Source organism: Paramagnetospirillum magnetotacticum MS-1, from assembly GCF_000829825.1.
Classification (GTDB): Bacteria; Pseudomonadota; Alphaproteobacteria; order Rhodospirillales; family Magnetospirillaceae; genus Phaeospirillum; species Phaeospirillum magnetotacticum.
On record NZ_JXSL01000025.1, the window covers coordinates 1 to 55,847 of the forward strand.

Genomic DNA, 55,847 nt, shown 5'->3' on the forward strand with positions numbered 1-55,847 from the left:
GGAGGACGGGAGGGCCTTCAGGCTGCTCAACGTGCTCGACGACTTCAACCGCGAAGGGCTCGGCATCGAGGTGGATTTCTCGCTACCCGCCGAACGGGTCGTACGCATGCTGAACCGGATCATCGAATGGCGTGGCAGCCCCAAAGCCATTCGGGTCGATAACGGCCCGGAATACATCAGCGGCACGTTGATGAAATGGGCTGAAAAACGAGGGATTGCTCTCCAGCATATCCAGCCCGGCAAGCCCCAGCAGAACGCCTATGTGGAGCGCTACAACCGGACGGTCCGCCACGAATGGCTGGGCCAGTTCCTCTTCGAAACCATCCAGGAGGTGCAAGATCACGCCACGGATTGGCTATGGACCTACAACAACGACAGACCCAATATGGCCATCGGCGGCATCACACCCGCCCAGAAACTGAAATTGGCCGCGTGAGTTCTATGTTCCAACCCCGTTAAAAACGGGGGGATTACCCTTGGGCCTAACCGAACCCCGATGAGTCGAACTCATCGGGGTTCGGTCTGATTCACATGACCCAAGTCAAGCCACGCAGGCTTTGCCTGGGCTAGGCTGCCGCCTGTGATTGCCGGGGGAGAGGTCATGAAGCGCGCGGTTCCGCTGATCCTGCTGCTGTTGTCGTCCGCTTCCGCCCTGGCGGCTGGGGCGGGGATGGAGGCGCGCAATTATGTGGCGCGCCGTTTGACCGCCGAAGGCCATGTGCAGGTGGAGGTGACGGGGGTGGAGCCTTCCGGCGATATCTGCCGCGTCTCGGGGATCGTGCGCAAGGTGTTCGCGGGACGGGCCGCAGCGGGTGATTCCTTGGCCTTCCGCCTGCCCTGCGGTGCTGATGCTTTCTGGACCGCCGATAAGCTGAAGGCGGCCAGACTGGCCGAAGTTTTCGTCAAACCCGGCCTGAACGGGCTGGACGCCGCCGATGACGGCGAAGGGCTGCGCCTTCTCGACGCGGTGACCGCGCTGCCGCAATCGGTGGACGATCCCGCCCTGGTGCGCGAGATGACCGAATCCATCGCCCGTTACCGCATCGATGCCGAGGTCAAACGCCGCAATCCGGCTGCCGCATTGGAGATGACGCAGGTGGCGGATCCTGCCTTGCGCGCCCGATTGCTGGCCCATGCCGCCGGTCTGATGGCGGCGCATGGGTTGCCCCAAGCCGATGGGGCCGCCGACGAGGCCATTGCGGCGGTCACGGCGCTGCCCGATGCCGATACGCGTCTCGAAACCGGGCTGGTGGCGCTGGAATCCCTGGCCATGGGCCGGGCGCGCAAGGGGGCTCTGGCCCTGGCCGCCTTGCTGGAGCCCGAGGTGGATGCCCTGACCCTGCCGTCGCGGCGCGACGCGGCGGGGCTGGTCCTTTACGGTGCGCGTATCCGTTCCGACGACCCGGCGGGCGCCTTCGTGTCGCTGTCCAAGCTGAGCGATCCGGCCACGCGGCGCGACCGGCTGTCCAACATGCCCTTCGCCCAGAAGGATTTCAGCCCGGTGAACCCGGACTCGCCGGTCTGGATGGATCGCCTTCTGGCGGGTGCCGAGGCGCTGCCCGCAGGCTCCTTCCGCACCGAGGCCCTGACCGGGCTTTGCCGCACCGTCCGGAACACGGCCATGGAAATGACCAAGATGCCTGATCTGCTGGGCCGGGCGGGGGGCTGGGCCGAACTGGCGGCCCGGCGCGGACATGGGCCGTCGGCTCAGTTGCTGGCTCTGATCCGCGAAGCCCAAGGGGGTGTATCCGCCCGCGCCGAAGCGGCGCGCTGGCATGCCGTGTCGGCCACCGGCTTCGACGCTGGGCCCAAGGCCAAGGCCGAGGCCTTGAAGGCGCTGGGAACCTTCACCCCTGTCGAACGCGCCGCCGCCGCCCGGTTGATCCAGCCCATGTCCATGGGAGAGGTCTCGCCCGCCCGCCTGGTGGATCTGGCGGGGCGTTAGCCGGGCATTTGCTCGACCGGCAGCAGAAGATGCAGACGGACCTCGCCGTCTTCGGTGGTTTCGCCCCACATCTTGCCGCCGTGGATCTGCGCCACCTTGCGGCAGATGGCCAGGCTCAGCGTGGGGCCGCGTCCCCTGGCCGGGGTGCTGCCGGGCCCCATGAGCGGGAAGACGGTTTCGCCCTCGCCGAAATCGATGTCGGTATTGTCGGCACGCACCAGGAGGTGCCACATCTCGCCATCGCGTTCGGCGCCGAGGCTGATCTTCTGATAGGTGTCGGGCCGCCGCCGCTCCAAGATGGCCGAGATCATGTGGTGGAACAGCCCCGCCAGATGCTGGCGGTCCCCCATGATGTCGGGCAGGTTCCGGGCCCTGATCTCGGCCTCGGCCATGGCGATGCGCGGCTCCAACAGATCCATGGTCTCGGCCAGCACCCGCGACAGGGATACGGGCTCATGGGGGCGGATCTGCGATACGCCGAGATAGCGTTGCAAAGCATCCATCTGCGACTTCATGCGCTCGATACCGGAACGGATAAAGCCCAGATACTCGTTAATTTCCCCATTCTCGCCGCTACCGGTCTTGCGCACCAGCAACTGGGCGTAAGACAGCACGGTGCGCAGCGGTTCTTGCAGGTGATGGGCGGAGATCTCCGCCATATGGCGCAGTTCCTCATTGGCCAGTTCCAGATCGGCGCCGCGTCGCGCCAACAGGCGCTCGAAGCTCTCGCGGGCCACCAATTGGCGGTGCATGGCCCAGGTGATGGTCATGGCCGCCAGGACCAACGGGATGGCGATGATCAGCAATGTCGCCGCATAGCCCTTCCATTGGGCCATGGTGTCGTCGTGCAGGGTGGAGACGGCGACCACCGCTGGCAGACCGTCCAGCACCCGGTAGCTGGCCTGGCGCAACTGGCCGTCGGTCGCCACCACATTGATATAGCTGCCCGCTTGGGCTTTTGTGAGCTGTTCCCGGAATAGCGGACCTTGAGAGAAGTCCTTGCCGATCATCGTCTCGTCGAGGGGGCCGCGGCTCAGCATGGTGCCGTCGGTGTTGAACAGGGCGATGGCGCCGTTGGGCTTCTGGCGGATGGACTCGAACTGTTCGTTCAGGTGATCGAGACGAATCATCAGGGCGACTACCGCCACCAGCTTGCCATCCGGAGTCCGGTGGGCGCGGCTGACCGGCAGGACCCGCTTGCCGTTGACCCGGCTGATGATGGGCTTGCCCAGGAATATCCCGCTCCCGCCCTGTCCATGGACCAGGAGATAGTCCCGGTCCGCGACCACGGCCCCCGCCGGGGGCTGTTCGGGATAGGAGTGAAGATAGCGTCCCTCGGGCGCGATGACCCGGATGGCCGCCACCATGGGGGCATGCAGCAGGAGATGGGCCAGGAACTCCTTGAAGGCGGGGTCATGGGGCGAAAGCCGTGTTTCGCGGTCGAGGCGCTCGCCCACCATGGCAAGGACCAGCGAGGATTGCCGGAATATGCTGCCCGTATGCTCGGCCAAGGAATCGACCAGCCGCTCGTTGTTGACCTGGCGGTCGCGCATCAGATCGCTGCGCCTTTGCAGGGCCATGGCGCTGAATGTGGCGATGATGAACAGCACGGCCAGCACACCCAACCCCACGGCGGAGGTGCTGGGCCGCCAGGCGGGCCATTTGCCTTGGTCGTTCGGCATAGCTATGTGCATTCACTTCGCATGGGCGGCATCATACCAGCGCGGAAATGAGGATCAATATCCCGAGAGGCACAACGGCATGCATTGCGGCTGTCCTTGCGGCTTGCACCGTGCCGCCTTGCCACCTCCGTCAACTCCATGCCAAGGTTCGGCTCGGGAAGAGTCGTGGAGAAACCATATTGGCCGAGGATTTCGCAAAGGCAGTGGCGCTGCATCAGGCGGGCAAGCTTTTGGAAGCCGTCGAGATCTACCAGCGGATACTGGTTGCCAATCCCTATGACGAGGGCGCCAACCATCTGCTGGGGGTCGCCTGCTCTCAGATGGGCCAGTTCGATCTGGCCATCCACCTGATTTCCGAAGCCATCCGCGCCAATGATCGGGTTCCCGATTATCACGTCAATCTGGGCAATGCACTGTTCAGCGTCCGGCGTCTTGACGAGGCCGAGGCCGCCTATCGCCGCGCCCTGGCCCTGAACGCCGAGATTCCCGAAGCGCTGTTCGGCCTGGGCAATACCCTGGCCCAGACCGGCCAATTGGAAGAAGCCCTGGCCTTTCACCGCAATGCGCTGGCTCTTCGCCCCAATTTCGTCGAGGCCCTGGCCAATATGGCCGGTGTGCTGGGTCGTCTGGGCCGCCGCGACGAGGCAGTGGAAAAGCTGCGCCGCGCCGTGGCCGAGCGACCGGGCGAGGCCAGCCTGCATGCCGATCTGGGCCGTGCCCTGCTGGCCTCCGGGCACGGCGCCGAGGCGGATGTGGAGGTGTGCCGCGCCTTGCGTCTGGCGCCTGACAGCCCTCCCGTCCTGGTGGCCGCCTCCGACGTGATCCGGGCCCGCGGCCGCATGGAGGAGGCGCTGGAATACGCTGACCGCGCCGTCGAACTGGCGCCCAATTATCCGCCCGCCGTGCTGGTGCTGGCGCGCCAGTTGCGGGTCCTGGGGCGTAGGGATCAGGCGGCCGAGACCTATCTGCGGCTGGCAGGAATCGAAGGCGCCGGCGTGGCCCATCTGTTCGACGCCGCTAATGCCTTGAACGAGATGAGTCGCCTGCCCGAGGCGGTGGCGCTGTATCAAAGGCTGCTGGCCCGCGAACACGATCATTCCGAGGTGTGGAACAATCTGGGCAATGCGCTTCGGGAACTGGGCGAGTTGGAGCGCGCCGCCGAATGCTACGAGGCCGCCGAAAGGCTCAGCCCTGACGATCCCGTGGTCATGTCCAACCGGGCCGCCCTGTTGGGCAGCCTGGGGAAGGCGGAGGAGGCCGAGGCTCTGTGCCGCAGGGTGGTGGAGCTGCAGCCCGGAATCGCCATACCGCTGTCCAATTTGGGGCAGGCTCTTTATGCCCAGGGCCGTATGGAAGAAGCCCAGGAGCAGTTCGACGCGGCGGGCGCGGCCAATCCGGAAAACGACGATGTGCGCTTTCACCGCGCCATCATCCGCCTGATGCTGGGTAATTTCGCCGAAGGCTGGCCCTTGTATGAGGCGCGCTGGGGCAACCGCAAGCGGGCCGAGCAGCTGCGCCATGCGGGCATCCCCCAATGGCTGGGGGACGAGGACCTGCAAGGCCGGACCCTGCTGTTGTGGTCGGAGCAGGGCTTTGGCGACACGCTGCAATTCGTCCGCTTCGCGGCCCTGGCGGCGGCGCGCGGCGCCCGTGTGATCCTCGAGGTGCAGCCCGCCCTGGTCTCATTGCTGCGCCAGATGCCCGGCATCCATAAGGTGGTGGCGGTGGGCGAGGAGACCGGGCCGGTGGACCTGCAATCGCCGCTGATGAGCCTGCCCATGGCCTTCGGCACCACGCCAGACACCATTCCGGCCGGGATTCCTTATCTGGCTCCGCCGCCCGAACGGCTGGCGCCCTGGACCAGGCGTCTCAATGCCAGCCTGCCGTCGGGCCCCCGCATCGGATTGGTCTGGGCGGGCGATTCCCGTGACCACGATATCGAATGCACGCTGATCGACCGCCGCCGGTCACTGGCGCTGAAACAGTTGGAGCCCGTTTTGGCGGTCGACGGCGCTTCCTTCGTCAGTCTGCAGGTGGGAAAGCAGGGGCTTCAGGCCAGGGATGAACCGCGCATCACCGACCTGACCTCGGGCATCACCGATTTCGCCGATACCGCTGCCCTGATCAGCGGCCTGGATCTGGTGATCAGCGTGGATACCTCCAGCGCCCATCTGGCCGCCGCGCTGGGCAAGCCGGTCTGGCTGCTGTCGCGTTTCGACGGCTGCTGGCGCTGGATGCAAAACCGCGACGACAGCCCGTGGTATCCGACGCTGACCCTTTACCGCCAGCCCGCCCCCGGCGATTGGGACACGCCCCTGGCCCGCATGGCCGAGGATCTGAGGGCCTGGCTGAAAACGGGAAAGTGACGGGAACTGGATTTTTTGATCGGAATGGTTTAGCGTGAGGGGAGGTAGCTGGCGGATGTTCCTGCATCCGCCAGCCGCTCCTAGCCTCGGGTCAGAGCGAGGCGGATGCGAATCCGCCACGGTAACCTGAGCACCAGGAGGAAGCGCATTCGTATCATGCGTTTCCCTCCTTGACGGCGGACCGGCTCATTCCGGCCCGCCGTCGTCATTTCTATCAATGATTTGTTCTTACGACCATCCGCTGATCACCATTTTGGCGGGCTTTTCGGCCAGGGGCCTACGTTGCCGAGGCCTCTCGCCATCCATCAACACGGGCAGGACCACTTCCACCAGACCCTGCTCGCTGAGATGGGTGAAGCCGCGCGCCTGATGATGGGGGTGGTTCGCCACTTCATGGGGTTCGAGAACCGGCTCGAAGGTGCAGTCGGCGGGTTCGAGCAGCGCCGTCCACTCGGCCAGGGAGCGCGAGGCGAACAGGGCCTCCATCTCGGCGATCAGCGCGGTCTGGGGCAGGGGCTCGGCCTGGCGGGAAAGCCATTCAGGCTTGTCCAGCGCGGTGCAGAACGACTGCCAGAACTTCTCCTCCAGGGCCGCGATGGCGGCGAAGCGGCCGTCCTTGGTCTTGTAAATGCGGTAGAAGGCGGCGCCGCCATTGATCAGGTCATGTTCGCGCTTCGGGTCGCCCCAGCGATGCGCCATGGTCAGCACGCCGCCCATCCAGGACAGCGCCGCCTCGGCCAAGGATATGTCAATGCTGGTGCCCTTGCCGGACGTGGAGCGCTTCAGCAGCGCGGCCAGGATGGCGTTGACCGCAAGCATGGCGCCCGCATGGTCGGCGAGCGGCGGGAAGGTCATGACCGGGCGCTCGGCGGGGCCGCTGGCTGCCAGCAATCCGGTGACCGCCAGATAGGTGACGTCGTGGCCCGCCCGGGTGGCGAAGGGGCCGGTGCCGCCATAGCCCGACAGGGCGCAATGGACCAGACGGGGATTGATCTCGTGCAGGCGCTTGAGGCCGAAGCCCAGGCGGTCCAGCACGCCGGGGCGGAAGCCTTCCAGCAGCACATCGGCCTTGGCGACCATCTCGGCGAAGCGGGCCTTGCCCTCGGCGGATTTCAGATCCAGGGTCACGATGGTCTTGTTGGCATTGGCCAGCTTGTAGAAGGCGGTGGTTCCGTCCTCATCCACCGGCCCCATGGTGCGCATGGGATCGCCCGCCGGGCTTTCCACCTTGATCACTTCGGCGCCCAGATCGGACAGCCACAAAGTGGCCAGAGGGCCGGGAATATACATGGAGAGGTCGAGGACCTTCAGCCCGGCAAGACAATCGGCGATCATATTCAGCTCCAGCTCGGTTTTCTCTTCTCGGTCAGCGCGGTGACGCCTTCGCGGCATTCGGCTCCGGCGCGGGCCTCGACGAATTGGGCCACGGTATAGCGCATCAAATCGGGACCGGCGGGGCTGTCGTCCATGACGCGCAGCATGTCCTTGGCGGCGGCTTGGGCCTTGGGCGCGCCTTTGAGGCAGGAGTCGACCATCAAGTCGCGGGCGGCGTCCAGCTTGTCGGCGGCGACCACGGCGTGGACCAGACCGAGGCGGAGCGCCTCGCGGGCGTCGAAGCGTTCCCCCGACAGCACATAGCGGCGCATGGCCCGCGTGCCGATGGCCGCCGCCAGATGGGGCATGATCAGGGTGGGCGAGAATCCGGCGCGGACCTCGGGCAGCGAGAAGCTGGCATCGTCGGCGGCGACCACCATGTCGGCCACGGCGACGATACCGGCGCCCATGCCCAGCGCGGCGCCCTGGACCTTGGCGATCACCGGCTTGGCGCAGCGGTCGATGGCGTCCAGCATCACCGCCATCTGCATGGCGCTGCGGCTGACCTCCTCGGCATCCTGGTCCAGCATGGCCCGTGTCCAGCCGATATCACCGCCGGCGCAGAAGCTGGGGCCGCGTCCCTCGATCACCACGAGGCGCACCGCCTCGGCGACGGAAAGTTTCTGGAAGGTCTGGGCCAGATTGCCCACCATCTGCTCGTCCAGGGCGTTGTGCAGTTCCGGACGGTTCAGCGTCACGAAAGCAACGGCCCCGCTGATCTTGACATGGATGTGATCGGTCATGGTTTCCCCTTCCCCTCGGCGGAGCCTTCAGTAAACCACGCCAGACGGGAATCAACCAAGATGCAAGCAGCGCTGGCTTGTGACCGGCGCGCGCCATTTCCTGTTGCCAGGGGCGTCATTGACTGAAACCATGGCAGGGCTGGGCGCAGGGGGTTCCGGCGCCTGTTCAAGCCAAGAAATTCCGGAGGGTCCATGACGTCCAAGTCTCCTTCCCTGCCTCGCGCCTGCGCCCTGGTCGGGCCTTTCGCCAGTGGCAAGACCAGTCTGCTCGAAGCCATGCTGTTCGCCTGCGGCGCCATAGGGCGCCAGGGCCGCATCAAGGATGGCACCACAATCGGCGATGCCAGTCCCGAAGCCCGCGCCCGCCTGATGAGCGTCGAGCCCAATATGGCCAGCGCCGATTATCTCGGCGAGAAGTGGACCTTCATCGACTGTCCCGGTTCGGTGGAGTTCCAGCAGGATTCCTACAATGCCCTGATGGCGGTCGATGTGGCGGTGGTGGTGTGCGAACCCGATCCCGCCCGCGCCGTGATGGTCGCCCCGGTGCTGAAATTCCTGGATCAGCACAAGATTCCCCATCTCTTGTTCGTCAACAAGATCGATACGGCAGGGACGCGCCTCAAGGAAACCCTGGAAGCCCTGCAGGCCGTGTCCGACCGGCCCTTGATCATGCGCGAGATTCCCATCCGCGAAGGTGATGCGGTGACCGGCTATATCGATCTGGTCAGCGAGCGGGCCTATAAGTACCGCCCCGGCCAGACCTCCGCCGTGATCAAGATCCCCGATGCCCTGAAGGGCGAGGAAAGCGCGGCGCGCCAGGAAATGCTGGAGCATCTGGCCGATTTCGACGACCACCTGATGGAAGAACTGCTGGAAGATATCCAGCCGCCCGCCGACGAGATCTATGACGATCTGGGCAAGGACCTGACCGGTGACCTGATCGTGCCGGTGTTCTTCGGCTCGGCGGAAAATGACGGCGGCATCCATCGCCTGCTGAAGGCCCTGCGCCACGACGCGCCCGGTCCCAAGGCCACCGCCGCGCGGCTGGGCATCAAGGCCGAAGGCGGCCCGCTGGCCGGTGTGTTCAAGACGGTGCATGCCGCCCATACGGGCAAGCTCAGCTTCTCGCGCGTCTGGCGGGGTGAGTTCGCCGACAACCAGTCCCTGGATGTGGGGCGCATCGGCGGCCTCTATGTCATGACCGGCGGCACGCCCACCAAGGTCGCCAAGGCCGGTCTGGGCGATGTCTGCGCCTTTGGCCGTCTGGACGGCGTGGCCACCGGCGCGCTGATCGGCGGGGCCGAGGCCGCGATGGCCGCCTGGCCCGAGCCTTTGTCGCCGCTTTTTGCCTTCGCGCTGGCCGCCGAAAAGAAGGGCGACGACGTCAAGCTGACCGGCGCCATCGCCAAGCTGGCCGAGGAGGACCCCTCGCTGTCGCTCGATCACGGCGAGTTCGGCGAGCAGATCCTGCGCGGCCAGGGCGAGATCCATCTTCAGGTGGCCATCGACCGGCTGAAGAGTCGCTTCAACATGGCCGTGGTAACCAAAAAGCCGACGGTTCCCTATAAGGAAACCATCCGCAAATCCACCTCGGTGCATGGCCGTCACAAGAAGCAGTCGGGCGGCCACGGCCAGTTCGGCGACATTCATATCGACATCGCGCCGCTGCCTCGGGGCTCGGGCTTCCACTTCGTCGACAAGATCGTGGGCGGCGTGGTGCCGCGTCAGTACATCCCTTCCGTGGAAGAAGGCGTCGCCGAATTCCTGCACCAGGGCCCCTTCGGCTTCCCGGTGGTGGATTTGCAGGTCACGCTCACTTCAGGCAGCTACCACGCGGTGGACAGTTCCGACATGGCCTTCAAGACGGCGGCCCGCATCGCCATGAGCGAGGGCATGCCCCAATGCGATCCGGTCCTGCTGGAGCCGGTCCTGGCCGTGGAAATCTCGGTGCCCTCCGACTTCACCGCCAAGGCCCAGCGCATCGTCTCGGGACGCCGTGGCCAGATTCTCGGCTATGACGCCAAGGAAGGCTGGCAAGGCTGGGACGCGGTTTCGGCCTATCTGCCCCAGGCCGAGATGGACGATCTGATCGTTGAATTGCGCTCGCTCACCATGGGGGTGGGGACGTTCTCGTGGACGTTCGACCACCTGCAGGAAATCTCCGGCCGGGTCGCCGACAAGGTGGTGGAAGCCCGCAAGGAGGCCCTGGCCAACGCCTGAGTGGTCGGGGCTAGATGGCGAGGACAAGAGAGGGGCGCGCCGCATGACGCGCCCCTCTTTGCTGCCCAAATGTCAGGCAGCGCAACAATGCGTCTAAAATCATCGCAATTATGCTTTACGGAATAGGTAAAACCGCCTAGGCTTTCTGTTGTGATACGCAAGAGGGGATCTTGCGCATCGCGTAAGCTGTTGTGGTGTTGGGGGTCGTTTCATGCTGACGAATTTGCGAATTTCGGCGCGGCTTTCCGTGCTGACGGTGTTGATGGTTGCCGTGGTTGCCGTGGTGGCCGGGGTCGGGCTGAGCGGAATTGGCGGCATTCATGATCGCATGAAGTCCATGTATGACGACCGGGTCGTCTGTCTGGGCCAACTGTCCACCATTCTCGATTCCATGTATCGCATGCGCCAGAATGTCCTCTTCGCCATGGCGCAGGAGACGGAGGCGGAGCGGGCGCCCAATATCGCCGCGATCGCCAAGCACGATGCTGCCGTGGATAAGGAGTGGAAGGACTATATCGGCACCACCCTGACGCCCGAGGAAAAGGTTCTGGCCGATCGCCTGTCGCTTCAGATCGCCGCCTACCGTGAAATTCGCGGCCGCCTGTTCACCGCGCTGAAGGCGGGCAACCGCGACCAGGCCAAGGCCATCGTCGAGACCGAGGGAAGCAAGTCCTTCGCCGATATGACCGAGACCTTACGGGCCCTGCTCGATCTTCAGGTCCGCGTCTCTAAGGAAGAATTTTCCGCCGCCGAGGATTCCTACGCGGTCTCCAAGACCTGGGCCTTGGCCGTGGGCCTGATCGGCGCCCTGCTGGGTGTCGTCCTGACCCTGGTGATCGGCCGTTCCATCAGCGTCCCCGTGGCCGAGTCCATTCGGGTCATGGAACGTCTGGCCCAAGACGACACCTCGGTGGAGGTCTCGGGGCAGGATCGTAAGGACGAGGTGGGCGACATCGCCCGCTCGGTCCAGGTGTTCAAGCAGAACGCTTTGGACAAGAAGCGCCTGGAGGCCGAGTCCGAAGCCGCCAAGGCCAAGGCCTTTGCTGATCATAAGGCCGAAATGAACCGTCTGGCTGGTGAGTTCGAATCCGGCGTCTCTCATGTGGTGGACAACGTGGCTGGGGCTTCGGACGAGTTGGAGCATACGGCCCAGACCATGTCGGCCCTGGCCGGTCAGGTGTCCGCCCAGGCCGCCGCCGTGGCCGCCGCCTCGGAGCAGGCCGCCGCCAATGTCCAGACCGTGGCCGCCGCCACCGAGGAATTGTCGTCTTCCGTCTCCGAAATCGGCCGTCAGGTCAGCGAATCCGCCAAGGTTGCCCGTAATGCGGTGGAAGAAGCCGCCCATTCCGACGCCATCGTGCGCGGTCTGTCGGAAGCGGCGGGCCGCATCGGTGAGGTGATCAGCCTGATCAACGATATCGCCGCCCAGACCAATCTGCTGGCGCTCAACGCCACCATCGAGGCCGCAAGGGCGGGCGAGGCCGGAAAGGGCTTCGCCGTGGTCGCCAACGAGGTCAAGAACCTCGCCAACCAGACCGCGCGCGCCACCGACGAGATCGGCCAGCAGATCACCTCGGTTCAGACCGAGACCGGCCGCGCGGTCCAGGCCATTCACTCGGTCAGCGCCACCATCGGCCGCATCGACGAGATCGCGTCCGCCATCGCCTCGGCGGTGGAGCAGCAATCGGCCGCCACCCAGGAAATCGCCCGCAATGTGGAAGAAGCGGCGCGCGGCACCCAGGAGGTTTCCTCCAACATCTCCGGCGTCACCTCGGCGGCGGGCGAAACCGGCGCCGCCGCGCAGACCGTGCTCGGCTCGGCCAAACGCCTGACGGCGGAATCGACGGTGCTGCACCGTTCGGTGGGCGACTTCGTGGCCAAGGTCCGCAACGGCTGATATTAATTTGCGGAGATCGAAGGCGATCACCGCAACGCCCTCAACCGGCGGGCGGGCGCTTTGCGCCCTTGCCTTCCGCCGCATAAGCGGCGCGGCCCGTTGGGCCTAACCAAACTGCCATGAGACTTGCTCACGGCAGTTTGGTGCGGGGGCTGGATATTTCCGGCGGCGTGGTGCTATAGAGCGGTGCCACGCCGCTTTGGAAAGGACGCGCCCATGGAAAACCGTGAGATGTTCGAAGAGATCGCCGCCCTGATCGGCTCCATCGCCAAGGCGTTCGAACTCTCCGACGGCGACGTGGTCGCCGCCATCGAACGGGGCGATCTTGGCATGGAGATGCTGACCGACGACGAGGGGCAGAACTGCGTCGAGGTCACCCATTCGGGCCGCGTCGCCCGCATCTATCCCGGCGCCATCTTCCGCGTCGGCGATCAGCCCCAGGACAAGGAGGAAGAGTGCGGCAGCGGGTGTTCCTGCGGGCACTGATTTAACCAAACCTGGATCTGTCATCCCGAACGACCATCGGGAGGAGGGATCTCATCCCGGCACGGCGTTTCGGAAATCGGTATCGCCGCAGCAGACGGAGATCCCTCGGCTACGCTCGGGATGACAGGAATAATAGCTGGCGAGGGTTACTCCTCGCCCCGCAACCGGGTGACGAAGTCGGGCAAGCCCACCAGACGGTCGCGCTTTAAGCGCTCGGCGGCCAGGATGGCCTGGACGGCGGCGATGGATTTGTCCAGATCCACATTGACCACGATGTAATCGTATTCCGGCCAGTGGCTCATCTCGTCGCCGGCCTTGGACATGCGCTTCTTCACCACCTCGTCGGAATCCTGGGCGCGGCCCCTGAGGCGGCGCTCCAACTCCTCCACCGAGGGCGGCAGGACGAAGACCGAGACCAGATCGGCCCGCGCGTTCTGGGCCATCTGCTGGGTGCCCTGCCAGTCGATATCGAACAGCACGTCGCGGCCCGACCGCAGGATGGCGTCCACCGGCCCCCTGGGCGTGCCATAGAAATTGTCGAAGACGCGGGCGTGTTCCAGGAATTCCCGCTGTTCCACCATCTCGTGGAATTTCTCGACGGTGACGAAGTGGTAGTCCTTGCCGTCCACCTCGCCGGGGCGCGGCGCCCGCGTGGTGGCCGAGACCGACATGCCGATGGCCGGGTCGCGTTCGAGCAGGGCGCGCGAGATGGTGGTCTTGCCCGCGCCCGAAGGCGACGACATCACCAGCATGAGACCACGGCGGCTGACGGTGGGAAGGGTATCGGTCATGATTCCTACTCGATATTCTGGACCTGCTCTTTGAACTGGTCGATGACGGCTTTGAGGTCGAGTCCGACGCGGGTCAGTTCCACGTCCGATGATTTGGAGCACAGCGTGTTGGCCTCGCGGTTGAACTCCTGGGCCAGGAAGTCCAGCTTGCGGCCGATGGCACCGCCCTGGGCCAGCAGATCGCGGGCGGCGGCCACATGGGCGGCCAGACGGTCCAGTTCTTCGCGCACATCGGCCTTGACGGCGATCAGCGCCACTTCCTGGGCGATGCGGTCCTCGGCCAGGGTCGGCGCGGCGTCGAGCACCTGAGCCACCTGGGCGCGCAGGCGTTCGCGCACCGCTTCGGGGCGCAGCACGGCGCATTCACCCGCCTTGGCCGACAGGGTGGCGATCTCATCCAACTGCGCGGTCAGCACGGCGCCGATGCGAGTACCTTCCACCTGACGCATGGCGGCCAACTGGTCGAGCATGGCCTCCAGCGAGGCCTTCATGGCGCCCTCGCGGGCGGCGCGCAAGGTGTCGGCATCGCCGGTCTCGGCCTCGGTCACCGGTTCCAGCACGCCCTTGATGGCCAGCAATCCGTCCATGCGGGCGGGCGTGATCTCGGGGAAGCGGCCCTGCCACTGGCGGCAGATGCCCAGCAATTGTTCCAGCATGGCCTCGTTGACGCGGATCTGGGATTGTTCGGTCTCGGAGCGCACGGTGAGCGAGATCTGGACATTGCCGCGCTTCAGGCGCTTGGCCGCCGCCTCGCGGGCCGCCACTTCCAGACCGTCATAGCCCGGCGCCGACTTGCACCGCAGTTCCAGGCCGCGCCCGTTGACGCTTTTGCCTTCCCACACCCAAGAGCCCTGGGTGTCGCGGCCTTCGGCCCGGGCATAGCCGGTCATGCTGGCGACGGTCAAAGGGGAGCCTCCTTGCGAAAATGTCAGGGGGATTTATAGCCTTGCCGGGCCTGAGCAACAACCGCGCTTTCCCCGATCTGCGGGCGGGGATAGACTTTACCCCATGAAGGAAAGACGACGCCCCGAACGCGGCCGCCCCAACGTCATCGAGATCGTGGTGCGCGTGCCCGCCGACAAGGCCGATGCGGTCAAGGCCTATGCCGGGCGCATCTCGCGCCGCCGCAGCCCCGCCCTTCGCGACGAGGTCATCAGCCGTCTGCGGTCGCGTCCCGATATCATGGACCGCTTCGGGGTCAAGGCCCTGTTCCTGTTCGGCTCGGTGGTGCGCGAGGAGGCCAAGCCCACCAGCGATATTGACCTGATGGTGGACTTCTTTCCTGGCAGGCCCGGCGGTCTGTTCGCCTATGTGGAACTGAAGCACGCCCTGGAAGGCCTCCTGGGACGCCCGGTGGATCTCATCACCTCGGGCAATATCAAGCCGCGCCTGAAAAAGCGCATCTTGGAGGAATGCATGCTGGTCTATGGCGAGGGAGACGCAAGACGGTGACCTTCAAGGATTGGCGGGTCCGTATCGAGGATATGATCGAGGCCATCGAGCGCATCCGGCGCTATACCGAGGGCATGGACGACCGCCGCTTCGTCGCCGATGAGCGCACCGTGGATGCGGTAATCCGCAATCTGGAAATTATCGGCGAGGCGGCCAAGCGCGTCCCCTTCAATGTCATCGAGCGCCACCCCGATATCCCCTGGAGCCGCATGTCCGAGATGCGCAACATCCTGGTGCACGAATACCATTCGGTGGACCCCTCCATCATCTTCGATACCGCGCGCCACGATCTGCCGCCGCTCCTGGGACCGCTGCGCGCCCTGCTGGCCGAGCGCAACGGCAATGGGAATGGCAACGGCGGATGAGCGGCTTTACCTCCATCCTGATCACCGGCGCGTCTTCCGGCCTGGGGGCCGGACTGGCGCGGGTTTTCGCGGCGCCCGGAATCACCCTTCATCTGTCGGGACGCGACCTGGGCCGTCTGGATGAGGTGGCCGGGCAGTGCCGGGCGCGGGGCTCGGAGGTTTATACCGCTCCGGTGGACGTCACCGACCGGGCCGCCACCGCGCGCTGGGTGGAGTCTTCGGAGGCTATCCGGCCTTTGGACCTGATTATCGCCAATGCGGGAATCTCAGCGGGAACCGGGGGCCGGGGCGAGACCGAGGCGCAGACGCGCGCTATCTTCGCCACCAATGTGGATGGCGTCTTCAACACGGTCCTGCCCGCCATTGCCTTTCTCAAGGAGCGCCACCGGGGCCAGATCGGCATCATGAGTTCCCTGGCCAGCTTCCGGGGTTTCCCCGGCGCGCCCGCCTATTGCGCGTCGAAGGCGGCGGTGAGGGTCTGGGGCGAGTCCTTGCGCGGGGAACTGGCGCCCCTTGGCGTCGGCGTCTCGGTGATCTGCCCCGGCTTCGTGAAAACGCCCATGACGGCGGTGAACCGGTTTTCCATGCCCTTCCTGATGGATGTGGAGCGGGCCAGCCGCATCATGGCCCGTGGGCTGGCGGGCAACCGGGGCCGCATCGCCTTTCCCTGGCCCATGCATGTGATGGCCAGGTTGGCGGGTTGCTTGCCCAGTGCGCTTATGGATCGTATCGCGGGCGGCCTGCCCCGGAAGTAGCGCAGGGACTTGCCGAGGCCTCCGTGAAAGGCCATAAGGGAAGGTATGGATAATTTCGTCATCGCCGTCTTCTTCCTCACCTATCTCGGCATGGCCTTCGGGTCGGTTCCGGGTTTGAGGCTTGATCGCACCGGCATCGCCTTGCTGGCGGTGGTGGTGTTGCTGGTTTCGGGCAAGGTGGGCGTCAAGGCCATGGGCTCGTCCATCGACGTGCCCACCTTGCTGCTGCTGTTCGCCCTGATGATCGTCTCGGCCCAGTTCCAACTGGCGGGCGTCTATGGCGCCGTGGCGCAAAGAGTGGCGGAATCGCCCGGATCGGCCCGGCGTCTGCTGGGTCTGGTGGTGGCGGTGTCGGGCGGGCTGTCGGCGGTGCTGGCCAATGACGTGGTCTGCTTCGCCATGACTCCGATCATCGCCGAGGGTATCCGGCGGCGCGGCCTCGATCCGCGCCCCTATCTGCTGGGGCTGGTGGGCGCCGCCAATGCGGGCAGCGCCGCCACCCTGATCGGCAATCCCCAGAACATCCTGATCGGACAGGTGGGCGGTCTGGATTTCTGGAATTTCCTGGCCGCCTGCGCCGTTCCTGCCGCCCTGTCGCTGGTGGCGGTCTATGCCTGCGTCGCCTGGATCTGGCAGCGGGAACTGGATGCGGTTCCCGAACCGGTGGCGGCCCATCCTCCGGCCGAGGGGCATCGCTGGCAGGCCGTCAAGGGCGGCATCGCGCTGGCCGTTCTGGCCTTGCTGTTCGCCGCCCCCTTGCCGCGCGAAGTGGGCGCCATGGTCATCGCCGCCCTGCTGCTGGCCAGCCGCCGCATGTGCTCGCGCGAGATGATCGGTCTGGTGGATTGGCATCTGTTGCTGCTGTTCGCCTGCCTGTTCGTGGTGACCGGCGCCTTCGCCGACACCGATCTGGCGCGACACTGGGTCAATTGGCTGGCCGAGAACGGATTGTTCCCCGATTCGCTCAAGGCCATGGTGCCGGTGGCGCTGGTGGCGTCTAACTCCATCGGCAATGTGCCTGCCGTGATGCTGATCCTGGCGGTGTGGCCCACCCCCGATACCGGGGCGCTGACCGGTCTTGCCCTGCTGTCGACCTTGGCGGGCAATTTCCTGCTGGTGGGCAGCATGGCCAATATCATCGTGGCCGAGCGCGCCGCCGGGGCCGGTTGCCGTCTGTCCTTCGGCGATTTCGCCCGCGCGGGCATTCCCATGACCCTGGTGACCATGGCCATCGCCATCGTCTGGCTGCGCCTGGGCGGCTGGATGACATGGTAGAAGCCCCATGACCGCCGCCGGAACCCTGCCCCATATCACGGCCTTGCTCAATGCGGTGTCGCTGGGTTTCCTGGTGAGCGGATTCATACATATCCGCGCGGGCCGCAAGGACAGCCACCGCAAGGCCATGCTGGGCGCGGTGGGGGCTTCGGCCCTGTTCCTGGTGTTTTATGTGGTCTATCACTTCGCCGCCCCCATCTTCGTGTTCCGGGGAACGGGGCTGGTGCGGCCCGTCTACTACGCCTTGCTGATCAGCCATGTTCTGCTGGCGGCCCTGGTCACGCCCCTGGTCGTCCTGACCTTGCTGCGCGCGCTCAAAGGCCGCTTCGACCTGCATCCGAAAATCGCCCGCTGGACCTTGCCTTTGTGGCTTTACGTATCCATTACCGGCATCGTCGTGTATCTTATGCTGTATCATTTATACATCTGATCCGCGGAGCAACCGCGGGCGCGGAGGCGGGTTTGACCTTCAGGCAATATATCGAGCTGTTGAAGCCGCGCATCGCCCTGATGATCGCGTTGACCGCCATCACCGGCTACGCGGCCGTGGCGACCAAGGTTGATCCGGTGGCGGTGCTGCTGCTGACCCTCGCCATGGTATTGGGCTCTGCCGCTTCGGCGGTGTTCAACCATGTCTGGGACCGCGATATCGACCGCCTGATGCGCCGCACCGGGCGCCGTCCCATGGCGACGGGGGCGGGGACTCCGGCCTTGGGATTTACCCTGGCGGTGGTGCTGATGGTGGCCGGTATGGCCCTGGCCCATGCCGCCTTCAACTGGGTGGTGGCGCTGCACCTGTTTCTGGGCGGCTTCGTCTATGTGGCCATCTATACGGTCTGGCTGAAGCGCCGCCACTGGACCAACATCATCATCGGCGGCGCGGCGGGCAGTTTCGCCGTCCTGGCGGGCGCGGCGGCGGTGGACCAGACCCAGTGGCTGTTGCCCATGGTTCTGGCCCTGGTGCTGTTCTTGTGGACGCCCAGCCATTTCTGGTCGCTGGCCATTCTGCTGGCCGAGGATTACCGCCAGGCGGGGGTTCCCATGCTGCCGGTGGTGGTCGGCGCCAAGCGCACCGCCTGGTGCATCCTGGGCAACAGCCTGATCCTGGTGGCGGCTTCGCTTCTGCCCTGGTGGCTGGGGCTGCTGGGCGATGCCTATGGCATCATGGCGGCGGTTTCCGGCGCCGTGCTGCTGGGCTTCAATCTGGTGCTGGTCAAGGATACCAGCCGCCGCTGGGCGGGCTGGAACTTCGCCGCCTCCATGCCCTATCTGCTGCTGCTGTTCATCGCGGTATTCGTCGATAAGCACTGGTAAGATCAAGTCCCGATGGGCGGTCCTTTATCGGGATCTGACATAAGAGGCTACTGCGCCATTTCCGCCAGATTGACGAAGAGCGGGCCGAAAATCTTTTCCGGCTCGCTTCCCCATTTTTCCATGAAGGCGGTCCGGCGTTCGGGCGTGAAGGTGTCGGGGCGGCACGAGGCGAACAGCGCCTGGAACAGACGCACCATATGGGCCTCGCTGAATTCGCGCAGCACCTTGTCCTCGGGCCGTTTGGGGATGAAGGCGTTGGACGCGGTGGAGACCGAGGACGGGCTGGAATTCATGATGATCAGGAACCAGTCCTTGCGCGGCTCGAAGCGGCGGAAGCTGCGCGCCATGGTGACCAGGACGTCTTCGAACACGGCGCGCGCGTCGTCATCGGCGTAGAAGTCGCCCCAGGCGACCATGCCCTCCTCGGTACGGTGGCGCTCGGCGGCCTTGTTGGCCCGGCCGCGCAGGACATCGAACGGCTCTTCGCCGATGATCATGCGGACCGCCGCGAAGAATTGCGGCAGATGCTTGCGCTCGATGCCGCTGTTCTTATCATCGAAGTAATCGGAGAAGGGGCGGGTAATGATCCGGCCCATGAAATCGGTGCGTTGCTGCTCGATCCGGCGCAGGGTGAAACTGGAATCGCAGCCGTCCTCCCACAGGGCGTAATGCTCGGACAATGGGCCCCGCGCTGCCAGGACGGCCTTGGCCACGCGGCGGACGTCGTCCATGGTGACGGCCCCATCCACCGAGGCTTCCTCAAGGATATCGGTCAATGCCATGATGGCGACCGCCGCGACACTGCGGCATCGTTTACCACCGGTCTCTCTCGGCACCATGGCTCCGCCCGATTCGAGGGACGGTTCCGTTTCCTGGGCCCCCATATCATTTCACCTTGGGAGATTGAACAAGACTGACAGGCCTTCCGAATCTATTAATTATCATAATCATTGTTCATGTTTATTTAAAGGCCTGACCTAAGTCGTCGTCCCTTGGATTGGGTTCTTGATGTCGTAGAATATTCATGTTGCAGCGCGACAAATAGACTTGATGCAATTCGCCACTGCCGTTTTCGGCCATATGACGGAAGAGCGGGGCAAATCCCCCTACCTGACCTCGGTCAATTGGACTAGATTTTGGTCATGAGCCAGCCGCAATCTTCCGCCGTCTTCTCTGATCGTCTTGCCGCTTTGCGGCGCGAATTGGAGCGCCGCAATCTGAGCGGCTTCGTCGTGCCGCGCGCCGACCAGCATCAAGGCGAATATGTTCCGCCCTCGGCCCAGCGCCTTGCCTGGTTGACCGGCTTCACCGGATCGGCGGGATCGGCGGTGGTGCTTGGCGGCAAGGCTGCGATTTTCGTCGATGGCCGCTATACGCTGCAGGTGGTGAGCGAGGTGGACACTGTGTTGTTCACCCCCCAGCATCTTACCGAAATGCCGCCTCATTGCTGGTTGGCCGACGTGTTGTCCAAGGGCGACCGGCTGGGCTTCGACCCCTGGCTGCATACCCATGACCAGATTCAGACTCTGACCAATACCTGCGAAAGGGCGGGGGCCAGTTTGGTGCCTTGCCCGGACAATCCCCTGGACGCGGTGTGGACCGATCGCCCGGCGGCGCCCGCCACCCCCATCGTCGATCATCCCGAATGCTTTGCTGGCCGTTCCGGCGAGGACAAGCGGAGCGACATCGCGGCCGAATTGTCGCGCGAGCACCTGGACGCCGCCGTGTTGAGCGCGCCGGAATCCTTGGCATGGCTGCTGAACATCCGGGCCGATGACGTGGCCTATACACCCTTGCCGCTGGGCTTTGCCATCATCCGTGCCGATTCCTCGGTGGATGTGTTCGTCGAACCTGGCCGCGTCCCCGTATCCTTGAGATCCCAATGGGGTGACGAGGTCAGGGTGACCGAGCCCGCCGGGTTCGAGGCCGCGCTTCGCCTGCTGGGGCGCGAGGCCAAGCGGGTTCGCCTGGATTCCACCTCGGCCCCCTTCCAGGTTTGGGAGACGTTGCGGGCGGCGGGTGCCAAGGTGGAGGCGGGGGCTGACCCATGCGCTCTGCCGCGCGCCTGCAAGAACAGTGTCGAGATGGCCGGGACCAGGGCCGCCCATCATCGCGACGCAATCGCCATGGTCCGCTTTCTCTCCTGGCTGGAGGACGCCACCCGGCGCGGCACGGTCGATGAGATGGCCGCTGCCGATGCCCTGGAGGGCTTTCGCAGCCGGGGAGAGCATTTTCGCGGCCTGTCCTTTCCCACCATCTCGGGGGCGGGCCCCAACGGGGCCATCGTCCATTACCATTCGACGCCCAAGACCAACCGGCCCCTGGCGGCGGGCGATCTGTATCTGGTGGATTCCGGCGGCCAGTATCTGGACGGTACCACCGACATCACCCGCACCGTGCTGATCGGCGGCCCCGCCCCCATGGAAGCGCGCCGCCGCTTTACCCTGGTGCTGAAGGGCCATATCGCCCTGGCCCGCGCCGTCTTTCCCACCGGCACCACGGGCAGCCAGCTGGATGTGCTGGCCCGTCAGGCGCTGTGGTCCGAGGGACTGGATTACGATCACGGCACCGGCCATGGCGTGGGCAGCTTTCTGTCGGTCCACGAGGGCCCGCAGCGTATTTCCAAGCTGGGCAATACCGTGCCGTTGAAGGCGGGGATGATTCTGTCCAACGAGCCCGGTTACTACAAACCCGACGACTATGGCATCCGCATCGAGAATCTGGTTCTGGTGACCCAGAGTCCCGCCCCGGCGGGGGCCGAGCGGGAGCTGATGGGGTTCGAGACCCTGACCCTGGTGCCCATCGACCGGGCCCTGGTGGATGCGGAATTGTTGGATGCGGGCGAGCGGGAATGGCTGAACGCCTATCACGCCAGGGTGAGGGGCGCTCTCATGCCGCGGTTGGACGACGCGGCGGAGAGGGACTGGCTGGAGCGGGCGACGGCGGAGCTTTAGTTACTCAACCCAGCCGTGGTCGAGAGCGAAGCCCGAGGTGACGTAATCCATGGTCGCCCGGTGTTCCAGGAACCATTGCGGCAGGTCCACGGCGAAGTATTCCGCGCAAGAATCGCCGCCCTCCAGGCTGCGGATCACCTCGTCCAACTGGCCCAGGACACGCATATGCTCGTCCCTGTGCGGCTCCAGAGCGAAGAATCCGGTCTTGACCATCATCTCCTCCTCGCGGGCGAAATGCTCGGCGCAGTGATGGGCAAAGGCGCGGGCCAGTTCCAGGCGCTCGGCCCCAGAGGCGGCGGCCAGGCGGTTGATCATCTCCACCGCCTCGCAGTGATCGCGATCCACGAAGCCGACGCCGAGCAGCAGGGGCTCGCCCCAACGGATGACCGCATGCCGAGCTATCATGGTATTGCCTTCTCAATTCCGCCAAAACGGCGGCAATTTACGCCATTGCCGTCCGGACGCAAGAAAAAGCCATAGCTAAAATGTGGATATGCGCTAGCCGCTATCCCGCCAGCAATTGCGCCCGGTTGCGGAAGAAGGAGCAGGCGAGGCAGGGATCATCGCTGCGTAGCTTTTCCGAATGATCGATCCGCACCACCCAACAACCATCGTGGTCGGAGCGCATGAGGTCATTGCCGCGCCCAATGCGGCTGACCGATGCCACCGCCTCTGGGCAGCCGGCACATGGCAGAGCGTGGCCGTTATGCGGACAAGCCGTTGCCGGGTCGCGGCTTTCGCACAGGGCTTCTTCCGACATGCAGGCCTCCGGGGGGTGCAATGAAAACCTTGGGGAAAACCGTCGCTAGCGGAAGGCCGTAACCGGTGACAACAGATGGCGCAATCGGTCCACGAGGCGTGAGCGGACAGGCGCCCCGTCGTGCAGATCACCGGCGCAACGGGCAATCTCGCGGGCACAGGCATCGTGATGGATACAGGTTGAATCCTCGGGACAGTGAGCGATATCGCCGAGGATGACCAGCGCGTCCACCCAGACGCCGCAAGCGATACAATTGGTCGTCGCCGCGAACTTGCTTTGACAGGCCGTGGGCAGGTCATAATTCGTCATGGGGCGATGATAGGTGTGGCGAGAGCGATTCTCAACCACATCTTCCATGCGGGATTCACGGGGCGATCATGCGGAGGCCCGTATCAGGCCGTCAGCGCCAGAACCCGATCATGCTCGGCGGCGGCGATGGCGGCTGCGGATCGCCGCGACGCCACGATCATGGCCATCCACGAGCAGCCCAGCCGGTTGGGGCACGACACCAGCGCATTGCAGGCCCCGGCGTTGCGCAGCACGGACAGAGCCTCATCGGATGACAGAGCGTCGTCCGCCAGTCCGATCAACCTGTCAAAGGCACAATGCCCGCTGTCACGCCGCCCCATGGCCGCAAACCCCTGTTCAATATCGAGGAGATATTTAACTGGAATCACGAAAATGACAATCGGGCGGAAGCCCCATTCATCAAACGATAATGTTGACGAAAGTTGATGTTAACCAATCGCTCGTGACGACTTCATTCCCACTCAATAATTTTTTCTCTGCATCATATTGATTTACAATGCATTTTCAAAACTTTGTTAGTTTTTCACATGCAATAAACCAACAATACTAAGTATTGTATCACAATTCTGCGGAAAAATCAAGATTTAGATGTCAAAAGTGAATTGAAGTGTGGTTATTGATGAAAAATATAGCAAATAACCATGCCCTGGGAGTGCCATGTTCAAAGCATTCTTTTATTCAGAAAGAAACCGCAATCATCTATATGTATTAATATACTTTATTCTTGGCCGAGGGGCATACTGTTGTATTGTTTATAAATATACGCCTCGACAGCGTTTCGTATAATCTCGCTTTCGGATAGGCCCGTATAATCGGAAATTGCCCGCAAATCTGCCCGAAGATTCTCTGAAATTCGAAATGATTTAGGAATGGTTGATCTGCCACAAAGCCCGCCTCCCATAAAGTGTCTTGCCTCATGCCATCCGCTTGATGCCGACTTTATGTCATAAATCTGATCCAAGAATCCCTTAATATCTCTCATGCAGTACTATCCTTTGATTGCCACCATAGATCACAACAGGCTTCGCCTGTTGTCAGCGAAGCTGAACTACCTATTTCTTCGTTGCAGTAATGCTTTTGAACGCACTTACTCACGGTGAATGACTGTCGAGATGCGCTGAACGATGTGGATTGTATTGTTCTACGTGTTTCGCTGGCAGAAACCCATTCCCAGAGGATTGAAAGCTTGAAGGCCGCCGTGATGGCATTATCGCCGCCAGCCAAGCGCCCCGCTAATCAGGCCCAGTTCAATTTGACGGCCAATCGCAGCATGAGCTTGACCAATTTGAGGGTTATGCTGCGGCTTTACGGGTATTGGCTAGAATCTGATGGCGATCTGGAGCTGACTTGCCGTCGATACCACGAATGGGCAACCGCCTGGAACAAGCAGGTGGAAGACAAAGGCTGGAAGCGCTCCAAGGCCGCTGTCCCTCCCAACCTTACGCAGTATATGGAGTGCCTTAATTCCATTACGGCCTCTGGTGGGAAGGGCAAGACAAAGAGCGGCGGGGGCAAGGCAGGCTATGATGCACTGCGGGCTGATATGCGCCGTTACATCCGGCGGGCACAGAAGATCGCCCAGAATGTAGGAAAAGGTGTCTTCCCTGGAACCTATTGATCGGGAATCTGGATCACATGAGCGATTCATCGACAGCCGTCATAAGCATCCTGAAGCTCAGCCCAATCAATGGTTCCGGTGATATGCTGGGCTTGGCCGATGTGGAAATGATTCTTGATGGCGTTGCCATTATCCTCCACGGCGTTCAACTCCGGGCCAACGGCAAGAGGACAGAGGTACGGCTGCCTCGTTACCGAGCACCGGATGGTAACTGGGTAGCTGCAATCAGCCTCCCAGATGAGGTAAAGGGGCCAATGGGCGATGTGGTCATTGCCGCAGGGTTAGAGGCAGGTCTCTTGCGGGAAACTTCTGCCGACATTATGGCGGATCCACGGACCGCATGCGAGTTCAGATAGTGTTCGATGAGGCCTGCGATACTCCAAAACGATGCCGATCATGCGGCGGAAAGCAAATGGCGTGTGTTTTAGTTTTTATCAGAAATCAATGGTATTAGCGGCTGATACATCTCTGGAGAAACGATAGGCGCATTGATTATCGCCGTACTTTCTTGCCCCTGATGAAAATATTCACGCTCCTTAAATCCTGTGATCATGGCTAAGTACTTCCACGGCATCTTTCGAATTTCCGCATTAAACCGTGAAGCAGATTCGTTGTACATAACCCTATTGTTGGCGATCCTCTCCTCCATTTCAATCAGTGACGCCATCATAAACTTATACGATTTTACAGATTTAATGTCTGGATACCGCTCAGAATAAGCAATTACCTTTCCGAGGGCAGCGCCAAATCCATCCTGAACAAAAGTCTTTTCAATTTTGAGCGCATCGTCTTTTTTAGTTGCAACATTGACGCCTTCCGCTCTCTTATCAGAGCTATTATTGAACACAGAACTTTCTAGCGATGAATGATTAACTGTTAGGTTAATCAGGTTGCCGAACAGATTATTCCGCCTTTGTATCTCCACCTCAAAATTTGATCTCTTCGACTGAGCATCCTCCCGCATTGCCAGAAATTCATTGTAACGCAACAGCCCAGACGCAAACACTACGAGGACTGTGATTGCGGAAATTGCCCGAAAAACATATTTGAATTGAAGGTTCATGCAGCCCCTCTGGTTATGGCATATATTACCCCCCAGCAGCTGCCCTTGAACAGGGGTGAGGCGGGTCAAGAAACTGATGGGGCGATGGGTTCAAACAAGATCGGATGGAAGCGGTTGAGTCGGAATATAAAAGTCTCGATCTCCCAGCACGGTGATGGCGACGATGCGAAATTCACTTTGCTGGAAAAAGCTATGAAGCCGAGCATGCAGAATGCCGTCCACCGTTGACCATACCCTGGTGATTTTCCAAACCTTGCTGGGTGGATCGCCAACCTTCACGTAAAGATCGCCTGGCTGGATCACTGGATTCTTGCGTCCAAAAAAAACATGCCCGGTCAATTCCAATCTGCCAAATCCTGCTAATGCCAATCATGGCACTTCAATCTATCAGACGATAGAAACGACAGAGTGTGATTTTCCATTTGAGAATTCGTTAGCCGATCACCGAGAATAGGTCATCTTTGGTGGCTATATTCCAAGCTTGGTCGTTCGAAGATCCAAGCCATTGGATGAAAAATTTATAGGGTTTTCAATGCGTTTCTATTCCAACTTGTCGATGCGGGACCGAAGTCGCCGGAATGCCCGCCAAATTGATCCCGATGCCCCGAAGCTGAAATTCCGAGCTCAGGGATTCATCGGCGGTCGGTGGACGATCAAGGTATTCTGGGCAAGAGCCGCCGAAGCGTCCGGCATTGCTCGCCGGATGTTCGATGCCAGCAGCGAGATCGAACTGATCCCAGCCACCTGAACGACAAAAGTTGAGATTCCCAACTTTCCAGCATTCAGGTCAGTCCCGGAAATCCCTACCGAAATTTCTATCCCGAGGAGTTTCGGTAGGGATTTCGATCATCAAAATATAAATGTATCGACTGTCAGATTAATTGCGCCGATAGAAAAATATAAATTATTTTTTCACATCTGTGAGGCGGCGTAATATCTTCTGTATTTTTTTAAGAAAGCATTCGTAAGCTAACAAATATCAGAACTACACATATGACGCCAAATGATATCAATGATAACTTACTGGCCATCCTTTTTAGCAAAGCGCCTAGGAAAATCATGCAGAGAGCAGTAATTAGTATGGTTCCGCCAATTAACAAATAAAATCCAGAGTATAAAGCAATTGACTTATCCGCTTCAGTCTTAATGTATCCAGGAACAAAAAACATCAGCATAAAAATTATAGCACCGAGTCCCAAGACTTGCAAAAGCTTGCCTGCAGCCAATTGAGTGTTATCGCCTCGGTCAATCCAGCGCCCAGCTTGTACTATGGAAAGGCCAAAAAATATCCAAGGCGTTGATTTTAGAGCTATAGTTGATAATATATAATCAAAACGCAAGACATCGAGGTATATATAGCTAAAATATGTCGGCTCTATAATTTTAGCCGCTACAATTAGCCAGCCTACATAGCGGGCAATACGAGCGGATAGCGCACTTTTATCAGACTTATCTGGCGCAATAGCTGATGTATTGTTATCGGTATCCATTCCGCCTCCAATTAGAGATCAACAAACTAAAATCTTGTACGGCAGATATCAGATGAAGGCTGGTCTGCTCGATCCAGGAACGAGGGTCGATGCTCTGAACCTCAATGAGAGCACAAATATTAGCTGGAGGATATCTGGGCACCAACCCCGGCTCGAAGCGTGAAGAAGAACGTCGCTCCTTGTCCCGGTTCAGACTCCACCCAAATGCTCCCTCCAAAACGGTGAACGATCCGGCGACACAAGGCTAAGCCGATACCAGTTCCTGCTCTCTCCGATGCCGGGCTGAGCCGCTGGAAAATTTCGAAAATTTTGTCGTGGTACTCATCTTCGATCCCAATGCCATTATCGGTGACAGCGAAGCGCCACCAGCCTTGCTTGACTCGCTCAGCCTTCACCGAAAGTGACGGGCTACGTTCTGTAGAACGGTATTTGATGCCATTTCCCAAAAGGTTCTGAAACAGGCTGGTGAGACGGGTCTGCTCAGCCATCACCATTGGAAGATCACCAACTGTGATTTGGACGCAACCCTCTTCGATGTCTACCTTCAGATTTTCCAGTGCCTGGGCAACTGCCTCGCTTGCCGAGGTAGGCTGCAATAACAGCGATTGACTTGTTGTCCGTGAATATTCCAGCAGATCACTGATCAAGCTGCTCATCTGTTTCGAGTTTTTTACGATAAAATCGATGAAATCATCGGCGTCGGCGTCCAACTTTCCTTTGTAGCGGCGCTCGAGAAGCTGGGTGTAGCTGATAATGTTACGCAACGGCGTTTGGAGATCATGCGATGACACGTAGGCAAATTGTTCAAGATCAAGGTTTGACTGCAAGAGCTGCTCGTTGTTTTTAATTATTTCGTTCTGAGCAACTACACGATCAGTGATGTTGTCGAAAATGACGGCGAAATACCCTTTTTGCGTGCTAAATACTGAGATGACAAACCACAAATTAAGCGACAAAACATGCCTTTCGACTCGCTCGGGCTGCCCCGTATCAGCGACACGAAAATAAATGTCAAAAAGCTCTGAATCTTTCTCCTTCAGATCTGGGATAACTTCACTAACCCTTTTCCCAACAACATCACAGAGGCCTGTCAATAATGTAAAATTTTTGTTTACTGCTAAATATGTGAAATCAACAGGAGCTCCATCAATATACTCAACTTTATGATAGGCAAACCCGCTCAGCATTCCGTCAAATAATGACCTATATTGCTTTTCGCTTTCTGCAATTCTGTCTTCCAGCGACTTTCTTTCCGTTATATCTCTGGCAACGCCAAACAAGCCAAGCAATTGATGGCCTTCTCCATAAAATGGCCCCTTATTACTCAGAAAGGTACATATCCCATTTGGGGTGGTCATCACCTCCTCGACGGTGCTAACAACTCCTCCCTCCATGATCTGGCGGTCAACCTCCATCAGTGCCTCGGCTTCTCCTGGCAGGAAGATGGAACGGTCATCATGTCCGATTACTTCGCTACTTTCCTTGCCAACAAATCGACCGGCTTGACGATTGAACAGTTGATAACGTCCCGAGGTATCCTTGATATATATGGCATCCGTCGATTTATCGGCGATAACCTCTAGTAGGCTCAACGCCTCAAGTTTTGCTGCTTGCTCCCGCTCTACCGCTGCATGCAAATCGGTCAGCTTGATGACCATGCGCATCATAAGCCTGTAGAGAATGAAGGTGGTCAGGGCGACGAAAGCCAAGCCTTTGTAAACGCTAATGTCGGCAGCCTGCCTAGCGTTGCCTACGAAATACGCAAGGGAATTGTCAGATACGATTATCCATGTTGCAGCTATAGCCGCATAAATGAGGGCAATCTTGGCTGGGCCGGATGACTTAGAGGGGCTCAGCTGCCGTGCGCTGCCTGTAGGGCTTTGGGACATGGCCAATCCTTGCGCTTTGCGCCCAATGGACCACCCTAATTTAATCTTTAGTATGGCGTTTGTATAGCCGCCGTTAACGGCGAAGGGTCGCTTAGCGGCGTACTGACGCTATCGACGCCAATGTAACTTGAAATCGCCCTTGCCATCCGCTATTCACCTCCGCCAAGGGTGGGGGGATAACGAAATGACCTGGAAAACAGGCTTCGTGACGCAGGTAGAGATCAAGCGGCTGGCAGCTCAGGTGGTTGCCAACCTCAATGCCACAGCTTCGACGGATGATATCTTGCGCCTTTGCATCGGCATGGCGTTGGCCAAAGACCTCGTGGACAATGACCTCGTGAGCCTTTTGGCGGAGGTCGGCACTCGCCTCGGTCTTTCGCTGGTGGCTTAGAGCTTCAAGGCTACCACAAGGTATTTTCCTGATGATGCCTGGGCAAGTTGACGCTTGAACAGGTCTATTCGCTGGCCAATTTCTCCCGAGCTTGAAACTTCAGCTACGGCAGCAATTGTGGATGATCTCAGAAATGGCTCAAGGGCAGATTTTGCAGGCTTGGAGACAAGAAGGGTTTGAAGTGGGGTTGACGCATTCATAATTTCTCTCGGAATAAGTTCTGGTCAGAATTATTTATTCCTAATTTTCCTTCCTAAAGATCCACCATGTCGAACCCCTCCTTGCTCCTGTCTAGGGTGCGAGTGAGCTCAGCTATCATTTCTGCGGTACGCACATGTGCATAATGGGTTTCGAGGTAGCTGACTGAACAGCCCATGTTCTGGGCCAGCAGCAGCGGATTGGTATCACCGTTCATGATGCGAAACGTGGCATAGGTATGGCGCAGGGAGTAGTAGGTCAGCTTGGCGGCTTCCATGCCTGCCGCTGCCATCAGGCTCTTCCATTGCCTGTAGTACTCGGCCTTAGCGAGAGGCTCTCCCGTTTTCTGATCGGCGAACAGGTAATCTTTTTTGTCGGTGAACCGAGAGGTTTCCTTTAGCCGCCTGAAATAGCTTCCTCCCCGGCCAATGACTTCCCTGCTCTTCCCGGTCTTGGTGATGTCTGCGCTGAGAATCAGCCGAACAGTAAGATTGGCGTCCTTGGCGTCAGGGCTTTTGCCCCTTTCGGCCATGATGCTGGCAACATTAAACCATCTGAGCCGCCTCAATTCGCCGAACCGAATGCCCGTATTGACGGAAATCAGTATGAAATCTCGGATGATCTGGCGGACCAGCTTCTCGTCGTCATCCTTTGAGGAATTGATCCACCCTCTGAACGAACGATAGAACTGCTGATATTCCTGCGGCAGAAACGCTTCCCGCCTTGGAACCTCCTTGATCTTCAGTTTTTCCCATAACGGAAGCTGATGGTGGGTCGCTCGTCTGGCCTCGATGGCTTCCTTGAACAGATGCCCAATCGTCGATCGCTCGTTTTTGATTGTGATGAGGGAGGCGTCACCAAGGCGGAATGTCGTGTACTTCCTGAACGCTTCCCCCTGAATCTTGTTAATCCGGGTCGTTGAGCCGAGGAAGCGTTCAAGGGCACGAAGCTGACTGCGGACGGTCACCAATCTGCCAGCTGTTATAAGCCCCTTTGTAACCTCGATCTGCCGCTTATCCATGTACCACTCGACCAATTCGCCAAGGGTGCATGAAAATATTCGCTCGCCATTTCTGGCTGCCACCCTCAGATCAAGAACAATGTCATCGGCCATCTTGAAGGCTTTATCACGGTCCTTGGTCTTCAGTGATTTTGTGAGGTACTTCCCCTCATCTGCAATCCAGCACGAAAAGTAGTAATTTCCGCCAGATTTCTTTGTTTTGTATATTTTAGCCGAGCTATTTGGGATTTTCTCGACGTCATAGGTCCATTTGTCGTGATCATCAGTTGAATTATGCATTTTCAATGACCCACGCTGTTTGCAACTCGTTGGAGTTTGGCCTGCGCTAATCCATTGAAAAACAACAACACTAGAATCGCAACATCAAAGTTACTAAGTCATTTAGTAACTTCTAACGCATTGATATTAAACAATTCTAGAGCTTCAACTTATTCCCACTCGATGGTGCCCGGCGGCTTCGAGGTGATGTCGTAGGTCACCCGGTTGATGCCCTTGACCTCGTTGATGATACGGTTCGCCACCCTTCCGATGAAGGCCATGTCGAAGGGGTAGAAATCGGCGGTCATGCCGTCGGTGCTGGTGACGGCGCGCAGAGCGCAGGCATAGTCGTAGGAGCGCGAATCGCCCATCACGCCCACGGTACGCACGGGAAGCAGCACGGCGAAGGCCTGCCAGATCTCGTCATAAAGGCCAGCCTTGCGGATTTCATCGAGATAGATGGAATCGGCCTTGCGCAGGATATCCAGATTCTCGCGCGTCAGCGGCTGGCCGGGAATGCGGATGGCGAGACCCGGGCCGGGGAAGGGGTGGCGGCCGACCATATCGGCGGGCAGGCCCAGTTCGCGGCCCAGGGCGCGGACCTCGTCCTTGAACAATTCGCGCAAGGGCTCCACCAGCTTCATGTTCATGCGCTCGGGCAGGCCGCCCACATTATGGTGGCTCTTGATGGTGACGCTGGGCCCGCCAGTGAAGCTGACGCTTTCGATCACGTCGGGGTACAGCGTGCCCTGGGCCAGGAAGTCGGCGCCGCCCACGGCGCGGGCCTCTTCCTCGAAGACGTCGATGAAGGTGGCGCCGATGATCTTGCGCTTCTTCTCCGGGTCGGTGAGCCCCGCCAGCTTGTCCAGGAACAGGCCGGATGCGTCCTTGTGCACCAGCTTGATGTTGAAGCGGTCGCGGAAGACGCTGACCACCTGCTCGGACTCGCCCGCACGCATGAAGCCGGTATCGACGAAGACGCAGGTGAGCTGGTCGCCGATGGCCTCGTGCAGCAGGGCCGCCACAACGGAGGAATCCACGCCGCCCGACAGGCCGCAGATCACCCGGCCCGATCCCACCTGGGCGCGCACCTTGGCTATTTCCTGGGCGCGGAAGGCCTTCATGGTCCAGTCGCCAGCACAGCCGACGATCTTGTGGACGAAGTTGGACAGCAATTGCTTGCCGATGGGGGTGTGCACCACTTCGGGGTGGAACTGCACGCCGTAGAAACGCTTGTCCGCATTGGCGATGGCGGCAAAAGGCGCGCCCTCCGAGGTGGCCACCACCTTGAAGCCCGGCGGAATGGCGGTGACGCGGTCGCCGTGGCTCATCCAGACCTGGACTTCGTCGCCCTTGGCGGCGATGCCGTCGAACAGGGCGCAGGGCTCGCCCGACACGCTCAGCATGGCGCGGCCGAATTCGCGATGGTCGCCGGGCGAGACCTTGCCGCCCAACTGCTCGCACATGGTCTGCTGGCCGTAGCAGATGCCGAGGATGGGCAGGCCCATGTCGAACAGGCCCTGGGGCGCGCGGGGGCTGCCCGCCTCGGGCACCGAGGCCGGGCCGCCCGACAGGATCACGCCCTTGGGTCCGAACTCGCGGATGCTGTCGACGCTCACCCGGTTGAAGGGGTGGATTTCGCAGTAGACGCCCGCCTCGCGCACGCGGCGCGCGATCAGCTGGGTCACCTGCGAGCCGAAATCGACGATCAGGATGCGCTCGGACATGACTTCCTCCGGGGAATTCGAGGCCGGGACTTTAGCGATTCACCAAGCCTGGAACAAGCACTTGGCCGAGGTCAATTTCACATTGCCCCATTGGTGCTAGGGTCCGGGCCAATTCAGCCGGAAGGAACCGCCATGCGCCGCCTCGTCGCCCTGATATTCGTGCTGTTGGCTTCCGCCTGCTATCAGGTCGACGGCGAGACCGTTGCCGCCTCGGCATCCATTCGGGTCGATGGCGTCAAGGACGGTCGCTATCGCCGCCCTGACGGGGTCGAGGTGCGGGTGCGCTGGAACGAGGGCGAGAAGCAGTATGACGTCGCCTCGCCCGATGGTCCCACCGGCAAGGCCCGCGCCGCCCGTCTGGCGCCCGGCCTGTTCCTGGTGCAATACCTGGACGCGGCGCGCCTGACCCTGATGGCGGCGCCCAAGGGCGACGATGTGGTGCTGTTCTTCGCGGACAAGGTGGCCGAGCCCCGGTTGCTCAAGGCCCACGGCTTGGGATTGAAGCCCGGCCCCATCAACGCGCTCACCGGCCCGGCCCGCGCGGTGGCCGACTTCTACAAGGATCTGGCCGTGTCGGGCGAGTTCCGGGAAGGCGAAAGGCTGATCTATCTGGGCGGCTAGATGACCGGAAGAAACGTCACCCGTGCAGGGTGGCGTTTTCCTTTTCATTGGACTCGATCTTGCGCTTGAGCGCGTCCATCAGGGGCTCGATCTTGCCGCCCGAGCCGCGCAGCACCGAGGCGAAGTCGTCCTTCATGGCGCGGATCAGGCTGACGCCTTGGGCGGACAGATCCATGATCACCGGCTTGCCCTCGGCGGTGGTCGCCACAATCCATTCCACCGGGATGGGGTCGCCCGGCTGGGACGGCAGCAGGGCCGAGGACTGCACCTTGACCGTGCTTCCCTGATCGACGCCGCCGGTCACCTTGACCAGGGTGCCGGGTTCGGCGCGGCCGAGGATGCCCACATAGGAGGTCACCAGATAGTGCACGAAGAGCTGGGAAAAGGCCTTCTGCTCGCTCTCGCTGATCTTGCCCCAATAGCGCCCGAGTATGCTGGCCGACAGCATGGACGGGTCCACATAGCGGCGAAGGAGATCGTCCAGCAGCCGGGTTCTCTCGGGCAGGGGATGAGTCTTGCCCACAAAGGTGGAAATACCCTCGTTCACAGCGCTTTGAACGGTCTTGCGGCCCTGTTCCACATCGGCCGCCCCGGCTGTGCCGGGCGTCAGGAACACGCCTAGGATCAGCACCACAGCCAGTGCCGAACGCCGCAAGAGGGTCATCGCCATTTTAGGACAGGTCCTGTCGAAAGCTCGAATCACGCGTAGGGAATAGCGCAATTGGGGGGGGCGGGGCAATACCCTCGGTCATAGCGCGACGGTCAGGTGGGCGTGGCCGGTATGTTCGAGAAAGCGGACCAGTTCCGCAGGTGTCAGGGTGGTGGTCATGGTATTGCGCAAGGGGTGATAGTTGATCAGCTCCTGGGCCATCATCTCGGCGTCCAGAACCACGCTGACCCGGTATTCGCGGTCGTTGACGAGGGCGAAGGGCGTCACCGATCCCGGTTCGATCCCCAAAACCTCGGTCAGCAGCGCGGCGGAACCGAAGGACAACCGGGCGGAACCGATCTTTTCCGGCAGGGATTTCAGGTCGATGCGCCGTTCGGCGGGCGCCACCACCAGCCAGAGCCTTCCCTTGCCATCCTTGAGGAATAGGTTCTTGCAATGCGTGCCGGGGATGGAGCCCCAGACCCGGTGCCCCTCTTCCACGGTAAAGGCCGCGTCGTGATGGTGGGTGACCGCCCGGATATCCAGCCGGTCGAACAGCGCGAACAGGTCGTCTGGCGTGGCGGGCGGCATCACAGCCTGTGAATGGGCTTGGGCATGGCGATGTGGAAGCCCTGGCACAGATTGATCCCCATCTTGCGTAACAGCACCATGGTGTTTTCGTCCTCGACGAATTCGGCGATGGTGATCATGCCGAAGCGCCGGGCCATGGAGTGGATGTGCTCGACCATGATGCGGTCGCGCTCGTCGGTGACCACATGGCGGATGAAGCTGCCTTCGATCTTCACATAATCGACAGTGATGTATTTGAGATAGAGGAAGGACGAGAAGCCCGAGCCGAAATCGTCGAGCGCGAAACCCAGCCCCGAGCTGCGCAACTCGTTGATCATGGTGACGATGTCGCCGAAATGGGGCAGGGCTTCCCGCTCGGTGATTTCCAGCACCACCCGCGACGGCGAGACTCCGGCGGCCCGCAGCCGGTCGGGAATGGACATCATGCGCTCGCGGTCGGTCAGGCTCTTGGCCGACAGATTGACGAAGATCTTGGCATTGCCCAGCTTGCCCGCCGCCATGGCCTCCAGGGCGCCGTCGAACACGGCGGCGTCGATCTCTCCGGCCAGTCCCAGTTCCTCTGCCGATTCGATGAAGTCTCCGGCACAGACCGCCTGATCGCCATCCACCACGCGGGCCAGCACCTCATAGGCGGCGATGGAGCCGTCCTCGGCGGCGACGATGGGCTGGTAGTAAGGCACCAGCCGTCCCTCGGCCAGGGCGCTGCGCACCATCTCGCCCTGGCTGAAGATGGCCACGGTGGCGTCCTCGCCCTCGCCGATAACCGCCACCTGATTCTTGCCCGACCGCTTGGCCTTGTAGATGGCCACGTCGGCGGCGATGGCCAGCTTCTGGGCGTCGTCGGCATTCTCGGGATAGCCCACCAGACCGACCGAGGCGGTGATGCGCACGCCGCCCACCGGCAGCCCCAATTGGCAATCGGCGATGGCCTGGCGCATCTTCTCGGCCGCCGCGATGCCTTCTTCCATGGTGGTCTCGGGCAGCAGGACCGAGAATTCATCGGCTCCCACCCGGGCCAGCATGTCGGTGCGCCGCACTTCGCGGTTCAGCACGCTGGCCAGTTCCTTCAGCACCAGATCGCCGATGGGATGGCCAAAGGTGTCGTTGATGTTCTTGAAGTCGTCCAGATCGATCTGGGCGACGCAGAAGGGATGGCCGTGCCGCTGGGACCGGTCGATCTCGTGGTCGAGGAACTCGTCGAATTTGCGCCGGTTGTAAAGCCGGGTCAGCGGATCGCGGATGGACAGGTCCTCCAGCCGGTGCTGGTAGTCCTCCACAGTGCGCAGCAGCTTGTTGAAGTAGTCGGACAGGTCGGCCACTTCGGCGATGATGCCCTTGCTCTCGACCCGGCGCGACAGGTCGGTGTGCAAGATGATCTCCTGCATCAGCGTCACCATGTTGGTGATGGGACGCGCCACGAAGATCTTGAGCTTGAAATACAAAGCCACCGACAACAGCATCAGGATGGCGAAGAAATAGGCCAGGACCGTGTTCAGCACGTAGTCCAACGAAACCTTCAGCGCGTGCACAGGATAGACGATGTCGATGACGCCGTTGATGTCGCCCACCTTGGCCGCCGTATGGCAAACCAGGCATTCCTGCTTGACGATCAGGGGATACAGGTAGCGGATGCCCGTGGGGCTGGGATGCAGCGTCTCCTTGCCGCTGGCCAGGACTTCTTGCAGCAGCGGGTCGTGCCGGACGATGGCGACGTCGTTGGCGATCTCGCCGAACTGCTCGATGACCGGACGTCCGCGGACCACATGGATGGACAGGTCGGGTAGGGCGGCTTGCAGCCGGGTGATCACCTCGCCGATCTCGGCCTTGCTCCAGCCCTTGCGCATGGCGGCGTAAAGGGTCTCGAACACCAGGGTCGAGGTCTGGCGCGCCTCGTCGCGGGCAAGGTCCTGCACCGACTTCTCGCGTACGTGACCGGAGATGAGGACGACTACACCCAGCGCCAAAATGGTGGCGGTCAGGGACAGCAGAAACACCACGCGGGTGATGCTGATCCTGGCTTTGAATTTGAACTCGTCCATTTACCCCCGAATCCGTCAGATCAACGCCCTAATCCCCCGGCTCTTGATACTCATCAAGACGCCCGATGTCCAACTTTTCCACAATATGTGACGGAATGTGATCGGAGTTTGTCGGTCTCTCCTTGGTCACGCCGCTTCGTTGATGGGATGGCGCCCGGCGATCAGGCGGTGGAATTCCTCCTGCCAGCGGTTCTCCACATCGGGGGTAAGCTCCAGATTACCGTGCAGGCGACCGTTCTCGCATTCGCGTCCGACCATGGACAACGCCACCGAGCAACCCTCGATCCGCACCTTGACCCGCATGCCCTTGCCCACCGGGCAGACATCGCCCTGGATGGTAAGGCCCTGTTCGGAAATCTCGTCGAACACCACCGGGACCTCGACACCGCCCATATCGACCAGCCCTTTCATGCCCAGGGCGTAGCGTGGGCCGTTGCGGCGGTCCACTTCCTTGGTGGCGGTCCGCACCACCCGGATGATGACGCTTTTCAGCGATTCGATGGCGCGGGCCACATCGACGGAAATATCGTTGACCTTGGTGGCGCGTTCGCCGGTCAGGCTGGCCTCTTGCGAGACATCGGCGATCCGTTCGGCCACCTCGCTGGCGGCCTGGGTGGTCTGGGCAATGTTGCGGGCAATTTCGGCGGTGGCGGCGTTCTGCTGGCGGATGGCGCCAGCGACGCTGACCGAGACCTCCTCGACGCTCTTGATGGCCTGGGCGATTTCGCCGACGGAACTGACCGCCTCGGCTGTGGTGGCCTGGACTTCGTTGATCTGCGCCGAGATTTCCTCGGTGGCCTTGGCGGTCTGATTGGCGAGGTTCTTGACCTCGTTGGCCACCACGGCGAAGCCCTTGCCCGCCTCGCCCGCCCGCGCCGCCTCGATGGTGGCGTTCAATGCCAAAAGATTGGTCTGGGTGGCGATCTGGTTGATCAGGTCAGCCACTTCGCCGATGCGGTTCACGGCCGCCGACAGCCGGGTAATGGTATCTTGTGCCTTGCCCGCGGCGGTGACCGCACCGCCGGTGACCTGCCCGGCATTGGCGATCTGTTCTCCGATCTCGCGGATGGAGGCGGAAAGTTCCTCGGCGGCGGCTGATACGGTCTGGGCGTTGGACAGGGCCTGAGTGGCGGCGGCGGCGACGCTTTGGCTGTTGCCGCCCACGGCGCCAGCCGAAGCCGCCATCTTGCCCGCGTTATCGGCCATCAGCGAGGTCTGGGCCGCCACCTGCTCGACGGCGGCGCGGGTTTCCAGTTCCACCGTCTCTGCCATGTTCTGCAAGGCGGCGATGCGCTCGGCTTGCGCCGTGGCGCGGTCTTCTTCCTGGGCGGTGCGCATGCGCTCGGCATCGCGCATGGCATCGCGGAAGACGCGCACGCTTCGCGCCATGTCGCCGATTTCGTCATGGGACTCCACCGAGGGAATCTCCATGGAGAGGTTGCCGCCCGCCAGGGTTTCCATGACGGCGGTCATACGGTTGATAGGCTGTGACACGCGTTTGAAGGCGGTCCATGCCGCCCAGCCGATGCCCGACGCCAATCCCAGCACCGCCAGCCAGATCATGGCCTGAAGGCGGCTTTCGTAGAACTCGTCCAGCCCCTGGACAAGTTCGGTGACCTTGGCGGCATTGGCGGCGGCCAGGACCTCGATATGTTTGTTCAGGGCCTGGCGATTGGCTCGGTTGGCGTCGTTGTCGCCGAAGGCACGGGCTTCGGTCGTTCCCACCTCGCGGCCCAGCCGGACCAGTTCGGCCCGGAATTTGGCGAATTGGTCGGCTTGGTCGGCGGCGGGTTTGAACGCGGCCCGTTCGGCCTCGGGCACCATGGCCGACCATTGCGACATCAGGCGGCTGATTTCCGCGGTGTTCTTGAGAATGGCGGGGGCGTATTTCTCCGCCTCCTTGGCGTCCCGGCTCATATAGACGCCGCGCGAATCCATCACCACCGCATTGATCAGGCCGTTGACCTTCTCGCCGATCACCGCGCGCTGGGACGCCGATTCCATTTCCATCACATGCTGGTGATAGGTGGCCATGGAGCGGATTCCCACCAGGGCCATGGCGATCGCGGCCAGTCCGACCAGACCGACGGCAGCGAAGATCCTGAGCTTCAGCGATAAGTGCATAACCGACCCTCCCCCTGGGGAAATACCTACTCAGGGACAGATAAGTTTTCGCACTGCGGAATCTCAGGTCATAGAGATTATGACTTACGGTTAAGGGTGCTCGCCCTAGCTTATCGGCCGATGACCAGGGTTGCCCAACCGTCGATGACGATGCGGCGCTTCAATGTCAAACCCTGGCGTTCATGATTGGCCATGACCATGCGTTCCTGGCGTTCCAGCAGACCCGACAGGATGGCCAGCCCGCCCGGGGCCAGATGGGCGGCGAGATCGGGGGCGAAGCGGCACAGCGGCCGGGCCAGGATATTGGAGAAGATCAGATCATAGGGCTTTCCCCGGCCCACCACCGGATTGCGGTAGCCGTCGCTGACCACGGCGGTGACGAAGCGTCCCACGCCGTTATTGGCGGCATTGCCAGCCAGGACCTTGACCGCCGAGGGATCGATATCGGTGCAGACCACCATGGTGGCCCAGACCTTGGCCGCCGCGATGCCGAGAATCCCTGAGCCGGAGCCCAGATCCAGCACGGCCCGCCGCCGGTGCTGCTTGGCCAGGGAATCGAGCGCCAGCAGACAGCCGCGCGTGGTGGCGTGTTCGCCCGAGCCGAAGGCGGTGCCAGCGTCGATCTCGATGCCGATGGAGCCCACCGGCGGCTTGCCCTCCCAGTGGGAGCCGTGCACGAAAAAGCGACCGGCGCTGATGGGCGGGAAGTCGCGCAGATTCTCCAGCACCCAATCCACATTGGGCAGCATCTCGACGCCCAGCGGCGGCACGTCGATGCCGTTGGCGGCGGCCACCGCTGACAGGGCCGAGACGATGGCGGTGCGGTCAGGTGGCGTGCGGGAAAAGCCTTCCAGGAACCAGTCGCACTCGCCGTCCGAGATGCCCGAACGGTCTTCCATGAACATGGTCACCGCCTCGGCATGGCGTTCGAACACCTCCTCGAACACCGGGAGGGTCTCCATGGAGACGGTGAGGCGCAGACGCCAGATGTCGGGGAAGACGGGGGGCATGTCGGTTCTCGCGGCTATCGTTGACCACTAGTTTCTCCTTACATTCCCGCTTTTGCGGGAATGAAGGATGTAAAGGATGTAAAAGTATGTGGGGTGTTAGACCGCCGAAACGAAACTGTCGAGCACCTTCTTGATGCCCGCCTTGTCGAAGGCGATTTCCAGCTTGTTGCCGTCCAGGGCGATCACGGTGCCGTTTCCGAACTTGTCGTGGAAGACCCGCTGGCCGGTCTTGAAGGTGCTTGAACTTTCGCGTGGCTTGGCCTGGCCCCAACTGGTGGGGGCGGCGGCCTGCCGGGGTTGGCCGAAGCGGGCGCGGCTCCAGGCGGGATCATTCCAGGCGGCCCGCGATTCCTCCAGGCCCGACCCGTGCAGGCCGCGCTCGCCCGAACGCTCCACATGGGAATCGGGCAGTTCGTCCACGAAGCGGGACGGCAGTTGCGACTTCCACTGGTTATAGATGCGGCGATTGGCGGCGAAGGAGACCAGGACCCGCTTTCGCGCCCGCGTCAGGCCCACATAGGCCAGCCGCCGTTCCTCCTCCAGCCCCTTGGTGCCGGATTCGGCCAGGGCGCGGGAATGGGGGAAGACCTCCTCTTCCCAGCCGGGGAGAAACACCGAGTCGAATTCCAACCCCTTGGCGCCGTGCAGCGTCATGATCACCACGCTGTCGGCTTCGGCGCGGGAATCGTTTTCCATGACCAGGGCCACATGTTCCAGGAAGGAGGCCAGGGAATCGTATTCCTCCAGCGCCGCCACCAGTTCCTTCAGGTTTTCCACCCGGCCAGGGGCATCGGGTGATTTGTCCGCCTTCCACATCTCCACATAGCCGGATTCGTCAAGAATGGTGGCGGCCAGTTCCGCGTGGGGCATGGAATCGAGCAGCGATCGCCAGCGGTCCAGATCCTCGATGAACTTGGCCAGGGCCTGACGCGGCTTCGGCTTAAGTTCGTCTGTGCCGGTCAGGCGGCGGGCGGCCTCCAGTAGCGGCACCTGCTCGGCGCGGGCCGCCATGTGGATGGTCTGAATGGCAGCCTCGCCCAGGCCGCGCTTGGGCGTATTGACGATGCGCTCGAAGGCCAGCCCATCGGCGGCCGACACCACAAGGCGCAAATAAGCCATGGCGTCCCTGATCTCCAGGCGCTCGTAGAAGCGCGGGCCGCCGATGACGCGGTAGGCAATGCCGGTGGTGATCAGGCGTTCTTCGAATTCGCGGGTCTGGAATCCGGCGCGCACCAAGATGGCCATGGAGGAAAGTTTCTCGCCCCGCCGCTGCAGCGTCTCGATCTCTTCCACCACCATGCGGGCCTCGGCCACGCCGTCCCACACCGCCTTGGTGCGGATCTTCTCGATGGACTCGGGCTCGTGGGGGATGCCGGGGCGCAGCGTTTTGCCCAGTCTTCCCTCGTTGTTGGCGATCAGCGCCGAGGCCGCCGCCAGGATATGGGGCGTCGAGCGGTAATTGCTTTCCAGGCGCACCACGCGGGCGCCGGGGAAGTCCTTCTCGAAGCGCAGGATGTTGCCCACTTCGGCCCCGCGCCAGGAATAGATGGACTGGTCGTCATCGCCGACGCAGCAGATGTTGCGATGCGTCTGGGCTAGCAGGCGCAGCCACAGATACTGGGCCACATTGGTGTCCTGGTACTCGTCCACCAGAAGATAGCGAAAGCGCCCCTGCCAGCGGGCCAGAGCCTCTGCATCACTCAGGAACACGGTCAGCACATGCAGCAGAAGATCGCCGAAATCGCAGGCGTTGAGCGACTTCAGCCGCTCCTGATAGGCGCGGTACAGCGCCTTGGCCTGACCCTCGGCGCCGCCATCGGCCGCCGCCTTCTCGGGCGTCACGGCGCGGTCCTTCCAGCGCTGGATGGTGGCCATCAGCCCTTGGGGCGGGGTGGCCTTGGGGTCCACATGGGCCTCGGCCATTACCTGCTTTAGGACCCGCATCTGGTCGTCGGCATCAAGCACGGTGAAATCGCCCGACAGCCCCACCGCCTCGGCATGGGAGCGCAGGATGCGAAGGCACAAGGAATGGAAGGTGCCCAGCCAGATACCGTCCGAGACCGGGCCGACCAGTTGCGCCACCCGCTCCTTCATCTCGCGCGCCGCGCGGTTGGTGAAGGTCACCGCCAGGCATTGCCAGGGCTGGGCCAGATTGGAGGCCAGGATATGGGCAAGGCGCGAGGTCAGCACCTTGGTCTTGCCGGTGCCCGCGCCCGACAGCACCAGAACCGGACCCTCGGTGGTGGTCACCGCCTGAAACTGTTCGGGATTGAGGCCTTTCAGCCAAGGGGCGTCCGGCGGGACGGGCCGGGGCCCAGAGGCGCGGGGCGGGGGCGGGGAGGCGGGGGCCTCATCGTCGAGGGCGAAGGGATCGGACATGGGCGGATATTGGCGGAACCCTCTCGCCGGTGCAATGTGTGTCCCCGCTATTCCTGCAATGCGGCTGTGTGAGGCGGTTCATTGAAGCAATCGCCGCCAAGGCCCAGACTCTTGTTCATAGGAGCGCGTTCCACCCGAGACAGGGAGGTCCGCCATGCGCAAACGCCTTCTCATCGCCGCCACCCTCGCCCTGACGGCCATATCCCTTCCCGCCTGGGGTGGCGACTGGGCTTTTCCGGCAGCAAAGCAACCCGGCTGGTCCGCCAACACCACCGTGGCTCTCAAGATGGGCGTCATGGTTCCCGATGCGGCAGTGGGCAGCGGCCTGGCCGGTGGCTTCGAACTGGCCTTGGACGATCCACTGTTGCAACTGCCCTATGGCAAGATCCGCGATCAGTTCAGTTATAACCGCTTCGACCATGGCGGGCTGATGCTCCAGACCCTGGAGTTCAATCCCCACTACATGATCCCCGTCATCGACAATCTATGGGTCGGCGCAGGGCCCGGTGTGGGCTGGGTCTTCACCGATTCCAATTCCGGTCCCAGCCCCGACATGGCAACCCTCCAACTGGGCGCCAGCGCCTATTACACGGCGGGCCAACTGATGCTCGGTCTGGAAAGCCGCTATCAATGGACCGGCGACGAGCGGGTCGGCAATGCGTCCAGCGCCGATAACTGGCTGACCATGCTGAAGATCGGCTATGCATATTAGTCCCTTCCGCGTTTCCCTCAGGGGCATGGTATATATCCTCGGATATGCCAGTGCTCCGGGGGGAGGATGTTCCGATGCTTGAACTGACCGACGACCTGCGGATCGGCCATCCGGTGATCGACGCCGATCACCAGCGCCTGATCGAGATCATCAACGAGTTTCTTGAACACTCGAATGAGGTGAATCCGCAGATTCTGCACGAGACGCTGAAGTCCTTGCTGGCCTATGGCCGCGAGCATTTCGCGCGCGAGGAGGGTATCCAGCGCCAGTGTCTCTATCCCTATCAGCAGGGGCATTCGAACGAGCATAAATCCCTGCTTGATCAGGTGCGCGAGATCGCCAGGGCCTATTTCGTCGCCAAGACCAAGCCCCTGAACGCCACCTCGGTGCAAGACGTCAACGAACTGCTCAAGGCCTGGCTGATCGGCCACGTCAAAAAATTCGACACCAGCATGCGCGACTGGGTGGCGCCCTCCTTGGATATGGACGCCCCGCGGATCAAACTGGCCTCGCCCGATCTGGCGGCTCTGATCATCAGCCCCAACGAGCGGAGCCGTGCGCGGCTGGCCGATCTTCTGAGCGAACTGGGAGCGTCAAAGGTTTTGCAGGCCGAGGACAGCATCACGGGGCTGGGCATGGCCTTCGGGGACCCGGTACCAGATTTCATTTTCTGCGATCTGGAAACCGAGCCCCTGGACGGCGGCGCCTTCGCCGGGGCGCTGCGCGGCAGCAACAAGGCCTATATCACGCGGATACCGCTATTGCTGCTCCATGATGCCGAGGATGCTGAGGCCATTCAGAACGCCATGGCGGCGGGAGCCAGCGGCGTCTACCCAAAATCCTTCAATCCGACGAATCTGGGGCGGTTGCTCAATCAACTGCTCTTGCGCTGACCCTGGCGGGAAAAATCAGCGGGTGGGGCATTAGCGGGAACGGCTGACGGCGGCCATGGCCTCCGGTGAGACGGTCGAGGCGGGAGAAGCGCTGCGCCGATATCCCTGACACGCGACGCAGGACAGGGCCCATAGCGGGCGACCAGAAAAAGGTGAGCCCGTATCGTGGCATTGGCCGTCGCGGTAATGGCTGCAGGCGCCGCAGGTTCCAGGAATAATCATCGTCGCATTCTTTCAGCTTATGCCCATCGCCAGGCAAGCTATGCCAAAAGAATGTATGAAATTTACGCTGCATTTGAATGTGTCAAAAACGGAAATGGGGCCGGGCGACGAATTGCGAAGGCCTTGGCTTAGTCGCCGAACACGTCCCTGAAGCTGGCCATCAGGGCGCAATCCACGTCTTCCAGGGTGGGGGTGAGCCCCAGATCCCACAGCGAGGTGACACCGTGTTCGCGGATGCCGCAGGGCACGATGCCTTCGAAATGGGAGAGGTCGGGATCGACGTTGAGCGCGATTCCGTGGAAGGTCACCCAATGGCGCACCCGCACGCCGATGGCGGCGATCTTATCCTCGCGTCCCGCTCCCCTGTCCACCCAGATGCCGACCCGGCCCGTGCGCCGCTCGCCCTTGACCACGAAGCGCGCCAGGGTGCGGATCAGCCATTCCTCCAGATTGCAGACATAGGCCCGCACATCGGCGCCGCGTTTCTTGAGATCCAGCAGCACATAGGCCACCCGCTGGCCAGGGCCGTGATAGGTGTACTGGCCGCCGCGCCCCGATTCGTAGACGGGAAAGCGCTCGGGATCCACCAGATCCCTTGGGTCGGCGCTGGTGCCCGCCGTGTAGAGCGGCGGATGCTCCAGCAGCCAGACCAACTCAGGCGCCGTACCGGCCCGGATGGCGGCGACGCGTTCCTCCATGGCGGCCACGGCCTCGTGATAATCCACAAAAGAATCGGAAATCCGCCACTCGACGGGAGAATTCATCTAGGACTCCGGGATGCGTGCTTGATTCGGCCGAAGTGATTTGGTATTCCCCTGTCTCCTCGTTGGCAAGCCCTTCGAGGCTACCGGAAGTACGCGGCCATGGCGGAACTGGTAGACGCGCAAGCTTGAGGTGCTTGTGGGGTAACTCCCGTGGAAGTTCGAGTCTTCTTGGCCGCACCATCTGAACCTATCAAGCCCGCCGGCGACCCCGGCGGGCTTGGTTGTTTTTGGACTTTTGCGCAATATTATGACTCGCTGCCTGGGCAGTGGTCATACCGCCATACCCTTGCATTTCCTGTGGTTTTCCGAAATTAGCCCCATCGGAGGCTTTGCCTGTCGCCTTCAAGCGAGTATGGTATCGCCCCGATCAAGCAATAACATTACGCCAGAGGTTGCCGTTCCATGAGCATGTCCGACGAGTTGCGCGACGCGGCGCTGGAATACCATCGCCTTCCCACCCCCGGTAAGATCAGCGTCACCCCCACCAAGCCGCTGGCCACCCAGCGCGACCTGGCGCTGGCCTATTCCCCCGGTGTGGCCGCCGCGTGCGAATTGATCGTCGCCGACGAGGACAGCGCCGCCGATGTGACGGCCAGGGGCAATCTGGTGGCCGTGGTGACCAACGGCACCGCCGTTCTGGGCCTCGGCCCCATCGGCCCTCTGGCCGCCAAGCCGGTGATGGAGGGCAAGGGCGTCCTGTTCAAGAAGTTCGCCGGTATCGACGTCTTCGACATGGAACTGGCCGAACTGGACCCGGACAAGCTGGTGGACATCATCGCCGCCATGGAACCCACTTTCGGCGCCATCAATCTGGAAGACATCAAGGCGCCCGAGTGTTTCGAGGTGGAGCGCAAGCTGCAAGAGCGGGTCAAGATTCCGGTCATGCATGACGACCAGCACGGCACCGCCATCGTGGTGGGCGCCGCCATGGTCAACGCGCTGCGCGTGGTGGGCAAGGATATCGGCGAGGTCAAGCTGGTGGCGTCGGGCGCCGGTGCTGCGGCTCTGGCCTGTCTCAACCTGCTGTGCAAGCTGGGCGTCAAGCGCGAGAACGTCTGGGTCACCGATATCAAGGGCGTGGTCTATGAGGGCCGCACCGAGTTGATGGACCAGTACAAGTCCATCTACTCCAAGAAGACCGACATGCGCACCCTGGCCGAGGTCATCGAGGGCGCCGACATCTTCCTAGGGTTGTCCGCGCCGCGCGTCCTGACCGGCGAGATGGTCGACAAGATGGCGCAAAAGCCCATCGTCTTCGCGCTCGCCAATCCCACCCCGGAAATCCTGCCCGACGAAGTCAAGGCGGTGCGCCCCGATGCCATCATCGCCACGGGCCGCTCGGACTATCCCAATCAGGTCAATAACGTCCTGGTCTTCCCCTATATCTTCCGCGGCGCGCTGGACGTGGGCGCCACCCAGATCAATGACGAGATGAAGCTGGCCTGCGTCTATGCCCTGGCCAATCTCGCCATGGCCGAGTCGGATGAGCGGGTGCGCGCCGCCTATGGCACCGCGCCGCTGACCTTCGGCCCGGAATACCTGATCCCCAAGCCCTTCGATTCCCGCCTGATCATCAAGATCGCTCCCGCCGTGGCCAAGGCGGCCATGGAATCGGGCGTGGCGCGCCGTCCCATCATCGATTTCGATGTCTATATGGACCGGCTGAACCAGTTCGTCTTCCGCTCCGGCCTGGTGATGAAGCCGGTCTTCGACCGCGCCCGCCAGGACATGCGCCGCATCGTCTATACCGAGGGCGAAGGCCGCCGCGTCCTGCACGCCGTGCAGACCGTGGTGGATGAAGGCCTGGCCCATCCCATCCTCATCGGGCGGCGCGAAGTGGTGGAAAAGCGCATCTTGGATCTGGACCTGCGCATCCGCATCGGTCAGGACTTCGACCTGTGCGACCCGGAAGACGATCCCCGCTTCAACGAGTACTGGCGTCTCTACCACTCCATCATGGAGCGCCATGGCGTCAGCCCGGAATACGCGCGGACCGTGGTGCGTACCCGCAATACGGTGATCGGCACCTTGATGCTGAAGCGCAAGGAAGCCGACGCCATGATCTGCGGCACCATCGGCCGCTACGACAAGCATCTATCGCACATCCTCAACGTCATCGGCACCCGTGACGGCGTCAAGGTTCCGGCGGCCATGAACCTGTTGATCATGCCAGCTGGGACTTTCTTCATCTGCGACACCTATGTGACGCCGGAACCCACGCCCGAACAGGTCTGCGACATGACCTTGCTGGCCTCGGAGGAAGTGCGGCGCTTTGGCATCGAGCCCAAGGTGGCCTTCCTGTCCCATGCCAATTTCGGCAACCGCTCCTCGGCTTCCGCCGCGCGTCAGCGCGAAGCCCTGGCCCTGCTGCGCGAAAAGGCTCCCTATCTGGAGGCCGAGGGCGAAATGCACGGCGATGCGGCGCTTTCGGAAGAAATCCGCACCCGCATCTTCCCCAATTCCAAGCTGAAGGGCGCGGCCAATCTGCTGGTCATGCCGACGCTGGACGCCGCCAATATCTCGTTCAACCTGCTGAAGGTTGCGGGCGACGCCTTGTCGGTGGGGCCGATCCTGATGGGCATCGCCCAACCGGCCCACATCCTCACGCCGTCCGCCACAGTGCGCAACATCGTCAACATCACCGCCCTGGCGGCGGTGGATGCCCAGATGCACGCGGGCAAGGGACGGTAGGCACCGCAAGATTCACAGCGAAGGCACGAAGGAAAAAGAAGAAGAGATTCTTCATTTCTCCTTCGTGTCTCTTCGAGCCTTCGTGACTTCGTGGTGAACCGACCGATCCACGCGCTACTTTGTCGGCGGTTTGGCCCTGACGCCGTGATGCATGGCGTTGATCTCGGCCAGCTCGGGATGGGCCGCCAGCACCGCCAGAACCGCCTGCGTGGGGACGATCTCCTCGGGCAAGCGCTCGAACAGGGCGGCCAGGAAGGCGTAATCCTCGGGGTAGTCCAGGGTCCAGCGGCAGTCCAGCGACAGGTCGGCGCCAATGCGCGCGATATTGCCGCGCTTCACATGGGACGCCTTGCGCATCCAGGGCGTCACATGCTCGCGCTCGAAGGGCTCGGTGGCCGTGCGGTCCGCCTCCATCAGCAGGGCGCGGGTGAACACCTCGGCATCCAGGCCATGGGGCCAGGAGGGCGGGGTGTTGTTGCAGCAGAAGTCCAGCCCCTCGGTCTTGAGCTTGGCCAGCATGTTCCCGCACAAATCCGGGTCGAGCAGGGGGCAATCGCTGGTTACCCGCATGACCACATCGGCCTCGGCCAGTTCCGCCGCCAGGGCGTAACGCTTCAGCACATCGGCGGACGGGCCGCGCGCCACCAGGGCGCCGCAGCGGATCGCCTCGGCGACCACGGGCGCTTCGTCTTCTCCTTCGGGAATGGCGCAGACCACCCGATCGATGCCGGGAATGGAGGCGCACCGGCGCAGGCACTGGGCCAGGGCGCTCATGCCCCCCAGAGGCATCAGGATCTTGCCCGGTAACCGGGTCGAGCCCATGCGGGCCTGGACGATGACCGCCGCCGTCACAGCCCCAGGACCTCGCCCAAGCCCTCCACCACCCGGTCCACATCGGCTTCGGTCATGGCCGCCGACAGGGGCAGGGACAGGCAGCGGCGGTAGTATTCCTCCGCGCCGGGCAGGCTGATCTCGCCCAGCAGCTTGCGGTAATAGGGCAGCTTGTGCATGGGGATGTAGTTCACCTGGGTGCCGATGCCCTTGGCCCTGAGCGCGTTCATCACCTGGGCCCGTGTCGTGCCGCAGGCGGCATAGTCGATCAGCGCCACCGACAGATGCCAGACCGCGTCACCGCCCGACAGCGTGATGGGTGTCACCTTAGGGGCCAGCGGCGCCAGCTTTTCGCGGTAATGGCGCACCAGTGCGCGCCGCGCCTCGGCGAAGCGGGGCAGCTTGGCCAGTTGGCTGGTTCCCAAGGCGCACTGGATGTCGCAGGCCCGGTAGTTGAAGCCCAGGTCCTGCATCTCGTAATACCAGGGATTGGGCGCGCCCTCGGCGTCGAAGCCTCCCGCCTCATCTTCGAAGACCGAAGAGTCCCGCGTGATGCCGTGGCTGCGATAGAGGCGCAGGCGGGTGGCCAGGGCGTCGTCATTGGTGGTGATGGCGCCGCCTTCCCCCATGGCGATGGTCTTGGCGGGGTGGAAGGAGAAGACGTTCATCTCGCCATGGCGGCAATCGCCGACGACCGTGCCGTCGGCGGCGACGGTGCCGAGCGCGTGACAGCAATCCTCGATGATCGCCAGACCATGACGGCGGGCCACGGCGGAAAGGCCCGGCATGTCCGCCGACTGGCCGTTGAGGTGGACGGGAAGCACGGCCTTGAACCGCTTGCCAGGATGGGCCGCCATGGCGGCTTCCAGGTCCTCGACCCGCATCAGGCCGTTATTGGGGTCCACATCGGTCAGCACCACTTCGGCGCCCACATAGCGGGCGCAATTGCCCGTGGCGGCGAAGGTCTGGGCGGGCACCAGCACCGCATCGCCGGGACCGATGCCTAACGCCAGCACCGCCAGATGCAGAGCGGCGGTGCCATTGGCGCAGACCACGGCGTGCTTGGCTCCCACCGTGCGGGCCAAGGCATCCTCGAAGGCGGCGACCGAAGGCCCGGTGGTCAGAATTTCGCCGCGCATGACGGCGGCCACGGCGGCGATGTCGTCCTCATCCACCACATGGCGGCAATAGGGGAGGAACGGTTCCTGGGTCACAGTTCCAGCCCCGACAGCATGGAATGCAGGCGCGGCCCGTCCATCCAGTCGGTGTTGTTGTCCGAGCCATAGCGGAAGTCGTCGGGCACCACCTTGGCGCCCGCGTCGATCAGATGCTCGGTGGTCCAGAAGGCGAAGACCGGCTGGATGATATAGCGGTCGGGCAGCTCCACCGTGTTGCGGGCGTAATCCTCGGTGATCATCACTTCGTGGATCTTCTCGCCGGGGCGAATGCCGATGATCTTGTGCGGCAGGCCCGGCCCCATGGCCTCGGCCAGATCGGTCATGCGCATGGAGGGGATCTTGGGGATATAGGTCTCGCCGCCCTGCATCTTGTCCAGGCACGACAGCACGAAATCGACGCCCTGTTCCAGGGTGATCCAGAACCGGGTCATGCGGGCATCGGTGATGGGCAGTTCGGTGGCGCCATTCTGGATCAGCTTGTGGAAGAACGGCACGACGGAACCGCGCGAGCCCACCACATTGCCATAGCGCACCACGGCGAACTTGGAGCCCACCGAGCCCGACAGATTATTGGCGGCGACGAAGATCTTGTCCGAGGCCAGTTTGGTGGCGCCGTAAAGATTGATGGGGCTCATGGCCTTGTCGGTGGACAGCGCGATGACATGGCCGACCTTGTTGGCCAGCGCCGCCTGCACCACGTTCTCGGCGCCCAGGATATTGGTGCGCACGAATTCGAAGGGGTTGTACTCGGCGGCCGGAACCTGCTTCAGCGCGGCGGCATGGACCACCACGTCCACTTCGCGCATGGCCATCTGCAGCCGCTCGCGGTCGCGCACATCGCCCAGGAAGTAACGCAGGCAGCGATGCTGGGCCGGGTCGAAGGTCTGGGCCATCTCGAACTGCTTGAGTTCATCGCGCGAAAAGATGATCAGGCGATGCGGGTTGTAACGTTCCAGCACCGTTTTCACGAACTTCTTGCCGAACGAGCCGGTGCCGCCGGTGACCAGGATGGACTTGCCCTCGAGATCGAGGTTGATGTCGTAGTACTTGGATGCGGTCAAGGCATCACTCCTTCGGCGAGGATGGGGTTTGGGCGGATCATGGCATGCGTCCCCCAACTCCACAAGAAGGGGCAAGCCGAAAGTATCCGACCCCGTCCTCGTCTCCTTGATGGGCGAAGCCGCAGCGCTGGAAGATCCGCCAACTGGCGGGGTTGCTGCGTTTGACCCAGGCGACCAGCGTTGGACGGCCTTGGCCAGGAAAGGCCGCCGCGATGGCGCCCGCCAGGACACAAGCCGCCAGACCGCGCCCGCGCGCTGCCGGGTTGAGGTTGATGCTGACCTCCCACTCGCCCTCGTCGTCGCGGTCGAAGCGCACCATGCCCAGCTTTTCCCCCGCCTGCTCGGCCATCAGCAAGATGTAGTCCGGGCTGGCCAGGACGCGGGCGATCCAGGCGAAGTGATCGGCCGGGGCCACCCCCTTGCCGGTCAGGGAACTGGCGATGGTGTCCGGATCGTTGCGCCAGACCAGCAGATCCGGCGCGTCCTCGCCCACCGCCTTGCGGAACTCCATTTGCCCTGTCCTCCTGCCCGCCTATACTGAGGGCAACGAGTCTAGCCAGTTTCCCGGTCATGGTCACGCCCACCATCTGTTTTCGCGCCGACGCCAGTGCCGCCATGGGCACCGGCCATGTCATGCGCTGCCTTACCCTGGCCGACGAATTGGCGCGGCGTGGGGGGCGGTGCCTGTTCGTGTCCACGCCGGAAACGGCGGAAATGGTGCCGTCGCTGCCCTATGAGGTGGTGACGCCCGAGCAATTGCCCTTCGGCTCCGCCCTGGTGGTGATCGACCATTACGGCATCGGCGCGGGGGAAGAAGCCCGCATCCGAAGCATGAGCCGGGCGGTGATGGTCATCGACGACCTGCCCACCCGGCGCCATCACTCGGACCTGCTCCTTGACCAGACCTTCGGGCGGCGGCCGGAGGAGTACCGGGATCTGGTGCCCCACAACTCCGTCGTTCTGGCTGGCTCCGACTATGCTCTGCTGCGGCCGCAATTCGCCGCCGCCCGCTCCAAGTCCCTGGCGCGGCGCGACGGAAGCCTTCGCCGCCTGCTGGTCAGCCTGGGCGGGACCGATCCCGACAATATCACTGGCCGGGTACTCGACGCGGTTGCCGGGTCGGGTCTTGCCGTCGATGTGGTGATGGGGGCCAAGGCGCCCCATCTCGATGCGGTCAAGGCCCAGGCCGCCGCCATGGCTGAGGTCACGGTTCATGTGGGCGTGTCCGACATGGCCGGGCTGATGGTTGGGGCCGATCTGGCCATCGGCGCGGCGGGCACGTCTACCTGGGAGCGCTGCTGTCTGGGACTGCCCACCCTGATGCTGGTCATCGCCGAGAATCAGCGCGACGTGGCCCGGCTGGTGGGGCTAAGTGGCGCCGCCCGCCTGATCACCGTGGACGATCTGCCCGCCGCGCTGACCGTTCCTTCCACCGAGCTTCGCGCCCTGTCCGCCGCCGCCGCCAAGATCTGCGACGGGCTGGGTGCCGCCCGGACCGTTGACGCCATCCGACGCCTGCCGTTCCTGAAAGGCCTTGCCCCATGACCGAGATCGCCATTGCCGGACGGCCCGTCGGCCCCGACCATCCGCCCTTCATCATCGCCGAGATGTCCGCCAATCATAACGGCGATCTGGGCCGCGCCCTGGCGCTGCTGGAAGCGGCGGCCAAGGCCGGGGCCGATGCGGTCAAGCTGCAGACCCTAAAGCCCGATGCCATCACCATCGATTGCGACAAGCCCGACTTCGTCATCGAGGGCGGCCCCTGGGGGGGGCGCAAGCTCTTCGACCTCTATGCCGAGGCTCAGACGCCGTGGGAATGGCATTCCAAGCTGTTCCAGCGGGGCAAGGAGCTGGGGCTCATCGTCTTTTCCTCGCCCTTCGACATGGCGGCGGTGGACTTCCTGGCCGGTCTTGATGCCCCCGCCTTCAAGATCGCCAGTTTCGAGATGGCCGATCCCGGACTGGTCGCCCATGCCGCGGCCAAGGGCAAGCCCATCATCGTCTCCACCGGTATGGCGGGCCTCGGCGACATCGCCGCCACGGTGGAGACGGTGCGCCGCGCGGGCAATGACCAGTTGGTGCTGCTCCACTGCATCAGCTCTTACCCCGCGCCCACCGAGGACGCCAATCTCGCCACCATTCCCCATATGGCCCAGGCCTTCGGCGTGCCGGTGGGTCTGTCGGACCATACCCAGGGCACGGCGGTGGCGGTGGCGGCGGTGGCGCTGGGCGCCTGCGTCATCGAGAAGCACTTCACGCTGCGCCGTGCCGATGGCGGCCTTGATTCCCATTTCTCGTTAGAGCCCGAGGAACTGGTCCAGCTGGTCCGGGACTGCCGCGCCGCCTGGACGGCGCGCGGGCGCATCTCCTACGCCCTGGCCGAGTGCGAGCAGGGCTCCAAGGGCTTCCGCCGCTCGCTTTATGTGGTGGAGGATCTGCACCCCGGCGAAACCATCACCGAGGACAAGGTGCGCTCCATCCGCCCCGGTTACGGGCTGGAACCCAAATTCCTGCCCGAGATCCTGGGTCGCAAGGCGCGCAAGGCCGTGCCGCGCGGCACCGCCTTTGACTGGTCCATGATCGAGTGACGTCACTGGCGGGCTATCGCCCGCGCCCATTTGGGGCTATGCCCCAAACCCCCTTTATATTCATAAATCAAAGGGAGGTCTGGCGGCATCGCCTCCAACCGGGGCCGGGGCGGGAGCCCCGCTTTCTTTAGGATGTCGTCAGAACGATTTTTCCCGTGGCGGCGCGGCCTTTCAGGAGGCCGATGGCGTCGACCGCCTGGGACAGGTCCATGACCTTGGAGACATGGGGGCTGAGTTTCCCCGCCGCCCACCAGTCCAGACATTCCAGCATGGAGTCGCGCACCATCTGCGGCGCGATCTTGCGGTAGGCGCCCCAGTAATAGCCGATCACCGTGACATTCTTGACCAGGAGGATATTGGCGGGAATCTGCTGCACCGTGCCGCCCGCGAAGCCGATGATCAGGATGCGGCCATCGGCGGCGATGGAGCGCAAGGAGGCGTCGAAGACCTGCCCGCCCACGGGATCATAGACCACATCGGCGCCCTTACCGTCGGTCAGGGCCTTGACGCGCTCGCGGATATCCTCGGATTTGTAGTCGATGCCGAAATGGGCGCCGTGCTCCAGGGCCACCTTGACCTTGTCCGGTCCACCAGCGGTGCCGATGATTGTGGCGCCCAGGGCGCGGCCCACCTCGACGGCGGTGAGGCCCACGCCGCCCGCCGCGCCGTGCACCACCAAGGTCTCGCCCGCCCGCAGACCAGCCTTGGCCTTGAGCCCCAGATGGGAGGTGCCATAGGCCACCGGGAAGCCCGCGGCGGTGACGAAGTCGAGGGAATCGGGCAGGACATAGACATCGGTCTGATCGCAGACCGCCTCTTCGGCGAAAGCGCCTCCCGTCACCGTGGCCATGACCCGGTCGCCGGGTTTGCAGGTGGTGACGCCCTCCGCCACCTCGATGACCTCGCCCGCCAGTTCCATGCCGGGCACGAAGGGCGGCTCCATCTTTTCCTGGTACTTGCCCCCGGTGATCAGGGAATCGGCGAAATTGACGCCCGCCGCCCGTACCTTGATACGGATTCCGCCAGGGATCATGGCGGGCGCGGGGAAGTCGGTGACGACCAGATCCTGGCCGAAAGCGGGGCAGATGACGGCTTTCATAGGAAACTCTCGGAAGGAATCAGACGGAGGGGCGGCCCGGAGCGTGCTTTTGCGCCGCCCACGCCCGTTTCAGCGTGGTGAACAGCACGATCTCGGTGATCTGGTCGCGCGTCATGCCGCCCGACAATTCGCCCTGGGCGAACTGGACCAGTTCCAAGGGCGCGGTATTGGAGGACAGCAGATTGGTCAGCAGTTCCTTGCGCACCAGCGGCGGATATTTCATCACCTCGCGCACCAGCGAGACCTTGACCATCAGCGGGATATTGGGGCTGGTGAACAGCCGATCGACGCACAGCGCGTAGATGCCGAAATCCAGTTTGCCCGCCACCGAGCGGGTGAAGTCCAGGAACTCGTCCAGGAAGGCCGGTTCGGACATCTTCTTGTCGATCAGCAGCTTGATCACGTCGAGAAAGGCGCGATAGCGGGTGCGCGCCGGTCCCACATTGCCGCCCAGCTCGGCGGCCAGTTCGCGGATGCGGGCCTCGCGGAAACCCGCCGAGATCATGGCCTCGGCCGAGCCGCGCACGCCGGTATCGAAGGCGGTTTCCTCGATCAGCTGGAAGAGCTGCTCGTATTTCGGGCGGTGGCGGGCCGAGACCTTGGAGGCGGCCACCGACAGCGGCAGCATGGCGGCCAGCGCCACCTGGGAATCGCGCGCCACGATGGCGGCCATGGACAGGGCCGCCACATCGCCCACCGTGCCGTTCAACAGATCGTCGGTGATGACGAGCCGTTCGCCCGGCGCCAGGCTGAGATTGGTGTTGAGCGCCCCGCATTCCATGAAATGCGTCGCCAGATCCGATGGTCTGGCGGCAAGGGGATTGGCGACGGGGGCGTATGTAGTAGCCATGGTTGCATTCAGCCACAATACCCGCCGGGGGGCAAGAGTCTCGGGTCTTCACCGGCTTTTCCCCGGCGCGCCGAAGTGCTAGGATGCATTATCTGGTCTTTGGCGGAAATTTTGAAACCATGGTTGAGTCCACTCGCGGCTTTGGCTCGTCGGTCCTGAACACCGCCCTTTCCGGGGTGTTCGGTCGTGACCAGCGTGCCTCCGTCGCCGCTGGCGGCGGTGAGGCGGTGACCGCCATTCAGGGTGCCACTCCCGCCGGTCCGCGTGGCCGACGCATGTTGTCGCCCAACACTTCGGTAGACAGCCTGGACCGCAACGCGCCGCGCGGCACCTATCTCGACATTCTGGCCTGATGAAGCCCTCCGGGCCGAATCTGCGTGCCATTCCCGATGGCGACGACCGCGAACGGCTGTTCTGCGGCGATTGCGGCTTCATCCTTTACGAAAATCCCAAGATCATCGTCGGCGCGGTCTGCACCTGGGGCGAGAAGTACCTGATGGTGAAGCGGGCCATCGAGCCGCGCCTGGGGACCTGGACCATGCCCATCGGCTATATGGAACTGGGCGAGACGGCGGATCAGGGCGCGCTCCGCGAAGTATGGGAGGAGGCCCGCGCCGTGGCCGAGGTGGACGGGCTGCTGGCGGTGTTCTCCTTTCCCCAGATCAGCCAGGTCCACATGATCTACCGCGCCCGCATGACGGGCCCCGATTTCGCCGCCGGGCCGGAAAGCCTGGAAGCGGGCCTGTTCACCTGGGACGAGATCCCCTGGGACCATCTCGCCTATCCCAATGTGCGAATGGCCCTGGAATATGAGCGCCAGGTCAAGGGCCAAACCGGCTTCGCGCCCATCGGGTTGTAACCGGACCCGTTCTCTTTCGTCATCCCGGCCTTGAGCCGGGATCCAGGAGTCGCCCCCTCCTGGATCCCGGATAGCGCTATCGCGCTTCCGGGATGACGAAAAAGGGCGATGACTACAACCCTCTTGCCTCGGCCTCCGCCTCGTCATGGGCCGCCACGTCGCCCGCCCGGCCGAACAGTTTGGCGGCGGCGTGCATGGATTTGCGCGCCTGATCGTGCAGCCCCTCATCGGCCAGGATGCGGGCCATCAGCCTTGTCGCCTTGGCCTCGCCCAGCAGGTCGCCCGCCTGACGCAGCAGGATCAGGGCCTGGTCGCACTCGGCCCGCGCCTTGTCCAGATGGCC

General features: G+C 62.5%; 55 protein-coding genes and 1 tRNA gene (1 of these 56 running past the window's edge). 26 read left to right on the top strand and 30 right to left on the bottom strand.

The annotated features are described in order from the left end of the window. The coding region (locus tag CCC_RS07290) for an integrase core domain-containing protein (protein WP_041040603.1) at nt 1-436 on the top strand (436 nt) is incomplete at its 5' end. 165 nt (nt 437-601) lie between these two features. After that, complete coding sequence (locus CCC_RS07295; protein ID WP_009867152.1) at nt 602-1,945, top strand: hypothetical protein; 1,344 nt, start codon at nt 602-604, stop codon at nt 1,943-1,945. Here CCC_RS07295 and CCC_RS07300 read toward each other — a convergent pair. Next, nucleotides 1,942-3,627 carry a sensor histidine kinase gene (locus tag CCC_RS07300; RefSeq protein ID WP_041040605.1) on the bottom strand — a complete coding sequence of 562 codons (1,686 nt, stop codon included), beginning with the start codon at nt 3,625-3,627 and terminating at the stop codon, nt 1,942-1,944. The genes CCC_RS07295 and CCC_RS07300 overlap by 4 nt on opposite strands. A gap of 179 nt (nt 3,628-3,806) precedes the next feature. On the opposite strand from CCC_RS07300, the gene CCC_RS07305 reads away from it, so the two are divergent. After that, nucleotides 3,807-5,993: a tetratricopeptide repeat protein gene (locus CCC_RS07305; protein ID WP_041040607.1), complete on the top strand. Its 2,187-nt coding sequence runs from the start codon at nt 3,807-3,809 to the stop codon at nt 5,991-5,993. 228 nt (nt 5,994-6,221) lie between these two features. On the opposite strand, the gene CCC_RS07310 is transcribed toward CCC_RS07305, so the two are convergent. After that, the gene (locus tag CCC_RS07310) at nt 6,222-7,328 is read right to left on the bottom strand and encodes a CaiB/BaiF CoA transferase family protein (protein WP_009869015.1); all 1,107 of its coding nucleotides are present in this window, start codon (nt 7,326-7,328) and stop codon (nt 6,222-6,224) included. 2 nt (nt 7,329-7,330) lie between these two features. Further along, nucleotides 7,331-8,110 (bottom strand): enoyl-CoA hydratase-related protein, encoded by a 780-nt coding sequence (locus CCC_RS07315; protein WP_009869014.1) that lies wholly within the window; start codon nt 8,108-8,110, stop codon nt 7,331-7,333. 192 nt (nt 8,111-8,302) lie between these two features. Here CCC_RS07315 and CCC_RS07320 point away from each other — a divergent pair, with 192 nt between their 5' ends. From CCC_RS07320 to CCC_RS07330, 3 genes are all read left to right on the top strand, one after another. Next, nucleotides 8,303-10,330 (top strand): elongation factor G, encoded by a 2,028-nt coding sequence (locus CCC_RS07320; protein ID WP_009869013.1) that lies wholly within the window; start codon nt 8,303-8,305, stop codon nt 10,328-10,330. A gap of 211 nt (nt 10,331-10,541) precedes the next feature. After that, nucleotides 10,542-12,227: a methyl-accepting chemotaxis protein gene (locus CCC_RS07325; protein WP_041040610.1), complete on the top strand. Its 1,686-nt coding sequence runs from the start codon at nt 10,542-10,544 to the stop codon at nt 12,225-12,227. Nucleotides 12,228-12,443: 216 nt separating this feature from the next. Continuing rightward, nucleotides 12,444-12,713, top strand: a complete 270-nt coding sequence (locus tag CCC_RS07330) for a hypothetical protein (RefSeq protein ID WP_009869011.1) — start codon at nt 12,444-12,446, stop codon at nt 12,711-12,713. 146 nt (nt 12,714-12,859) lie between these two features. Here the strand turns inward: CCC_RS07330 and gmk are convergent, their stop codons facing one another. Together gmk and CCC_RS07340 are read right to left on the bottom strand one after the other, a co-directional pair. Beyond that, entirely contained in the window at nt 12,860-13,504 is a 645-nt protein-coding gene (gmk, locus tag CCC_RS07335) for a guanylate kinase (protein WP_009869010.1), read from the bottom strand. Nucleotides 13,505-13,509: 5 nt separating this feature from the next. Beyond that, nucleotides 13,510-14,409, bottom strand: a complete 900-nt coding sequence (locus CCC_RS07340; RefSeq protein WP_009869009.1) for a YicC/YloC family endoribonuclease — start codon at nt 14,407-14,409, stop codon at nt 13,510-13,512. A gap of 103 nt (nt 14,410-14,512) precedes the next feature. Between CCC_RS07340 and CCC_RS07345 the strand changes: the two genes are divergently transcribed. Genes CCC_RS07345 through cyoE form a run of 6 tightly spaced genes read left to right on the top strand, consistent with a single transcriptional unit; the run spans nt 14,513 to nt 18,665 of the window. Continuing rightward, nucleotides 14,513-14,956, top strand: a complete 444-nt coding sequence (locus CCC_RS07345) for a nucleotidyltransferase family protein (RefSeq protein WP_009869008.1) — start codon at nt 14,513-14,515, stop codon at nt 14,954-14,956. Next, on the top strand, nt 14,953-15,321 hold the full coding sequence (locus CCC_RS07350; RefSeq protein WP_009869007.1) for a HepT-like ribonuclease domain-containing protein: 369 nt from the start codon (nt 14,953-14,955) through the stop codon (nt 15,319-15,321). The genes CCC_RS07345 and CCC_RS07350 overlap by 4 nt, the downstream gene beginning before the upstream one ends. Continuing rightward, nucleotides 15,318-16,076 (top strand): SDR family NAD(P)-dependent oxidoreductase, encoded by a 759-nt coding sequence (locus CCC_RS07355; protein WP_009869006.1) that lies wholly within the window; start codon nt 15,318-15,320, stop codon nt 16,074-16,076. The genes CCC_RS07350 and CCC_RS07355 overlap by 4 nt, the downstream gene beginning before the upstream one ends. Before the next feature lie 45 nt (nt 16,077-16,121). Next, the gene (locus CCC_RS07360; RefSeq protein ID WP_009869005.1) at nt 16,122-17,351 is read left to right on the top strand and encodes an anion transporter; all 1,230 of its coding nucleotides are present in this window, start codon (nt 16,122-16,124) and stop codon (nt 17,349-17,351) included. Between the two features lie 7 nt (nt 17,352-17,358). Beyond that, nucleotides 17,359-17,781, top strand: a complete 423-nt coding sequence (locus tag CCC_RS07365; protein ID WP_009869004.1) for a DUF420 domain-containing protein — start codon at nt 17,359-17,361, stop codon at nt 17,779-17,781. Between the two features lie 32 nt (nt 17,782-17,813). Next, entirely contained in the window at nt 17,814-18,665 is an 852-nt protein-coding gene (gene cyoE / locus CCC_RS07370) for a heme o synthase (RefSeq protein ID WP_009869003.1), read from the top strand. 47 nt (nt 18,666-18,712) lie between these two features. Here cyoE and CCC_RS07375 read toward each other — a convergent pair whose 3' ends face one another. Then, nucleotides 18,713-19,447 carry a hypothetical protein gene (locus CCC_RS07375; protein WP_236686331.1) on the bottom strand — a complete coding sequence of 245 codons (735 nt, stop codon included), beginning with the start codon at nt 19,445-19,447 and terminating at the stop codon, nt 18,713-18,715. A gap of 360 nt (nt 19,448-19,807) precedes the next feature. On the opposite strand from CCC_RS07375, the gene CCC_RS07380 reads away from it, so the two are divergent. Continuing rightward, a complete protein-coding gene (locus tag CCC_RS07380) occupies nt 19,808-21,619 on the top strand; it encodes an aminopeptidase P family protein (protein ID WP_041040613.1) in 1,812 nt (603 codons plus the stop codon). Here the strand turns inward: CCC_RS07380 and CCC_RS07385 are convergent, their stop codons facing one another. From CCC_RS07385 to CCC_RS07400, 4 genes are all read right to left on the bottom strand, one after another. Then, nucleotides 21,620-22,024 carry a bacteriohemerythrin gene (locus CCC_RS07385; protein WP_009869000.1) on the bottom strand — a complete coding sequence of 135 codons (405 nt, stop codon included), beginning with the start codon at nt 22,022-22,024 and terminating at the stop codon, nt 21,620-21,622. A gap of 100 nt (nt 22,025-22,124) precedes the next feature. Beyond that, the gene (locus tag CCC_RS07390) at nt 22,125-22,379 is read right to left on the bottom strand and encodes a hypothetical protein (protein ID WP_041040615.1); all 255 of its coding nucleotides are present in this window, start codon (nt 22,377-22,379) and stop codon (nt 22,125-22,127) included. A gap of 45 nt (nt 22,380-22,424) precedes the next feature. After that, nucleotides 22,425-22,688: a hypothetical protein gene (locus CCC_RS07395; RefSeq protein WP_041040747.1), complete on the bottom strand. Its 264-nt coding sequence runs from the start codon at nt 22,686-22,688 to the stop codon at nt 22,425-22,427. An 83-nt stretch (nt 22,689-22,771) separates the two neighbouring features. Next, nucleotides 22,772-23,008, bottom strand: a complete 237-nt coding sequence (locus CCC_RS07400) for a hypothetical protein (protein WP_041040617.1) — start codon at nt 23,006-23,008, stop codon at nt 22,772-22,774. An 866-nt stretch (nt 23,009-23,874) separates the two neighbouring features. On the opposite strand from CCC_RS07400, the gene CCC_RS07405 reads away from it, so the two are divergent. Together CCC_RS07405 and CCC_RS07410 are read left to right on the top strand one after the other, a co-directional pair. Next, nucleotides 23,875-24,306: a hypothetical protein gene (locus CCC_RS07405; RefSeq protein ID WP_041040620.1), complete on the top strand. Its 432-nt coding sequence runs from the start codon at nt 23,875-23,877 to the stop codon at nt 24,304-24,306. A 17-nt stretch (nt 24,307-24,323) separates the two neighbouring features. Then, nucleotides 24,324-24,662 (top strand): hypothetical protein, encoded by a 339-nt coding sequence (locus tag CCC_RS07410; RefSeq protein ID WP_052472999.1) that lies wholly within the window; start codon nt 24,324-24,326, stop codon nt 24,660-24,662. Between the two features lie 68 nt (nt 24,663-24,730). Here CCC_RS07410 and mamQ read toward each other — a convergent pair whose 3' ends face one another. Together mamQ and CCC_RS21685 are read right to left on the bottom strand one after the other, a co-directional pair. Continuing rightward, a complete protein-coding gene (gene mamQ, locus CCC_RS07415) occupies nt 24,731-25,369 on the bottom strand; it encodes a magnetosome protein MamQ (protein WP_041040622.1) in 639 nt (212 codons plus the stop codon). A gap of 90 nt (nt 25,370-25,459) precedes the next feature. Beyond that, nucleotides 25,460-25,714 (bottom strand): hypothetical protein, encoded by a 255-nt coding sequence (locus CCC_RS21685; RefSeq protein WP_236686332.1) that lies wholly within the window; start codon nt 25,712-25,714, stop codon nt 25,460-25,462. Nucleotides 25,715-25,901: 187 nt separating this feature from the next. Here CCC_RS21685 and CCC_RS07425 point away from each other — a divergent pair, with 187 nt between their 5' ends. Next, nucleotides 25,902-26,117 (top strand): hypothetical protein, encoded by a 216-nt coding sequence (locus tag CCC_RS07425; protein WP_041040626.1) that lies wholly within the window; start codon nt 25,902-25,904, stop codon nt 26,115-26,117. Between the two features lie 202 nt (nt 26,118-26,319). Here CCC_RS07425 and CCC_RS22120 read toward each other — a convergent pair whose 3' ends face one another. Both CCC_RS22120 and CCC_RS21125 read right to left on the bottom strand, forming a co-directional pair. Then, on the bottom strand, nt 26,320-26,859 hold the full coding sequence (locus CCC_RS22120) for a hypothetical protein (RefSeq protein ID WP_152619733.1): 540 nt from the start codon (nt 26,857-26,859) through the stop codon (nt 26,320-26,322). Between the two features lie 119 nt (nt 26,860-26,978). Beyond that, the gene (locus CCC_RS21125) at nt 26,979-28,748 is read right to left on the bottom strand and encodes a sensor histidine kinase (RefSeq protein WP_052473002.1); all 1,770 of its coding nucleotides are present in this window, start codon (nt 28,746-28,748) and stop codon (nt 26,979-26,981) included. A 184-nt stretch (nt 28,749-28,932) separates the two neighbouring features. Between CCC_RS21125 and CCC_RS07435 the strand changes: the two genes are divergently transcribed. Beyond that, on the top strand, nt 28,933-29,139 hold the full coding sequence (locus CCC_RS07435; RefSeq protein WP_009867146.1) for a hypothetical protein: 207 nt from the start codon (nt 28,933-28,935) through the stop codon (nt 29,137-29,139). A gap of 253 nt (nt 29,140-29,392) precedes the next feature. On the opposite strand, the gene CCC_RS07440 is transcribed toward CCC_RS07435, so the two are convergent. Beyond that, nucleotides 29,393-30,637 carry a tyrosine-type recombinase/integrase gene (locus tag CCC_RS07440; RefSeq protein ID WP_041040629.1) on the bottom strand — a complete coding sequence of 415 codons (1,245 nt, stop codon included), beginning with the start codon at nt 30,635-30,637 and terminating at the stop codon, nt 29,393-29,395. Between the two features lie 149 nt (nt 30,638-30,786). Further along, nucleotides 30,787-32,343 (bottom strand): glutamine-hydrolyzing GMP synthase, encoded by a 1,557-nt coding sequence (gene guaA / locus CCC_RS07445; RefSeq protein WP_041040631.1) that lies wholly within the window; start codon nt 32,341-32,343, stop codon nt 30,787-30,789. Between the two features lie 132 nt (nt 32,344-32,475). On the opposite strand from guaA, the gene CCC_RS07450 reads away from it, so the two are divergent. Next, entirely contained in the window at nt 32,476-32,964 is a 489-nt protein-coding gene (locus CCC_RS07450) for a hypothetical protein (protein ID WP_009868596.1), read from the top strand. Nucleotides 32,965-32,980: 16 nt separating this feature from the next. Here the strand turns inward: CCC_RS07450 and CCC_RS07455 are convergent, their stop codons facing one another. The 6 genes from CCC_RS07455 to CCC_RS07480 form a co-directional block, all read right to left on the bottom strand. Beyond that, the gene (locus tag CCC_RS07455; protein WP_009868597.1) at nt 32,981-33,634 is read right to left on the bottom strand and encodes an MlaC/ttg2D family ABC transporter substrate-binding protein; all 654 of its coding nucleotides are present in this window, start codon (nt 33,632-33,634) and stop codon (nt 32,981-32,983) included. Nucleotides 33,635-33,712: 78 nt separating this feature from the next. Then, a complete protein-coding gene (locus CCC_RS07460) occupies nt 33,713-34,204 on the bottom strand; it encodes a prolyl-tRNA synthetase associated domain-containing protein (RefSeq protein ID WP_009868598.1) in 492 nt (163 codons plus the stop codon). Next, entirely contained in the window at nt 34,204-36,243 is a 2,040-nt protein-coding gene (locus CCC_RS07465; protein ID WP_009868599.1) for an EAL domain-containing protein, read from the bottom strand. Before CCC_RS07465 ends, CCC_RS07460 begins: the two co-directional genes overlap by 1 nt. Before the next feature lie 126 nt (nt 36,244-36,369). Continuing rightward, nucleotides 36,370-38,367 (bottom strand): methyl-accepting chemotaxis protein, encoded by a 1,998-nt coding sequence (locus tag CCC_RS07470; protein ID WP_009868600.1) that lies wholly within the window; start codon nt 38,365-38,367, stop codon nt 36,370-36,372. Between the two features lie 110 nt (nt 38,368-38,477). Then, nucleotides 38,478-39,377: a 50S ribosomal protein L11 methyltransferase gene (locus CCC_RS07475; RefSeq protein ID WP_009868601.1), complete on the bottom strand. Its 900-nt coding sequence runs from the start codon at nt 39,375-39,377 to the stop codon at nt 38,478-38,480. A gap of 96 nt (nt 39,378-39,473) precedes the next feature. Continuing rightward, nucleotides 39,474-41,756 carry an ATP-dependent helicase gene (locus CCC_RS07480; RefSeq protein ID WP_041040634.1) on the bottom strand — a complete coding sequence of 761 codons (2,283 nt, stop codon included), beginning with the start codon at nt 41,754-41,756 and terminating at the stop codon, nt 39,474-39,476. A 154-nt stretch (nt 41,757-41,910) separates the two neighbouring features. Between CCC_RS07480 and CCC_RS07485 the strand changes: the two genes are divergently transcribed. Together CCC_RS07485 and CCC_RS07490 are read left to right on the top strand one after the other, a co-directional pair. Further along, complete coding sequence (locus CCC_RS07485; RefSeq protein ID WP_009868603.1) at nt 41,911-42,468, top strand: hypothetical protein; 558 nt, start codon at nt 41,911-41,913, stop codon at nt 42,466-42,468. A 74-nt stretch (nt 42,469-42,542) separates the two neighbouring features. Beyond that, nucleotides 42,543-43,361: a bacteriohemerythrin gene (locus CCC_RS07490; protein WP_009868604.1), complete on the top strand. Its 819-nt coding sequence runs from the start codon at nt 42,543-42,545 to the stop codon at nt 43,359-43,361. A gap of 350 nt (nt 43,362-43,711) precedes the next feature. Here the strand turns inward: CCC_RS07490 and lipB are convergent, their stop codons facing one another. After that, nucleotides 43,712-44,347 carry a lipoyl(octanoyl) transferase LipB gene (lipB, locus tag CCC_RS07495; protein ID WP_041040636.1) on the bottom strand — a complete coding sequence of 212 codons (636 nt, stop codon included), beginning with the start codon at nt 44,345-44,347 and terminating at the stop codon, nt 43,712-43,714. A 93-nt stretch (nt 44,348-44,440) separates the two neighbouring features. Here lipB and CCC_RS07500 point away from each other — a divergent pair. Together CCC_RS07500 and CCC_RS07505 are read left to right on the top strand one after the other, a co-directional pair. Further along, nucleotides 44,441-44,527, top strand: a tRNA-Leu gene (locus CCC_RS07500). A 228-nt stretch (nt 44,528-44,755) separates the two neighbouring features. Beyond that, nucleotides 44,756-47,038, top strand: a complete 2,283-nt coding sequence (locus CCC_RS07505) for an NADP-dependent malic enzyme (RefSeq protein ID WP_041040638.1) — start codon at nt 44,756-44,758, stop codon at nt 47,036-47,038. A 114-nt stretch (nt 47,039-47,152) separates the two neighbouring features. On the opposite strand, the gene CCC_RS07510 is transcribed toward CCC_RS07505, so the two are convergent. The 4 genes from CCC_RS07510 to CCC_RS07525 are packed head-to-tail and all read right to left on the bottom strand — an operon-like array spanning nt 47,153 to nt 50,619. After that, nucleotides 47,153-47,890, bottom strand: coding sequence for a cytidylyltransferase domain-containing protein (locus CCC_RS07510; protein ID WP_009868826.1), 738 nt, complete (start codon nt 47,888-47,890; stop codon nt 47,153-47,155). Further along, nucleotides 47,887-49,083, bottom strand: a complete 1,197-nt coding sequence (pseC, locus tag CCC_RS07515; RefSeq protein ID WP_041040640.1) for a UDP-4-amino-4,6-dideoxy-N-acetyl-beta-L-altrosamine transaminase — start codon at nt 49,081-49,083, stop codon at nt 47,887-47,889. Before pseC ends, CCC_RS07510 begins: the two co-directional genes overlap by 4 nt. Next, nucleotides 49,080-50,108: a UDP-N-acetylglucosamine 4,6-dehydratase (inverting) gene (gene pseB, locus CCC_RS07520; protein WP_041040642.1), complete on the bottom strand. Its 1,029-nt coding sequence runs from the start codon at nt 50,106-50,108 to the stop codon at nt 49,080-49,082. Before pseB ends, pseC begins: the two co-directional genes overlap by 4 nt. Nucleotides 50,109-50,145: 37 nt before the next feature. Further along, nucleotides 50,146-50,619: a GNAT family N-acetyltransferase gene (locus tag CCC_RS07525; RefSeq protein ID WP_009868824.1), complete on the bottom strand. Its 474-nt coding sequence runs from the start codon at nt 50,617-50,619 to the stop codon at nt 50,146-50,148. Between the two features lie 59 nt (nt 50,620-50,678). Between CCC_RS07525 and pseG the strand changes: the two genes are divergently transcribed. Both pseG and pseI read left to right on the top strand, forming a co-directional pair. Beyond that, the gene (gene pseG, locus CCC_RS07530; protein WP_009868823.1) at nt 50,679-51,653 is read left to right on the top strand and encodes a UDP-2,4-diacetamido-2,4,6-trideoxy-beta-L-altropyranose hydrolase; all 975 of its coding nucleotides are present in this window, start codon (nt 50,679-50,681) and stop codon (nt 51,651-51,653) included. Beyond that, nucleotides 51,650-52,696, top strand: a complete 1,047-nt coding sequence (gene pseI / locus CCC_RS07535) for a pseudaminic acid synthase (protein WP_009868822.1) — start codon at nt 51,650-51,652, stop codon at nt 52,694-52,696. The genes pseG and pseI overlap by 4 nt, the downstream gene beginning before the upstream one ends. 127 nt (nt 52,697-52,823) lie before the next feature. On the opposite strand, the gene CCC_RS07540 is transcribed toward pseI, so the two are convergent. Then, nucleotides 52,824-53,795 (bottom strand): NADPH:quinone oxidoreductase family protein, encoded by a 972-nt coding sequence (locus tag CCC_RS07540; RefSeq protein WP_009868821.1) that lies wholly within the window; start codon nt 53,793-53,795, stop codon nt 52,824-52,826. 19 nt (nt 53,796-53,814) lie between these two features. Next, entirely contained in the window at nt 53,815-54,645 is an 831-nt protein-coding gene (locus CCC_RS07545) for a hypothetical protein (RefSeq protein WP_041040644.1), read from the bottom strand. A gap of 119 nt (nt 54,646-54,764) precedes the next feature. Between CCC_RS07545 and CCC_RS07550 the strand changes: the two genes are divergently transcribed. Both CCC_RS07550 and CCC_RS07555 read left to right on the top strand, forming a co-directional pair. Continuing rightward, nucleotides 54,765-54,998: a hypothetical protein gene (locus CCC_RS07550; protein WP_152619734.1), complete on the top strand. Its 234-nt coding sequence runs from the start codon at nt 54,765-54,767 to the stop codon at nt 54,996-54,998. Beyond that, nucleotides 54,998-55,504 carry an NUDIX hydrolase gene (locus CCC_RS07555; protein ID WP_009868818.1) on the top strand — a complete coding sequence of 169 codons (507 nt, stop codon included), beginning with the start codon at nt 54,998-55,000 and terminating at the stop codon, nt 55,502-55,504. Before CCC_RS07550 ends, CCC_RS07555 begins: the two co-directional genes overlap by 1 nt. Nucleotides 55,505-55,616: 112 nt before the next feature. Here CCC_RS07555 and CCC_RS07560 read toward each other — a convergent pair whose 3' ends face one another. Next, nucleotides 55,617-55,847: the final stretch of a tetratricopeptide repeat protein gene (locus CCC_RS07560; protein ID WP_009868817.1), read on the bottom strand. 537 nt of this gene lie beyond the right edge of the window; the window shows 231 of its 768 coding nt (coding positions 538-768); the start codon falls outside the window, past its right edge; the stop codon is at nt 55,617-55,619.

Excerpts from the sequence above, each read along its gene's own strand:
- CCC_RS07320 (WP_009869013.1), top strand. The coding sequence starts at position 8,303 with ATGACGTCCAAGTCTCCTTCCCTGCCTCGCGCCTGCGCCCTGGTCGGG.
- CCC_RS07385 (WP_009869000.1), bottom strand. The coding sequence starts at position 22,024 with ATGATAGCTCGGCATGCGGTCATCCGTTGGGGCGAGCCCCTGCTGCTC.
- CCC_RS07470 (WP_009868600.1), bottom strand. The coding sequence starts at position 38,367 with ATGCACTTATCGCTGAAGCTCAGGATCTTCGCTGCCGTCGGTCTGGTC.
- CCC_RS07450 (WP_009868596.1), top strand. The coding sequence starts at position 32,476 with ATGCGCCGCCTCGTCGCCCTGATATTCGTGCTGTTGGCTTCCGCCTGC.
- CCC_RS07475 (WP_009868601.1), bottom strand. The coding sequence starts at position 39,377 with ATGCCCCCCGTCTTCCCCGACATCTGGCGTCTGCGCCTCACCGTCTCC.
- CCC_RS07295 (WP_009867152.1), top strand. The coding sequence starts at position 602 with ATGAAGCGCGCGGTTCCGCTGATCCTGCTGCTGTTGTCGTCCGCTTCC.
- CCC_RS07440 (WP_041040629.1), bottom strand. The coding sequence starts at position 30,637 with ATGCATAATTCAACTGATGATCACGACAAATGGACCTATGACGTCGAG.
- CCC_RS07455 (WP_009868597.1), bottom strand. The coding sequence starts at position 33,634 with ATGGCGATGACCCTCTTGCGGCGTTCGGCACTGGCTGTGGTGCTGATC.
- CCC_RS07410 (WP_052472999.1), top strand. The coding sequence starts at position 24,324 with ATGAGCGATTCATCGACAGCCGTCATAAGCATCCTGAAGCTCAGCCCA.
- CCC_RS07360 (WP_009869005.1), top strand. The coding sequence starts at position 16,122 with ATGGATAATTTCGTCATCGCCGTCTTCTTCCTCACCTATCTCGGCATG.
- mamQ (WP_041040622.1), bottom strand. The coding sequence starts at position 25,369 with ATGAACCTTCAATTCAAATATGTTTTTCGGGCAATTTCCGCAATCACA.
- CCC_RS07365 (WP_009869004.1), top strand. The coding sequence starts at position 17,359 with ATGACCGCCGCCGGAACCCTGCCCCATATCACGGCCTTGCTCAATGCG.
- CCC_RS07460 (WP_009868598.1), bottom strand. The coding sequence starts at position 34,204 with ATGCCGCCCGCCACGCCAGACGACCTGTTCGCGCTGTTCGACCGGCTG.
- CCC_RS07505 (WP_041040638.1), top strand. The coding sequence starts at position 44,756 with ATGTCCGACGAGTTGCGCGACGCGGCGCTGGAATACCATCGCCTTCCC.
- CCC_RS07310 (WP_009869015.1), bottom strand. The coding sequence starts at position 7,328 with ATGATCGCCGATTGTCTTGCCGGGCTGAAGGTCCTCGACCTCTCCATG.
- gmk (WP_009869010.1), bottom strand. The coding sequence starts at position 13,504 with ATGACCGATACCCTTCCCACCGTCAGCCGCCGTGGTCTCATGCTGGTG.
- CCC_RS07555 (WP_009868818.1), top strand. The coding sequence starts at position 54,998 with ATGAAGCCCTCCGGGCCGAATCTGCGTGCCATTCCCGATGGCGACGAC.
- lipB (WP_041040636.1), bottom strand. The coding sequence starts at position 44,347 with ATGAATTCTCCCGTCGAGTGGCGGATTTCCGATTCTTTTGTGGATTAT.
- CCC_RS07550 (WP_152619734.1), top strand. The coding sequence starts at position 54,765 with ATGGTTGAGTCCACTCGCGGCTTTGGCTCGTCGGTCCTGAACACCGCC.
- CCC_RS07345 (WP_009869008.1), top strand. The coding sequence starts at position 14,513 with ATGAAGGAAAGACGACGCCCCGAACGCGGCCGCCCCAACGTCATCGAG.
- CCC_RS07355 (WP_009869006.1), top strand. The coding sequence starts at position 15,318 with ATGAGCGGCTTTACCTCCATCCTGATCACCGGCGCGTCTTCCGGCCTG.
- guaA (WP_041040631.1), bottom strand. The coding sequence starts at position 32,343 with ATGTCCGAGCGCATCCTGATCGTCGATTTCGGCTCGCAGGTGACCCAG.
- CCC_RS07400 (WP_041040617.1), bottom strand. The coding sequence starts at position 23,008 with ATGGGGCGGCGTGACAGCGGGCATTGTGCCTTTGACAGGTTGATCGGA.
- CCC_RS07375 (WP_236686331.1), bottom strand. The coding sequence starts at position 19,447 with ATGGCATTGACCGATATCCTTGAGGAAGCCTCGGTGGATGGGGCCGTC.
- CCC_RS07490 (WP_009868604.1), top strand. The coding sequence starts at position 42,543 with ATGCTTGAACTGACCGACGACCTGCGGATCGGCCATCCGGTGATCGAC.
- CCC_RS07315 (WP_009869014.1), bottom strand. The coding sequence starts at position 8,110 with ATGACCGATCACATCCATGTCAAGATCAGCGGGGCCGTTGCTTTCGTG.
- CCC_RS21125 (WP_052473002.1), bottom strand. The coding sequence starts at position 28,748 with ATGTCCCAAAGCCCTACAGGCAGCGCACGGCAGCTGAGCCCCTCTAAG.
- CCC_RS22120 (WP_152619733.1), bottom strand. The coding sequence starts at position 26,859 with ATGGATACCGATAACAATACATCAGCTATTGCGCCAGATAAGTCTGAT.
- CCC_RS07395 (WP_041040747.1), bottom strand. The coding sequence starts at position 22,688 with ATGACGAATTATGACCTGCCCACGGCCTGTCAAAGCAAGTTCGCGGCG.
- CCC_RS07380 (WP_041040613.1), top strand. The coding sequence starts at position 19,808 with ATGAGCCAGCCGCAATCTTCCGCCGTCTTCTCTGATCGTCTTGCCGCT.
- CCC_RS07545 (WP_041040644.1), bottom strand. The coding sequence starts at position 54,645 with ATGGCTACTACATACGCCCCCGTCGCCAATCCCCTTGCCGCCAGACCA.
- CCC_RS07465 (WP_009868599.1), bottom strand. The coding sequence starts at position 36,243 with ATGGACGAGTTCAAATTCAAAGCCAGGATCAGCATCACCCGCGTGGTG.
- CCC_RS07330 (WP_009869011.1), top strand. The coding sequence starts at position 12,444 with ATGGAAAACCGTGAGATGTTCGAAGAGATCGCCGCCCTGATCGGCTCC.
- CCC_RS07540 (WP_009868821.1), bottom strand. The coding sequence starts at position 53,795 with ATGAAAGCCGTCATCTGCCCCGCTTTCGGCCAGGATCTGGTCGTCACC.
- CCC_RS07425 (WP_041040626.1), top strand. The coding sequence starts at position 25,902 with ATGCGTTTCTATTCCAACTTGTCGATGCGGGACCGAAGTCGCCGGAAT.
- CCC_RS07485 (WP_009868603.1), top strand. The coding sequence starts at position 41,911 with ATGCGCAAACGCCTTCTCATCGCCGCCACCCTCGCCCTGACGGCCATA.
- CCC_RS07325 (WP_041040610.1), top strand. The coding sequence starts at position 10,542 with ATGCTGACGAATTTGCGAATTTCGGCGCGGCTTTCCGTGCTGACGGTG.
- CCC_RS07435 (WP_009867146.1), top strand. The coding sequence starts at position 28,933 with ATGACCTGGAAAACAGGCTTCGTGACGCAGGTAGAGATCAAGCGGCTG.
- pseI (WP_009868822.1), top strand. The coding sequence starts at position 51,650 with ATGACCGAGATCGCCATTGCCGGACGGCCCGTCGGCCCCGACCATCCG.
- CCC_RS07390 (WP_041040615.1), bottom strand. The coding sequence starts at position 22,379 with ATGTCGGAAGAAGCCCTGTGCGAAAGCCGCGACCCGGCAACGGCTTGT.
- CCC_RS07300 (WP_041040605.1), bottom strand. The coding sequence starts at position 3,627 with ATGCCGAACGACCAAGGCAAATGGCCCGCCTGGCGGCCCAGCACCTCC.
- CCC_RS07480 (WP_041040634.1), bottom strand. The coding sequence starts at position 41,756 with ATGTCCGATCCCTTCGCCCTCGACGATGAGGCCCCCGCCTCCCCGCCC.
- pseG (WP_009868823.1), top strand. The coding sequence starts at position 50,679 with ATGGTCACGCCCACCATCTGTTTTCGCGCCGACGCCAGTGCCGCCATG.
- CCC_RS07525 (WP_009868824.1), bottom strand. The coding sequence starts at position 50,619 with ATGGAGTTCCGCAAGGCGGTGGGCGAGGACGCGCCGGATCTGCTGGTC.